Annotated in this window: 57 protein-coding genes and 2 tRNA genes (2 of these 59 only partly in view); 33 read left to right on the forward strand and 26 right to left on the reverse strand. The window is 57.4% G+C overall.

All coding sequences use genetic code 11. The features are described 5' to 3' along the window. Window positions 1-439 carry the 5' portion of an Lrp/AsnC family transcriptional regulator gene (locus ACR0B8_RS13045; RefSeq protein WP_226689355.1) on the reverse strand. It extends 29 nt beyond the left edge of the window, so only the first 439 of its 468 coding nucleotides appear in the window; the start codon lies at window positions 437-439; its stop codon lies beyond the left edge, outside the window. A gap of 109 nt (window positions 440-548) precedes the next feature. On the opposite strand from ACR0B8_RS13045, the gene phhA reads away from it, so the two are divergent. From phhA to ACR0B8_RS13070, 5 genes are all read left to right on the forward strand, one after another. Beyond that, window positions 549-1,349 carry a phenylalanine 4-monooxygenase gene (gene phhA / locus ACR0B8_RS13050; protein WP_226689356.1) on the forward strand — a complete coding sequence of 267 codons (801 nt, stop codon included), beginning with the start codon at window positions 549-551 and terminating at the stop codon, window positions 1,347-1,349. A gap of 7 nt (window positions 1,350-1,356) precedes the next feature. Beyond that, a complete protein-coding gene (locus tag ACR0B8_RS13055) occupies window positions 1,357-1,710 on the forward strand; it encodes a 4a-hydroxytetrahydrobiopterin dehydratase (protein WP_226689357.1) in 354 nt (117 codons plus the stop codon). 124 nt (window positions 1,711-1,834) lie between these two features. After that, window positions 1,835-3,409 (forward strand): lysine--tRNA ligase, encoded by a 1,575-nt coding sequence (locus tag ACR0B8_RS13060; protein WP_226689358.1) that lies wholly within the window; start codon window positions 1,835-1,837, stop codon window positions 3,407-3,409. 48 nt (window positions 3,410-3,457) lie between these two features. Further along, window positions 3,458-3,859 carry a DUF4864 domain-containing protein gene (locus tag ACR0B8_RS13065; RefSeq protein WP_226689359.1) on the forward strand — a complete coding sequence of 134 codons (402 nt, stop codon included), beginning with the start codon at window positions 3,458-3,460 and terminating at the stop codon, window positions 3,857-3,859. 134 nt (window positions 3,860-3,993) lie between these two features. Further along, window positions 3,994-6,282 carry a glycoside hydrolase family 55 protein gene (locus ACR0B8_RS13070; protein ID WP_226689360.1) on the forward strand — a complete coding sequence of 763 codons (2,289 nt, stop codon included), beginning with the start codon at window positions 3,994-3,996 and terminating at the stop codon, window positions 6,280-6,282. Between the two features lie 45 nt (window positions 6,283-6,327). Here the strand turns inward: ACR0B8_RS13070 and ACR0B8_RS13075 are convergent, their stop codons facing one another. Further along, entirely contained in the window at window positions 6,328-6,990 is a 663-nt protein-coding gene (locus ACR0B8_RS13075; protein WP_170412816.1) for a hypothetical protein, read from the reverse strand. Between the two features lie 146 nt (window positions 6,991-7,136). On the opposite strand from ACR0B8_RS13075, the gene ACR0B8_RS13080 reads away from it, so the two are divergent. Together ACR0B8_RS13080 and ACR0B8_RS13085 are read left to right on the forward strand one after the other, a co-directional pair. Then, a complete protein-coding gene (locus ACR0B8_RS13080) occupies window positions 7,137-7,463 on the forward strand; it encodes an antibiotic biosynthesis monooxygenase family protein (RefSeq protein WP_480658670.1) in 327 nt (108 codons plus the stop codon). A gap of 62 nt (window positions 7,464-7,525) precedes the next feature. Beyond that, on the forward strand, window positions 7,526-7,933 hold the full coding sequence (locus ACR0B8_RS13085) for a universal stress protein (RefSeq protein WP_170350532.1): 408 nt from the start codon (window positions 7,526-7,528) through the stop codon (window positions 7,931-7,933). Here the strand turns inward: ACR0B8_RS13085 and ACR0B8_RS13090 are convergent. Next, a complete protein-coding gene (locus tag ACR0B8_RS13090) occupies window positions 7,918-8,421 on the reverse strand; it encodes a HugZ family pyridoxamine 5'-phosphate oxidase (RefSeq protein WP_170350531.1) in 504 nt (167 codons plus the stop codon). The genes ACR0B8_RS13085 and ACR0B8_RS13090 overlap by 16 nt on opposite strands. Window positions 8,422-8,663: 242 nt before the next feature. Here ACR0B8_RS13090 and ACR0B8_RS13095 point away from each other — a divergent pair, with 242 nt between their 5' ends. The 4 genes from ACR0B8_RS13095 to ACR0B8_RS13110 all read left to right on the forward strand — a co-directional run bounded on the left by ACR0B8_RS13095 (window position 8,664) and on the right by ACR0B8_RS13110 (window position 10,260). Continuing rightward, complete coding sequence (locus ACR0B8_RS13095) at window positions 8,664-8,969, forward strand: excalibur calcium-binding domain-containing protein (RefSeq protein ID WP_226689361.1); 306 nt, start codon at window positions 8,664-8,666, stop codon at window positions 8,967-8,969. Between the two features lie 98 nt (window positions 8,970-9,067). Beyond that, entirely contained in the window at window positions 9,068-9,358 is a 291-nt protein-coding gene (locus ACR0B8_RS13100) for an antibiotic biosynthesis monooxygenase family protein (protein WP_170350529.1), read from the forward strand. Between the two features lie 63 nt (window positions 9,359-9,421). After that, a complete protein-coding gene (locus tag ACR0B8_RS13105; RefSeq protein ID WP_226689362.1) occupies window positions 9,422-9,829 on the forward strand; it encodes a hypothetical protein in 408 nt (135 codons plus the stop codon). Window positions 9,830-9,906: 77 nt separating this feature from the next. After that, window positions 9,907-10,260, forward strand: coding sequence for an MmcQ/YjbR family DNA-binding protein (locus ACR0B8_RS13110; protein ID WP_170361517.1), 354 nt, complete (start codon window positions 9,907-9,909; stop codon window positions 10,258-10,260). On the opposite strand, the gene ACR0B8_RS13115 is transcribed toward ACR0B8_RS13110, so the two are convergent. The 3 genes from ACR0B8_RS13115 to uvrB all read right to left on the reverse strand — a co-directional run bounded on the left by ACR0B8_RS13115 (window position 10,257) and on the right by uvrB (window position 13,785). Next, window positions 10,257-10,964 carry an ORF6N domain-containing protein gene (locus tag ACR0B8_RS13115; protein WP_170506848.1) on the reverse strand — a complete coding sequence of 236 codons (708 nt, stop codon included), beginning with the start codon at window positions 10,962-10,964 and terminating at the stop codon, window positions 10,257-10,259. The genes ACR0B8_RS13110 and ACR0B8_RS13115 overlap by 4 nt on opposite strands. Before the next feature lie 145 nt (window positions 10,965-11,109). After that, window positions 11,110-11,598: a ubiquitin-like domain-containing protein gene (locus ACR0B8_RS13120; protein WP_170506845.1), complete on the reverse strand. Its 489-nt coding sequence runs from the start codon at window positions 11,596-11,598 to the stop codon at window positions 11,110-11,112. Next, a complete protein-coding gene (gene uvrB / locus ACR0B8_RS13125; RefSeq protein WP_226689363.1) occupies window positions 11,599-13,785 on the reverse strand; it encodes an excinuclease ABC subunit UvrB in 2,187 nt (728 codons plus the stop codon). Between the two features lie 153 nt (window positions 13,786-13,938). On the opposite strand from uvrB, the gene ACR0B8_RS13130 reads away from it, so the two are divergent. From ACR0B8_RS13130 to ACR0B8_RS13140, 3 genes are all read left to right on the forward strand, one after another. Then, window positions 13,939-14,250, forward strand: a complete 312-nt coding sequence (locus tag ACR0B8_RS13130; RefSeq protein WP_170361525.1) for an ETC complex I subunit — start codon at window positions 13,939-13,941, stop codon at window positions 14,248-14,250. Further along, a complete protein-coding gene (locus ACR0B8_RS13135) occupies window positions 14,247-14,741 on the forward strand; it encodes a GNAT family N-acetyltransferase (RefSeq protein ID WP_319003525.1) in 495 nt (164 codons plus the stop codon). Before ACR0B8_RS13130 ends, ACR0B8_RS13135 begins: the two co-directional genes overlap by 4 nt. 21 nt (window positions 14,742-14,762) lie before the next feature. Beyond that, window positions 14,763-14,839 (forward strand) — tRNA-Arg (locus ACR0B8_RS13140). A 139-nt stretch (window positions 14,840-14,978) separates the two neighbouring features. Here ACR0B8_RS13140 and ACR0B8_RS13145 read toward each other — a convergent pair. Genes ACR0B8_RS13145 through ACR0B8_RS13175 form a run of 7 tightly spaced genes read right to left on the reverse strand, consistent with a single transcriptional unit; the run spans window position 14,979 to window position 24,255 of the window. Beyond that, window positions 14,979-16,400, reverse strand: a complete 1,422-nt coding sequence (locus tag ACR0B8_RS13145) for an AMP-binding protein (protein WP_226689364.1) — start codon at window positions 16,398-16,400, stop codon at window positions 14,979-14,981. Then, window positions 16,393-17,238 carry a hypothetical protein gene (locus ACR0B8_RS13150; protein ID WP_480658674.1) on the reverse strand — a complete coding sequence of 282 codons (846 nt, stop codon included), beginning with the start codon at window positions 17,236-17,238 and terminating at the stop codon, window positions 16,393-16,395. The genes ACR0B8_RS13145 and ACR0B8_RS13150 overlap by 8 nt, the downstream gene beginning before the upstream one ends. Continuing rightward, the gene (locus tag ACR0B8_RS13155; protein ID WP_480658675.1) at window positions 17,235-18,566 is read right to left on the reverse strand and encodes a hypothetical protein; all 1,332 of its coding nucleotides are present in this window, start codon (window positions 18,564-18,566) and stop codon (window positions 17,235-17,237) included. The genes ACR0B8_RS13150 and ACR0B8_RS13155 overlap by 4 nt, the downstream gene beginning before the upstream one ends. Beyond that, the gene (locus ACR0B8_RS13160; protein ID WP_170361533.1) at window positions 18,563-19,663 is read right to left on the reverse strand and encodes a BtaA family protein; all 1,101 of its coding nucleotides are present in this window, start codon (window positions 19,661-19,663) and stop codon (window positions 18,563-18,565) included. Before ACR0B8_RS13160 ends, ACR0B8_RS13155 begins: the two co-directional genes overlap by 4 nt. Further along, the gene (locus ACR0B8_RS13165; RefSeq protein ID WP_480658677.1) at window positions 19,650-22,112 is read right to left on the reverse strand and encodes a PEP/pyruvate-binding domain-containing protein; all 2,463 of its coding nucleotides are present in this window, start codon (window positions 22,110-22,112) and stop codon (window positions 19,650-19,652) included. The genes ACR0B8_RS13160 and ACR0B8_RS13165 overlap by 14 nt, the downstream gene beginning before the upstream one ends. Then, complete coding sequence (locus tag ACR0B8_RS13170; RefSeq protein ID WP_480567537.1) at window positions 22,109-22,960, reverse strand: UbiA family prenyltransferase; 852 nt, start codon at window positions 22,958-22,960, stop codon at window positions 22,109-22,111. Before ACR0B8_RS13170 ends, ACR0B8_RS13165 begins: the two co-directional genes overlap by 4 nt. A gap of 56 nt (window positions 22,961-23,016) precedes the next feature. Then, window positions 23,017-24,255, reverse strand: coding sequence for a hydroxymethylglutaryl-CoA reductase (locus ACR0B8_RS13175; RefSeq protein ID WP_480658679.1), 1,239 nt, complete (start codon window positions 24,253-24,255; stop codon window positions 23,017-23,019). A 344-nt stretch (window positions 24,256-24,599) separates the two neighbouring features. Between ACR0B8_RS13175 and nhaC the strand changes: the two genes are divergently transcribed. The 11 genes from nhaC to iolB all read left to right on the forward strand — a co-directional run bounded on the left by nhaC (window position 24,600) and on the right by iolB (window position 37,670). Continuing rightward, entirely contained in the window at window positions 24,600-26,072 is a 1,473-nt protein-coding gene (nhaC, locus tag ACR0B8_RS13180; RefSeq protein WP_480658681.1) for a Na+/H+ antiporter NhaC, read from the forward strand. Window positions 26,073-26,142: 70 nt separating this feature from the next. After that, a complete protein-coding gene (locus ACR0B8_RS13185; protein WP_170361543.1) occupies window positions 26,143-27,159 on the forward strand; it encodes a GlxA family transcriptional regulator in 1,017 nt (338 codons plus the stop codon). Between the two features lie 108 nt (window positions 27,160-27,267). Beyond that, a complete protein-coding gene (locus tag ACR0B8_RS13190) occupies window positions 27,268-28,524 on the forward strand; it encodes an Hsp70 family protein (RefSeq protein ID WP_480658683.1) in 1,257 nt (418 codons plus the stop codon). A 162-nt stretch (window positions 28,525-28,686) separates the two neighbouring features. Next, on the forward strand, window positions 28,687-29,700 hold the full coding sequence (gene iolG / locus ACR0B8_RS13195) for an inositol 2-dehydrogenase (protein WP_226689370.1): 1,014 nt from the start codon (window positions 28,687-28,689) through the stop codon (window positions 29,698-29,700). Between the two features lie 125 nt (window positions 29,701-29,825). Then, window positions 29,826-30,767: a sugar ABC transporter substrate-binding protein gene (locus ACR0B8_RS13200; protein ID WP_170350497.1), complete on the forward strand. Its 942-nt coding sequence runs from the start codon at window positions 29,826-29,828 to the stop codon at window positions 30,765-30,767. Between the two features lie 80 nt (window positions 30,768-30,847). Further along, the gene (locus tag ACR0B8_RS13205; RefSeq protein ID WP_170350495.1) at window positions 30,848-31,972 is read left to right on the forward strand and encodes an ABC transporter permease; all 1,125 of its coding nucleotides are present in this window, start codon (window positions 30,848-30,850) and stop codon (window positions 31,970-31,972) included. Between the two features lies 1 nt (window position 31,973). Next, the gene (locus tag ACR0B8_RS13210) at window positions 31,974-32,792 is read left to right on the forward strand and encodes an ATP-binding cassette domain-containing protein (RefSeq protein ID WP_170350493.1); all 819 of its coding nucleotides are present in this window, start codon (window positions 31,974-31,976) and stop codon (window positions 32,790-32,792) included. A gap of 87 nt (window positions 32,793-32,879) precedes the next feature. Then, window positions 32,880-34,712 (forward strand): 3D-(3,5/4)-trihydroxycyclohexane-1,2-dione acylhydrolase (decyclizing), encoded by a 1,833-nt coding sequence (gene iolD / locus ACR0B8_RS13215; protein ID WP_170350491.1) that lies wholly within the window; start codon window positions 32,880-32,882, stop codon window positions 34,710-34,712. Further along, window positions 34,709-35,608, forward strand: a complete 900-nt coding sequence (iolE, locus tag ACR0B8_RS13220; RefSeq protein ID WP_480658686.1) for a myo-inosose-2 dehydratase — start codon at window positions 34,709-34,711, stop codon at window positions 35,606-35,608. Before iolD ends, iolE begins: the two co-directional genes overlap by 4 nt. Before the next feature lie 49 nt (window positions 35,609-35,657). Continuing rightward, on the forward strand, window positions 35,658-36,839 hold the full coding sequence (locus ACR0B8_RS13225) for a phytanoyl-CoA dioxygenase family protein (RefSeq protein ID WP_226689373.1): 1,182 nt from the start codon (window positions 35,658-35,660) through the stop codon (window positions 36,837-36,839). Between the two features lie 24 nt (window positions 36,840-36,863). Continuing rightward, complete coding sequence (gene iolB / locus ACR0B8_RS13230; RefSeq protein WP_170377608.1) at window positions 36,864-37,670, forward strand: 5-deoxy-glucuronate isomerase; 807 nt, start codon at window positions 36,864-36,866, stop codon at window positions 37,668-37,670. An 11-nt stretch (window positions 37,671-37,681) separates the two neighbouring features. On the opposite strand, the gene ACR0B8_RS13235 is transcribed toward iolB, so the two are convergent. The 4 genes from ACR0B8_RS13235 to iolC form a co-directional block, all read right to left on the reverse strand. After that, window positions 37,682-38,488 (reverse strand): hypothetical protein, encoded by an 807-nt coding sequence (locus tag ACR0B8_RS13235; protein WP_480658689.1) that lies wholly within the window; start codon window positions 38,486-38,488, stop codon window positions 37,682-37,684. A gap of 73 nt (window positions 38,489-38,561) precedes the next feature. Then, entirely contained in the window at window positions 38,562-39,401 is an 840-nt protein-coding gene (locus ACR0B8_RS13240; protein ID WP_226689375.1) for a class II fructose-bisphosphate aldolase, read from the reverse strand. Further along, window positions 39,398-40,234, reverse strand: a complete 837-nt coding sequence (locus ACR0B8_RS13245; protein WP_170361572.1) for a 5-deoxy-glucuronate isomerase — start codon at window positions 40,232-40,234, stop codon at window positions 39,398-39,400. The genes ACR0B8_RS13240 and ACR0B8_RS13245 overlap by 4 nt, the downstream gene beginning before the upstream one ends. Window positions 40,235-40,243: 9 nt before the next feature. Further along, complete coding sequence (gene iolC / locus ACR0B8_RS13250) at window positions 40,244-41,224, reverse strand: 5-dehydro-2-deoxygluconokinase (RefSeq protein WP_226689376.1); 981 nt, start codon at window positions 41,222-41,224, stop codon at window positions 40,244-40,246. Window positions 41,225-41,336: 112 nt separating this feature from the next. Here iolC and ACR0B8_RS13255 point away from each other — a divergent pair, with 112 nt between their 5' ends. Next, window positions 41,337-42,440 (forward strand): Gfo/Idh/MocA family protein, encoded by a 1,104-nt coding sequence (locus ACR0B8_RS13255; protein WP_226689377.1) that lies wholly within the window; start codon window positions 41,337-41,339, stop codon window positions 42,438-42,440. 36 nt (window positions 42,441-42,476) lie between these two features. Continuing rightward, the gene (locus ACR0B8_RS13260) at window positions 42,477-43,610 is read left to right on the forward strand and encodes a Gfo/Idh/MocA family protein (RefSeq protein ID WP_226689378.1); all 1,134 of its coding nucleotides are present in this window, start codon (window positions 42,477-42,479) and stop codon (window positions 43,608-43,610) included. On the opposite strand, the gene ACR0B8_RS13265 is transcribed toward ACR0B8_RS13260, so the two are convergent. Both ACR0B8_RS13265 and ACR0B8_RS13270 read right to left on the reverse strand, forming a co-directional pair. Then, window positions 43,611-44,609 carry a LacI family DNA-binding transcriptional regulator gene (locus ACR0B8_RS13265; protein WP_170350473.1) on the reverse strand — a complete coding sequence of 333 codons (999 nt, stop codon included), beginning with the start codon at window positions 44,607-44,609 and terminating at the stop codon, window positions 43,611-43,613. 145 nt (window positions 44,610-44,754) lie between these two features. Next, a tRNA-Val gene (locus ACR0B8_RS13270) sits at window positions 44,755-44,830 on the reverse strand. A 217-nt stretch (window positions 44,831-45,047) separates the two neighbouring features. Between ACR0B8_RS13270 and modA the strand changes: the two genes are divergently transcribed. The 3 genes from modA to modC are packed head-to-tail and all read left to right on the forward strand — an operon-like array spanning window position 45,048 to window position 47,617. Beyond that, window positions 45,048-45,827: a molybdate ABC transporter substrate-binding protein gene (gene modA, locus ACR0B8_RS13275; protein WP_480658692.1), complete on the forward strand. Its 780-nt coding sequence runs from the start codon at window positions 45,048-45,050 to the stop codon at window positions 45,825-45,827. Between the two features lie 3 nt (window positions 45,828-45,830). Further along, complete coding sequence (gene modB / locus ACR0B8_RS13280; protein ID WP_170350469.1) at window positions 45,831-46,523, forward strand: molybdate ABC transporter permease subunit; 693 nt, start codon at window positions 45,831-45,833, stop codon at window positions 46,521-46,523. After that, window positions 46,520-47,617, forward strand: a complete 1,098-nt coding sequence (modC, locus tag ACR0B8_RS13285) for a molybdenum ABC transporter ATP-binding protein (protein WP_480658694.1) — start codon at window positions 46,520-46,522, stop codon at window positions 47,615-47,617. Before modB ends, modC begins: the two co-directional genes overlap by 4 nt. On the opposite strand, the gene ACR0B8_RS13290 is transcribed toward modC, so the two are convergent. Together ACR0B8_RS13290 and ACR0B8_RS13295 are read right to left on the reverse strand one after the other, a co-directional pair. Further along, window positions 47,614-48,528, reverse strand: a complete 915-nt coding sequence (locus tag ACR0B8_RS13290) for a Hint domain-containing protein (protein ID WP_170361585.1) — start codon at window positions 48,526-48,528, stop codon at window positions 47,614-47,616. The two genes, modC and ACR0B8_RS13290, sit on opposite strands and share 4 nt — an antisense overlap. 1 nt (window position 48,529) lies before the next feature. Next, window positions 48,530-49,042, reverse strand: a complete 513-nt coding sequence (locus ACR0B8_RS13295) for a toxin-activating lysine-acyltransferase (RefSeq protein ID WP_480658696.1) — start codon at window positions 49,040-49,042, stop codon at window positions 48,530-48,532. A gap of 191 nt (window positions 49,043-49,233) precedes the next feature. Here ACR0B8_RS13295 and ACR0B8_RS13300 point away from each other — a divergent pair, with 191 nt between their 5' ends. Further along, on the forward strand, window positions 49,234-49,647 hold the full coding sequence (locus tag ACR0B8_RS13300; protein WP_170551402.1) for a hypothetical protein: 414 nt from the start codon (window positions 49,234-49,236) through the stop codon (window positions 49,645-49,647). A 7-nt stretch (window positions 49,648-49,654) separates the two neighbouring features. On the opposite strand, the gene hemF is transcribed toward ACR0B8_RS13300, so the two are convergent. The 4 genes from hemF to clpS are packed head-to-tail and all read right to left on the reverse strand — an operon-like array spanning window position 49,655 to window position 52,720. Further along, the gene (gene hemF / locus ACR0B8_RS13305; RefSeq protein ID WP_170361590.1) at window positions 49,655-50,539 is read right to left on the reverse strand and encodes an oxygen-dependent coproporphyrinogen oxidase; all 885 of its coding nucleotides are present in this window, start codon (window positions 50,537-50,539) and stop codon (window positions 49,655-49,657) included. Between the two features lie 5 nt (window positions 50,540-50,544). Beyond that, window positions 50,545-51,345 (reverse strand): SDR family NAD(P)-dependent oxidoreductase, encoded by an 801-nt coding sequence (locus tag ACR0B8_RS13310; RefSeq protein ID WP_170350457.1) that lies wholly within the window; start codon window positions 51,343-51,345, stop codon window positions 50,545-50,547. Between the two features lie 37 nt (window positions 51,346-51,382). Continuing rightward, the gene (locus ACR0B8_RS13315) at window positions 51,383-52,348 is read right to left on the reverse strand and encodes a class I SAM-dependent methyltransferase (protein ID WP_170361591.1); all 966 of its coding nucleotides are present in this window, start codon (window positions 52,346-52,348) and stop codon (window positions 51,383-51,385) included. A gap of 27 nt (window positions 52,349-52,375) precedes the next feature. Further along, window positions 52,376-52,720 carry an ATP-dependent Clp protease adapter ClpS gene (clpS, locus tag ACR0B8_RS13320; RefSeq protein WP_170350453.1) on the reverse strand — a complete coding sequence of 115 codons (345 nt, stop codon included), beginning with the start codon at window positions 52,718-52,720 and terminating at the stop codon, window positions 52,376-52,378. 93 nt (window positions 52,721-52,813) lie between these two features. Between clpS and ACR0B8_RS13325 the strand changes: the two genes are divergently transcribed. Then, the gene (locus ACR0B8_RS13325) at window positions 52,814-53,515 is read left to right on the forward strand and encodes an HAD family hydrolase (protein ID WP_170361593.1); all 702 of its coding nucleotides are present in this window, start codon (window positions 52,814-52,816) and stop codon (window positions 53,513-53,515) included. A 281-nt stretch (window positions 53,516-53,796) separates the two neighbouring features. Next, window positions 53,797-55,179, forward strand: a complete 1,383-nt coding sequence (locus tag ACR0B8_RS13330) for a D-alanyl-D-alanine carboxypeptidase family protein (RefSeq protein WP_170361595.1) — start codon at window positions 53,797-53,799, stop codon at window positions 55,177-55,179. Window positions 55,180-55,250: 71 nt separating this feature from the next. Here ACR0B8_RS13330 and ACR0B8_RS13335 read toward each other — a convergent pair whose 3' ends face one another. After that, on the reverse strand, window positions 55,251-55,419 hold the 3' end of the coding sequence (locus tag ACR0B8_RS13335; protein WP_226689380.1) for a hypothetical protein. The gene runs 1,079 nt beyond the window's last position; 169 of the gene's 1,248 nt are visible here — the last part of the coding sequence; the start codon falls outside the window, past its right edge — the gene reads right to left on this strand; it ends in the stop codon at window positions 55,251-55,253.

Below are 55,419 nucleotides of genomic sequence, written 5' to 3' on the forward strand. Positions count from 1 at the left end.
TGGTCTGGCGCAGCACAAAATTGCTGCGTGTGTCGCGGACAAGGCCGGATTTCAGCAGCCGTTGCATGATGAAATGTTCAAGGTCCTCGGGTGTCTTAGCATAGACCTTTAGGATAAAGTCGTGGTCCCCGGTGATTGAGGCGCATTCGACGATTTGCGGCTCGGTTTCGACCAATCGCAGGAATGAGTTGATGCTGTCCTCTTGATGATCGCGCAATGCGACGTGAACATAGGCAATGGCGTCCAGCCCGACCGATTTGGCCCGCACCTGCGCAATGTAGCCTGATACTACCCCGGATGCCTCAAGATCGCGTACGCGCCGCCAACATTGCGAGGCGGAAATACCGGTTCGGTCGGCAAGTTCTTGCATAGACAGGCGGCCGTTGGTCTGCAGCTCTTGCAGGATGGCGATATCAGCGGGTTGGATGGTTTGTTTCACAAATTGTGACCTTTCGATATATATTTGCCAAAATAATCAGAAACCATCGATTGTCCAAATCAAAAACTTCAAGTCGCGTGGCTATACTTTTCCTGCGGAGGGAATGCAGATGCCAAAGTCGACCAAATACATCGCCAAAGTGGCCGATGAACGCGGCCATATCGCCTATACAGAAGAAGAGGACGCCGTTTGGGCTGACCTCTATGCTGCGCAAGCAGAGAACGTGCAGCGTTATATGGCGCGAGACTATCTTGATGGGTTGGAAAGGCTGGACTTGCCAAAGACCCGCGTGCCTTCTTGCGCGGATATCTCGGAACGGCTGTTGGACATGACCGGCTGGCGGGTTCAGCCTGTGCCAGCGCTTATCGGGTTCAAGACATTCTTTGGCATGCTGGCAGATAAGGTGTTTCCCGCTGCGTCCTTTATTCGGTCACGCGAGGATTTCGATTACATTGAGGAACCCGATATTTTTCATGAAATTTTCGGTCATACCCCGCTGCTGAGCGATCCACGCTTTGCGGCGTTCAGCCATGCCATCGGCAAGGCAGGCGTGCAGGCTGATGACAAGGACTATGCCTGGCTGATCCGACTGTATTGGTTTTCGATCGAATTTGGGTTGCGTCGACAGGATGGTGTGATCAAGGCGTTGGGGTCGGGGTTGGCATCCTCGCCGACAGAGCTTGTCTATGCCGTCGAAAGCGACATTCCTGATCGGGATCCGTTCGATGCGCTGACGATCCTGCGCACGCCTTATCGGATCGATATGCATCAGATGGGCTATTTCGTGCTAAACTCACCCGAGGAACTTTTTGCCGCCGCCGACCGCGATTTGCTGGCAGACGTGCGACAGGCACAATTCCTGGGATTGTTGCCAAACAAGTTCCCGGAAAAAGCAACCGCAGCGGAGTGAACGGATCATGACACTAACAGGAGAAACCTGCAGCCTATCGGACCGAACCTGTGTGCCCTGTTCAGGTGGCGTTCCAGCTTTGACGCGGGATGAGGCGAACACGCACATGGCGGAGCTTTCGCCCGATTGGAATCTGGACGCTGATTCGAAAGAACTGAGCCGTCACTACAAGTTCAAAGGGTTCGCCAAGGCGACCTATCTAGCCAATCTTTGCGCGTGGCTCGCCGATCAGCAGGGGCACCACCCGGATGTCACCTTTGGCTGGGGTTATGTGGATGTCAGGCTGACCACGCATGAAATTGGTGGTCTAAGCGAGAATGATTTCATCTGGGCGGCCAAACTGGACCAGTTGACCATATAGATCAGCCTTCCATACAGGAAAAAACCAGCGCTTTATTGACTCATGCTGCACCGGCACAATAGGAGGGTCCGGTCGGTTGCATGGGGTGACCGGCGCTGTTTTCCCCGATGGAGCTTGTCTAAAAATGTCTGAACTGCGTGAAACCGCGATTGCGTCCAAGGCTTGGCCTTTCGAAGAGGCGCGCCGGGTACTCAAACGCTATCAGAAAGCGGCTCCGGAAAAGGGATACGTGCTGTTTCAGACCGGCTATGGCCCGTCGGGTCTGCCGCATATCGGTACATTTGGCGAGGTTGCACGGACCTCGATGGTCCGTCACGCCTTTGAACAAATCAGTGACATCCCGACCAAGCTGATCTGTTTCTCGGACGACATGGACGGTTTCCGCAAGGTGCCGACCAACGTGCCGATGCAGGAAGAGCTGAAAGAAGACCTGCATCTGCCGCTGACCAAGGTGCGCGATCCATTTCGCACGCACGCAGGGTTTGCCCAGCACAACAATGCGATGCTGTGTGATTTCCTGGATAGCTTTGGGTTCGAGTACGAATTCGCCTCAGCCACGGATTACTACACCAGCGGTCGGTTTGATGAGATGCTGTTGATCGCGTTGGAGCGCTTCGACAAAATTCAAGAGATCATGCTGCCGACGCTTGGGCCGGAACGGCGCGAGACCTATTCGTGCTTCCTGCCGATCAGCCCGAAAACCGGGCACGTGCTGCAGGTGCCGACGCTGGAGCGCAATGTCGCTAAGGGCACGATCGTCTATCAGGAACCGGACGGCGAGAAGGTCGAAATCCCGGTCACTGGCGGTAACGTCAAGATGCAGTGGAAGCCGGATTGGGCGATGCGCTGGGCTGCGCTGGGTGTGGACTATGAGATGTCGGGCAAGGACCTGATCGACTCGGTCACGCAGTCGTCCAAGATTTGCCGGGCGCTGGGCCAGAAGCCACCCGAGGCGCTGAGCTATGAGCTGTTCAACGACGAGCAGGGCCAGAAGATTTCCAAATCGAAGGGCAATGGCTTGTCGATGGAGGAATGGCTGACCTATGCCGCGCCTGAAAGCCTGTCGTATTTCATGTATCAAAAGCCCAAGACGGCAAAGCGCCTGTATTTTGACGTGATCCCAAAGGCAGTAGACGAATATCATCAGCAGCTGCGAGCCTATCCGGGGCAGGAGCTGAAGGCGCAGTTGAACAACCCCGTTTGGCATATCCATGGCGGCAATGTTCCTGCATCCACGCTGATGGTGCCGTTTGCGATGTTGTTGAACCTGGCGTCCGTTTCGGGAGCCGAAGATAAAGAGGCACTGTGGGGCTTTATCCGCCGCTATGCGCCTGAGGCGACGGCTGAAACGCATCCGGATTTGGATCAGGCGGCTGGCTTTGCCGTGCGCTATTTCAACGATTTCGTCAAACCAACACGTCAGCACCGCGCCCCGACGGATCAGGAACGCGAAGCGTTGGAGGCACTGAAAACTGCGTTGGAAGCTTATGACGGCCCCATTGAGGATGAAGCGCTGCAATCGGTTGTTTATTCGATCGGGCGAGAGCGGTTCGATCCCATGCGGGGTTGGTTTACTGCGCTGTATGAGGTGTTGCTGGGCGCCTCGCAGGGCCCACGTTTTGGCGGCTTTATCGCGCTGTACGGCGTACCGGAAACCATCGCGCTAATCGATAAGGCGTTGGTGGGTGAGCTGGTCTGATTTGACCTGATACCGCGTGGGGCTACTCTTTCAACAGGAGGTGGCCCCATGCGTCGAATACTGCTTGCACTATCCCTCAGCGCCGGTTTGGCCTCGGGCGCGTTTGCCCAAAGCGCCGAGATCGAGAAAAACATCGCGGCGCAGATTAAGGCGTTTGAGGCTGATGATTTTGCCACCGCCTTTACCTTTGCCAGCCCCAATATCCAGCAACTGTTTCAAACGCCCGAGAATTTCGGCGTCATGGTAAGGCGCGGCTATCCGATGGTCTGGCGTCCGGCGGAGGTTCGTTTTCTGGAATTGCGCGAGGTGGCCGGGTCGCTGTGGCAAAAGGTCATGATCACTGATGACGCTGGCAGGGTGCATATCCTGGACTATCAGATGGTGCAGATGGACAACGGTTGGAAGATCAATGGCGTGCAACTGCTGGGCAATTCTGATCCGGCAGCTTGATGCAACACCACCGTCACGGTGATATGAGCGGCGGTTAATTCCTTTTCGGTACTCAGGCTTTTGCGTTCGGGGCGTGTGTCTCCGGGCACTGGGTTTATGCGCGCTGATGCTGCGCGATTGGGAAAGGGATTTCTATGAACAAGGCAATCACCGACGGTATCGTGTTCACGCCGCCTGCTTTCGCAAATGGTTTGAATGTGTGGTCCAGCGGCGACGGGACGCCCGGCTCACCTACCTATGACGGATCGGGCACCGGCGCATTTGTTCCGGCGGATGCGGATTTTGCGGGCTGTCTGGAAATCCTGAAAGTCAGCACCACCCAGCGCCTGCGTTACATGGGGCAGACGCCGTTGCTGCCGGGCTGTTACCTGCAAATCAAGGCTCGGGTCAAAGCCATCAGCGGCCCGCTGCCCGAGGTACGTATCGCCGGATGGGCTGGCGGTGCCGGGGATGTTCAGGTTACCGGTGTGGTCGAGCAAGGCCCGGCCACGCAGCTTTCGGGCTATGGCACTGTGCACGAGATCACGGCCATTGTCGGCACCGGTCAACGCCCTGGCGTGGATATGCCATGGGGTGTACAAGCCCTTTACGGGCATTTCGGTCTGGATATCGACGGCGCAAATGGGGCGGTTATCCGCGTTGATGATATCGAGATTTCGGATGTCACCGGTGTGTTCCTTCGCAATCTCATCAGTCTGGTCGATGTCCGCGATTTCGGCGCGGTCGGGGATGGCGTGACGGATGACTCAGCTGCGTTCGAGGCCGCGGATCAGGCTGCGAATGGTCGTCGTATTTTCGTGCCCGAGGGGACCTATCTGCTGGCGCAAAACACGTCGGTGGCATCCGAGATCGAATTTGAAGGCACAGTAACGATGCCGGATGACAAGATGCTGCTGCTGACCAAGAATTTTGATCTGCCGACCTATATCAATGCGTTTGGTGATGAAATGCGGGCCTTTAAAAAGGCGTTTCAGGCGTTGTTGAACAATTCTGACCATGAATCGCTGGATATGGGGGGGCGCAAGGTATCGGTAACCGAGCCCATCGATATGGCCGCTGCTGTTCCGAACCGGCAAACCGGTTTCTCAACGCGCCGTGTGATCCGCAACGGACAGTTCGACGTCAAGAGTAGTACGGCCTGGGATACCGAAACCTTTACATCGGTCGCGACCTACAACCCGAACGATCCCACCCGGTTGGTGAATGTGGCGAATGTAGCCAATATTCCGGTTGGTTGTCTGTTACAGGGGAGCGGGGTCGGTCGCGAGATTTACGTGCGTTCGAAGAACGACGGCGCGGGTGAAATCACGCTCAGCGCGCCGCTCTACGATGCGTCTGGTACGCAGACATTCACGTTCCTGTCCTTCAAGTACCTGCTGGATTTCAGTGGTTTCAGCACGCTGCGCAAATTTGGATTGGAACAGATCGAATTCCAATGTAACGGCCGCAGCAGCGCGATCCGTCTGGCCCCGTCAGGCAGCACCTTTGCATTGGCGAACTGTTTTGTCAGCCGCCCCAAAGATCGCGGGATCACGTCTATCGGTACCGGTTGTCAGGGCATGTTGATCGATACGTGTCAATTCCTGTCCACCGAAGAATCCTTTAACGTCTTAGACCGTTCGTCGATCGCGCTAAACGCGACGGCCAACGACGTCAAACTGCGCCACAACCGGGCCGTACGGTTCCGCCACTTTGCGGTTCTGGGTGGCACCAACAACTTGATCCTCGGCAATCACTTTTTCCAGGGCGACAGCATTCCACAAGGTGTACGCAGTCCTGGATTGGTCATGATCGGCACTTACAACAGCTCGACAATCTCGGGGAACTATATCGACAATTGCTCGATCCTGTGGACCAACGAACGTGACGCAGATCCGGTTTACACAACCGGGTTTTCATTCAGCTCGATGGCCATTACCGACAATATTTTCTATTCCAGCGAAGCCCCGCCCTGGTTCACTTACCTCATTGTTCGTCCCCATGGTGCAGGACACTTCCTGAACGGTGTGGTCGTGACCGGAAATAAGTTCCGCGCAACAAGCGGTGGTATCACGCGGGTGGAACGGGTGGATACCTCATTTGCCAGTATGAACAACTATGCGCATCGCAATGTGAAGTTTAAAAACAATACCTTTCACGGCGTTGACCGAAAAGTTGCGAACCCATTGCGGGTCAAGCATACGCAAGGAACCGCAGCGCAAGCCTGGTCCGTTCAGACAGCCGGAGAGCTGCCTTTCGGGGGCTATGCGCGTAGTTGCGACGCGGTTACGGCATTGGGAGCTTTGAGAAATACATTCGGCGCGGTGACCTATGCCACCCCCTATGTGCAGTTAGAACAAGGTGCGTCGAGAAACGCGATCAACCTGCGCTGGCCCGAGGCGGTCCGCGGAGAAGTCTCGACCCGCATTCGTATGGAAAGCTGACAACTGGGATGGCCACCCTTTTGCAGGGTGGCCATTTCACCGGTCTCAAAACTCTTCCCAAAGCGCGATTTTCAAACCGGTATCGTTGCGGGCATCGTTGCGTTCAAGGCCCAGCACCCAAGTGGGCCCTTTGTCGCGCGCACGGATCATGACCGAGGGCCTGGCCCTCCAAAATAACGAGTGTCCAGAGGTATAAGCCGTTTCCACCTGTATCAGAGGATTGAGCAATCGATCTGACGAAAGGCCCGCCGTGATATCCAGTTTGCGATAAACCGCGTCATGTGTGCGAATTTCCAGGGCCGTGTCGACCGCAACCCAACCGTTGCCCCAACCGGTTTGAAACCCTTTGCCATAGGACAGGGTCAGTTTGTACATCGCCCAGGCGTCCAGTTGCTTGTGGTGGGCACCGGCCCCGAACTCGGCCGCGAAACGCCCCCATTTGTTGAAATCCGCCACGGGAACCCGGGCAAACAACAGGGCGTGGCCGTAGAAATCCCGGCTTTGTTCGAAATCTACCCCGATTGTGAGGTTCGGCCTGTATCCGAATTCAGCATAAAGCGCCGTTTTGTAATCATAGCTGCCGTCACGGTCTTTGAATGCAGTGACCGAGGCCGCGGTGAACGCTGCGTCCTTCTCACGCAGCCATGCGCCGGGCCAAGCCGGGGCTGCGGCAAGCAGCAATACCAGAAAAGCGAGAACCCGGAACATGCACGCAGTTTCCGCAAGCATGGTTAACGGTTGGTTAGTGTTTTGTTTATTTTCTGGAAACCAATCCAAGGCGGCGTGTCGTTTAAGGAAACACAAGACCTTTCCAAATCATGTGTTAAGCTTGCAAAAGAAAAGGGAGATTCCAGATGCCGAAGATTTCCAAGACCGCGAGCGTCCAGACTGTCATCACCACTTTTGAGATGACACCGGGCACCTGCCACGATCTGTTGGATGCGTTGACCGACGCCTATGCCGTGTTTATCTCGAAACAGCCGGGATTTGTTTCCGCAGGGCTGCATGTGAACGATGCGCAGACGCGGATTGCCAACTATTCCCAATGGAACCGTCGTGAGGATTTTCTGGCAATGTTGCGAACGCCGGAAATGCGCGATCGCAATCGCAAGATCAACGAGATGTGTAAAAGCTTTGAGCCGGTGATGTATGACGTGGCCGAAACTTTTGGCAGTTCCTGACTTGTATCAAAACCTTAATCGATAAAATCAGGTATGGTGGCTGAAGAAAGTAGAGGCTCACCATGTATCACAACATTCTTGTTCCAATTTCATTTGATGCCGATCGGGATATCTCCGGCCCGCTGAAACTGGCCGAGATTTTGGCAACACCAGATGCTCAGGTGACACTGCTGCATGTGGTCGAGCATATTCCGAACTACGCGATTTCCTACATGCCGCCGGAATATCTGACCGCGGCCCGCAAGGCGGTCCAGGGCGAGCTGGATGAGTTAGCGGCCAAGCTGTCCAATGCGACGGGTGTGGTGATCGAAGGGCATTCTGGGCGCACCATTCTGGACTGGGCGGAATCCCACAAGCCTGACCTGATCATCATGGCCTCACACCGGCCTGGCATGCAGGATCTTTTGTTGGGCTCAACCACAAACCACGTGGTCCGTCACGCCGCCTGTGCGGTTCACGTGGTGCGCTGATCAGGCCGCAAATCGTTGGGGGCAAGGCGCCAGGCCTTGCCGAACCCTCCGTTCAGAACGGCGTCTGAAATGGCGAAACGCACAAAGCTGAAATCGGTGAAATCGACATAGAGTTTCGATTTGGGTCGCAAGGTCAGATACCGCGACCGCAAGCTGGCATGTTCGGCGCTTTCACGGGCAACGAACGTGGCTGTGGCATGCAATGTCAATCGGGGATGGGTCAGCGGGTCGCCGGTGTTGCCGGGTTCTCCGATTAGCAACGCGCAGACCGGATTGGCACGCAAGGCGGCTGTATGATCCGCCAATGTCGAAATCAGGGTCATAGGGCTGCCCGCGTCATCCGTGGCCAGGGCGATGCGCGACACCGAAGGCACCCCTAAGTCCGGTCGCAAAGTGGCAAGCGCACCATAGGTTGCGCCCTCGATCAGATCGCGAGTCAAACATCGGGCGGTCTCATCGACCGGGTGAAATGGGCTGGATTGGCTCATGATGTGCGTGGTTCTAGCTGTTTGAAACACGCAAAAGATACCCCCTATGCCCTCCCTGTGCGAGGGCTTGTTTCCGGGTCAATTGGGGTCTCGGTTTCGCCACAAATCGAGGGTAACAGAGGGGAATGCAGTTTAGAAAACCCACCCCTGAAACGGAATCTTCTGCCCCGAAGGTTTCGCGGCGTCAAAAACGGGCAGAGGCGCAGCGGAAACGCGCATTATCCCCGGTTCGAATTTTCCTCATGGTCCTGATGCTGCCGGTGACGATTATGGGTATCGTCGTGGGGGTCTATCTGCGGACGTCTGAGTATAGGCACGAAGAAGCTTTGCTTCACCTGATTGCCCTGGCCGGGTGCGGCGCGATTGAAACCATTGTGCCGGGGCCATTCGTTGAGGGCGGCCCAGGGTATCACCCGCGCAATGACCCCGATGGCGATGGTGTGGCCTGCGGAACGCAAAGGTCGATTTCCGGGCAGAGCGCAGTGCCGCAACCAGCTGAAACGCCCAGATCGCGGACAGTCGGCAACGCCAAATTCCTGCGGCCCTGACCCCAATTCTAACAGAATCCCCGTGACTGTGGTACACTCCGCCGGACGCGCCGTTTTGGCCGTCATTGGGGGATTTCGCCCAGATAGCGAGGAAAATCATGTTTGCACGTATTACTCAGTTCAAGATGAAGCCCGGAATGCGGGATGCGGCCGAGGCAAAGATGAACGAGCTCAAAGATCAGATTATGGGCATGGAAGGCATGCACAGCTTTACCAATGTCATGAATGAGGACGGTACCGGTTTTGTTGTGGCCGTGGTTCAAAGCGAGGAAACCTCGAACGCCAACGCCCCCAAAGTGGCGGCGCTTTGGGGGCATTTTGCCGAATTCCTAGAAGGCCCGCCATCACCGGCCGGGTTCGACGTGGTTGTCCATTGGGATAAAGGATAGGTCCGCGTATTCAGGGCCAAATTTCTCAACTCTAGTACCAGACTTTTTCAGGAGGAATGTTCAATGAACTTTTCGAAATGCGCAGCTATGGCTTTGATCGCAACCCTGTGTTCCGGTGCGGCCATTGCCGACACATCCAAAGATTTCCTGACGGCGACCAAGGTGTCCCAGATTAAGGATATGGGCGCACAGCAAATGGACGGGGCGTCGATAGAAAAGATCGTCTCGGGGAAAACTCTCAAGAGTTCCAACTGGACCTGGACGTTTGAAAAAGACGGAAAACAATCTTCGACGGCAAATGATGGGTCATGGACAGACAAAGGCACGTGGTCCGTCAAAGGCAATGAACTTTGCCGGGAATCTGATACCTCTGGCAAAGGCGAACGCTGTTCGAAAGTCTATTTTATGGGCCGTGACCTGAGATTCACTGACGGCAAACGCAACTTACATGATTGGTGGGTCAGCTACTAAACGCATGGAATGAAAGTAAGCGAGAGGATTGATCTTCTCGCTTGCTTTCAGTTGATCCTGCAAGCCAAGATCGGGCCATGACCCGTGATGAATTCAACAGCTTTTGCGCCAGCCTCAAAGCCACCAGCCATGTGGTGCAATGGGGCAATGCGGATGTGTGGAAGGTGGGTGGCAAGGTCTTTGCGATCTGCGGTTGGAACGACGGGCGTGATGCGTTCACCTTCAAGGCCACCGATCTGGCTTTTGAGGTGCTGGGTGATGAGCCCGGCATCCGCCCAGCGCCTTATCTGGCCTCGCGGGGGATGAAGTGGCTGCAGGTCTATGAGGAACGCGGGATGAGCGATGCCTCCCTGCGCGAGCATATCGTGACGTCCTATGATCTGGTCGTGGCCAAGCTGACCAAGAAGGCGCGGGCCGATTTGGGCGTCTAACCTTTCATCGCGTGCAGCAATTCCAGCAGACGTTTTCGGTCGTCATCATCGGCGTAATCTCCGATCGCCAGACGCTGGGCGATGTTCAGGCGCAGGCGTTCGTGCTGGGTACGCACTTCTTCTCCGGCGGTTTCTGCCAGAGTTTTCATAATCGCCGCTACGGCCTGCTGGCGCTTGGTGGTGGGGTTGGCGATGTAATCGACAAGGCTCTGCTGCCCGGAATCGAGGATGTTTTCGGCCAGATCGCGCAACTGCTCACCATTGGGCAACAGCGGGGTCGGGGCGTTCTCGGGCGGCAGGATTTCCGGCACGCTGCGCGGGGTCTCTGCCAGCGCATTTGCGCCGTCAACGAAGGCCTCGGTGATCATACGGGTGATCTTGATCGCGCGCGGGTCCTTGAACAGGGCCGAGGCGATGGCCACACCGTAATCGGTATAGACCCACGGATTGACCCGCCGTCCGCCACGGCCCTTGGGTTTTGAGATCACATTCTGTGATTGCAAATCGGCGACCTCGGCATCGGTCAGCTGAAAGCGGTAGCCCTCGAACAGGTCCTTGTTGCGCGAGACGGCCTGATTGAAGGCGCTGACGGACTTTCCATAGAACTGCGCCAGATCCTCGGCCAGCACCACGCGAGTGCCGCGCACCCGGTGAATGGCGTTTTGGACCTCATGGGTGCTGGGCAGGCTTTTGGGGTTCGTCATGGCAACCGTTTGGAATCACAATTTGTGATTTCAAACGTGGAGGAGTGCGCGCTGGGCTGCAAGGGTGGAGTGTGGGAGGCAGTGGCAATTCACCAGCCTTGCTCACAAGCAATAGCATAGGGCCAAAGCCTAGTGCATCTCAACACTACCGAGTTGGTATGGATGATCGGATGTCCATTGGAGCGAATGACCTCAAAAATGAGGTTACTTCGTGGATAAGGTCGCAACTCTCAAATCGCTGCCCCTCAATTACAAAGCGTAGGCCGCTGGAAACATTGGCGATTGAGTTTTCGTTATCAATCGGTCCGCCGCGGCCCCGAAGCTCTTGCTTCGCAAAAGGTATTCGAATTTTGTGCAGCTTTTTCTTCAGATCCTTAATCTCTGTTTGCTTTTCTACTGAGAAGCAACTCGAGTGTTGATCCATTGTTCTTAAAACTTCGTAAGAGCCTAGGACCCATAGCCAAAACAAATCATAGTATTCACTCAAGTCGCCGCCTTTAATGTCTTCTGGCCAACCTTGACTTAAGCTGCAAAGCTTTTGTCCTACTCTTTGAAGGCTATCCGCTTGTATTAACGTATAGATTGAAAATCTCACCAGAGGCTTCTGCTGAGAGAAATCATCTATAGTTGTCATTCATCGCTTCCTTCTCTTCACATTCCCGCCCCGCTGCCCAGGCCGTCCTGCCGTTGAGCGTCCGCGCGATTTCACCGCGTCTTCCGAGGCTTTCTCAACTGCCCATTGACGCGCCATCGGGTCGTCGGCAACGGCCAGATCGACCGCTTCCAGACGTTTGATCTCATCCCGGATATTGGCGGCCTCTTCGAATTCCAGGTTCTCGGCGGCCTTGCGCATTTGTTCGCGCAGACCGTCCAGATGGGCCTCGAGGTTGGCGCCGTGCATCGGTTTGTCGATGGTGGCGGTGACGCGGTTCATGTCGACGTCGCCTTCGTAGAGACCGGCCAGAACGTCTTCGACATTCTTCTTCACCGTTTCAGGGGTGATGCCGTGTTCCTCGTTATACGCGAGTTGCTTGGCGCGGCGGCGGTTGGTCTCGTTCAGGGCGCGTTCCATGGAACCGGTGACCTTGTCGGCATACATGATCACCCGGCCATCGGCGTTCCGCGCGGCGCGGCCGATGGTTTGAACCAGAGAGGTCTCGGACCGCAAGAAACCCTCTTTATCCGCGTCCAGAATGGCGACCAGCCCGCATTCGGGGATGTCGAGGCCTTCTCGCAGCAGGTTGATGCCGATCAGCACGTCGAACGCCCCCAGCCGCAGGTCACGCAGAATCTCGATACGTTCCAGCGTGTCGATGTCCGAGTGCATGTAGCGGACCTTGATGCCCTGTTCATGCAGGTATTCGGTCAGATCCTCTGCCATGCGTTTGGTCAGGGTCGTGACCAGCGTGCGGTAGCCATCGGCGGCCACCTTGCGCACCTCGTCCAGCAGGTCGTCCACCTGCATAGATACAGGGCGGATTTCGACCTCAGGGTCCAGCAGGCCGGTGGGGCGGATCACCTGTTCGGTGAAGACGCCGCCGGTCTGTTCAATCTCCCATTTTGCCGGGGTGGCCGAGACAAACACGGATTGGGGGCGCATGGCGTCCCATTCCTCGAACTTCAGCGGTCGGTTGTCCATGCAGGAGGGCAGCCGGAACCCGTGTTCGGCCAGCGTGAACTTGCGGCGATAGTCACCCCGGTACATGCCGCCGATCTGCGGAACGCTGACGTGGGATTCGTCGGCAAAGACGATCGCGTTGTCGGGGATGAATTCGAACAGGGTTGGGGGCGGCTCGCCCGGTGCGCGACCGGTCAGATAGCGTGAATAGTTCTCGATTCCGTTGCAGACGCCGGTGGCCTCAAGCATCTCCAGATCGAAATTGGTGCGCTGTTCCAGCCGCTGCGCTTCCAGCAATTTGCCCTCGCCCACCAGTTGATCCAGACGGATGCGGAGTTCTTTTTTGATGCCAATGATGGCCTGCTGCATGGTCGGTTTCGGCGTCACATAATGCGAGTTCGCATAGACACGCACCTGTTCCATCGTAGCGGCGCGTTCGCCGGTCAGCGGGTCGAATTCGGTAATGGTCTCCAGTTCCTCGCCAAAGAACGAGAATTTCCAGGCGCGATCCTCAAGGTGGGCGGGCCAGATTTCCAAGGAATCGCCGCGTACCCGGAAAGACCCGCGCTGAAACGCTTGATCGTTGCGGCGGTATTGCTGGGCGACCAGATCGGCCATCACCTGCCGTTGGTCGTATTCGTTGCCGACCTTCAGATCCTGCGTCATCGCCCCATAGGTTTCGACCGAACCAATACCATAGATGCAGGAAACCGAGGCGACGATGATCACATCGTCCCGCTCTAACAGTGCCCGCGTGGCCGAGTGGCGCATCCGGTCGATCTGTTCGTTAATCTGGGATTCTTTCTCGATGTAGGTGTCCGATCGCGCCACGTAGGCCTCGGGCTGGTAGTAGTCATAGTAGGACACGAAATACTCGACCGAGTTCTCGGGGAAGAAGCCTTTGAATTCGCCATACAACTGCGCTGCCAGCGTCTTATTGGGTGCAAGGATGATAGCCGGGCGCTGGGTCTCCTCGATCACCTTGGCCATTGTAAAGGTCTTGCCCGTCCCCGTCGCGCCCAGCAGAACCTGATCGCGTTCACCGTCCATCACGCCCCCGGCCAGCTCCTTGATGGCCGTTGGTTGGTCACCCGCTGGTGCGAACTCGGTATGCATAACGAATTCCTTGCCGCCTTCCAGCTTCAGGCGGGCGCGGACATCCTCGGCATTCATCTGGGTCTTGTCGGAATGAGCATAGGCCATAGGGGAAGATTCCTTTCGCACCTGATTTTGATCTGTTTTTGTTCTTGTTCAAGGGGGCATTTCCAATTGCCGAAATTGCGACAATTGCGGACTTGTCCGCGCCGCCTGCCTGACGCATAAACATCCCTAGCCAAGTGAGTACGGAGAGGCGACATGCGCGCACGGATTTACCAGCCCGCAAGAAATGCAATGACTTCGGGAATGGCCAAGACCCGCAAGTGGGTTTTGGAATACGCCCCCGCGTCATCGCGCGAGGTTGATCCGCTGATGGGCTGGACCTCGTCCAACGACACGCAGACCCAGGTGCGTTTGAAATTCGACACCAAGGAAGAGGCGTTGGATTACGCCAAGGACAACGGGATTGATGCGCAGGTCAGCGAACCGCATAAGCGCAAGCCCAACGTGCGCGCAGGTGGGTATGGTGAAAACTTCGCCCCGGGTCGTCGGGCACCCTGGACCCATTGACCAAAACCCTTGGAATGATCGACATCCGCGAAGTGGATCCCGGAGCGCAGGACATGCGCCCGATCATTCAAGCGCATTTGGCCCATAGCTGGGATGCCACGCCCCAGACCTCGAACCACACCCTGGACGTCTATGCATTGCGAGAGCCCGGCATTCGATTCTGGGCATTGTATGAAGCGGGTAAACCGCTGGGATGCGGAGCGCTTAAAGCCTTGCCCGATGGCACCTCTGAGGTGAAATCAGTGCATGTCGTGACCGCCGCCCGTGGCCGTGGTCTGGCGCGAGTGATCATGACCTACCTGGCTGACCTTGCCCGTTCAGAAGGTGTGACGGCCCTGGTGCTGGAAACTGGGGCGGAACATCTGACGGAATATGATGCCGCGCGCAAACTCTATGAGGCGCTGGGATATACCTATTGCGGACCGATATTTGGGTATGAGGCCGACCCGAACAGCGCCTTCATGCGCTTGGGTCTTGAACCCCGCCCGTAAAAACCGCAAGAAGGGCGCAGCGGTCCCTTAGCTCAACTGGATAGAGCAGCTGACTTCTAATCAGCAGGTTGAGGGTTCGAGTCCTTCAGGGATCGCCATTTCACCAAATCATCGAAATACCAAAGAAAGAAATCTTGAACACGTCCGTTGTCGCTGTACCAAGGTCGGTCGCAATTGTTGGAGATTACGTGGATTTCAGTGGGAAGGTGCTTTGCCATGATTTCGACCCGTGTTGCACTAGCGGGCAACGATACGTTCAAGTTCCGAGCGGTCAACTTTAGATGCGTGGCGTTTGTCCATGGGGATTTTGTGAACTGAAATCACATTGGGCACGCCAAATTCAGACGCTAATTTACGCCAATCCTGAAGGTGATCACGCCGCCCTTCGACACATAGCGTCGGTCTGGTCCCAGTGTTGATCAACGCACAGCGCGCAACACCCGGCCATTGCCTTGCCGCGACTTCAATCGCAAAGGGAAAGAGCAGGCCCGATTTCACTTCTATTTCAGACCCCACCCGACCCCACAACCACAAACGTCCCTCTTCATCCAACGTGCCGGCGTCTCCGGTGCGATGCCAGATGACGGCGCCTTCTATGATTTTATTTTCGCCCGAATGTGCGGGATCAAGATAGCCGTCATTCACGTGCGCCCCGGCGACCTGTATCTCGTTTTCGCAGATGCGGAGTGTGATATCGGGAACCGGATATCCGACAAGAAGACCTTTCCCTTCTGCCATCTGTCGGTGATCGTGTTCCGAGATATCTGTGGCGTCCAGGTGGGCAATCGGCTCAGCCTCGGTCGATCCGTAGACACAAACCACGGAAAGCCCGTTTCTGGTTTGCAACGTGTCAACAAGGTCCGGAAAAACCGGACCGCCACCCGTGAAGACCGTGTTCAACTGTCCGGTATTTTGGGTTTGGGTCAGTTTTTCGCAAATTGAGGGTGGAATGAGCGCGCGAGTAACTTGCTGCTTTTGAATCCAGCCCGCCAAGTGGGTGGGCGCAAGGCGGTCAAGCTTGCTCAGCCGCCAGTTTGGCATAACGGTGGTGCGCCCTGCGGCCAGGTTGATCAGGGTGAACACCGGAAAGGCCACCAAATCCCTTTCGGCCTTGTTGCTTTCAAGAAAGGGTGCAATGGCGTCGTGTTGCGCCATCAAGAACGCATGCGAGCGTGGGATGGCCTTGGGCTGGCCTGTCGTTCCGGAGGTGAATGAGATCAAGGCTGTGTCATCGGCCTGAATCTGATGATTGAGCGGCGAGCCAGGGCCTTCATTGGGTGTCAGAAGACGCAGCCTCCAAAGCTCTGGAATTAGAAACTTGAGCAAAAAGTACGCGCCCGCTGCGCAGAACGCCTTGGGCGAAGTGGCCCGCGCAGCGTGGCGCAAACCGGCCAGTCCCATTGCCGGTTCCGGCAGCACAACGGTTGCACCCAACGACCACAGGGCCGCCAGGCTAGCATATAGGTCTGCGTCGACGGGCATTGCCAGCAAAACGCGGTCGCCTGGCCTGATACCTTTTGCGTGCCATCGGCCTGCCAGTTTCTGCATGCGAGAGTGCAGTTGCTGAAAACTGATCTGACGGCCTTTGCCGTCCACTATGGCGGTTCTGTTCGGAAACCGTTCAACCGCAGCAGCAAAATGTGCTATCAAATCAGCCATTCAGCTTAAGTCCAAGCAGAGAGTATCGCCGGAAAATAGTCGCCCCTTCTGCCGCACTGCGATCAGCGGACTTATTGTCGTCGTTGATCAGGGCATGGATGGCAGTGTTGCACCCCATCTCTGCAGCCGCTTTGTGAAACCTGTGGGCCAGATGCCGCCCTGCGCCCGGTTCCAGGCTTGCATAGGTTTTGAGGATCGCGGATCTGGGGGTGGGCCCTTCGGCATAGTTGGGAATGCCGAACAGAAAACCCGCCAAATTGCCATCGTGGCGACGCGCAAACAGGATCAGTTCACGCTTCATCATCGGCACGACAGGCAGGTACATGGCTAGGAACTCGGTCTCGGAAATCGGTTTGAAAAACGCGTTTTCCGAAAACGCCTGTGCAGACAGCGCGAACACCTGGCGAAACAAGCCCTCGGGATCATTTCCATCCCACGCTTCCACCTCAAAACCATCGCTTTCAGGCGGTGCCACTGTGTCGGTATCCTCCAACTCTACACGGGCCGAGAAATAACGGCTGATTTCGCAAAAACCCGCGGATCGGAAGACTTCAGGTTCATGCGCTTTGTTGGTCGGTTCCAACAGGAACGGAGAGGAACCGTCGCTGTAGGAGACGAACCGGTAACTGTGCCAGGTGTCCCCCGACATTGGCCCGATAATCCGGTCGATGTCTGCGTTTCTGACCAGTTCTATACCCGTATCCAGAATTTCGGCACCGGCTTCGGGTGATTTGCATGAAAAGTCACCGAATGTTGCCGCTTGTACGCCCTCCCAATTGGGGCCGTTCAGGTAAACGGTCAGCTTCGCATCAGCGGTTTTGATTGTCTCTTTGGTCATGACGCGACTCCGGCAAAAAAACCTGCACCGATCGATACCGCAACGGAGTACGCGAAATAGATCAACGGAAGTGCAAGGGCCAAGACTGTCAATCTCAGCACCCGATCTTTTTCAAACCACTGCGGCCTGATCCACGGTACGACCGTCATGCAGATCAATGAAAGCAGCGCCAGAATTGTCAGCGGTTCGGCCCAGCGTGCGGGTTCCGGGTTCAGCGCGACGGCAAATTGTCTTATTAAGAATAATGCTGTGGCGACCGCCAAGATCGCAAGGATTTTGCCCCGCAGCGCCAGAACGCTGAACCCCATGGCCAGCCCCATCGCACTGAGGCCATAAAACGATACGGCATTCCACCCGGTCGCATTGCCAAGCGCCAGCCATCCGAAACTGAACAACCCCAGAGACGCCACGACATCCAGATCCGGGTATTTGCTGTCACAGGGGGTCGATACCCGTGCCCAAAGATGCGTCGCCAGTACCAAAATAGGCAGGACCGCATTTTGAAGTGCAGTGACCGCCAGCAAGAGGAAAACGGTGATGACGTAAACCCGCGTGGCATGTTTAGTAAGACCCAACCTTGCGCCCAGGATGCTGAAACCGCCGAGCGAGGCCAGAAAAACCAAGGCTATGGTCGCCAGCTCAATCAAGGAACTGTCGAAGTGTACGCTCAGAAAAATCAGCAGGCCGAGTGGCAGGAACAGGTTGTCAAAACCCCGCCAGCTTTGGGCCTCGACCAGGGTTCCAAAAGCAGCAACCATAACGCAGAGCATAAGGGTGTTCGCTGGTGGCAAAGCGGCCATGAACAGGAAACAGACAATCGCGATCAACATCGTAACCACGAAAAACACAACCGATCCTTCGACGCTTTTCTCGCCGTCCTCGACAATGAAACGCCGCGTTCCATAAGCGGTTCCGGCCAGTGCGGCGGCGGCGTCTGCCAAGGTCAGAACCGCAATCGGCAGGATGTAGAACAACAGGTTATCCCCGGCCAGCAAGAAGCATAGCCCCACTGACAACGCGAGCAGAAAATCACCATAAGATGTCCGCTCCACCCCATGCAGGGTCGCGCCAAGACCTTTGGAAAACTGAGGAAGGCGCAAGACAAGCATCACAAGCATTGTGGCGGCGATCAGCATGTAAACCGGCCAGCGGTCGGGAAAGATCCAGGGCAGCAGCAACGCAAAGAGCCCCGTGCTTACATGCATCAGTTTCCGCTCCACTTCGGCGTTCAGCCCTGCAGCTTTGGCCAGGTGGCGGATGACCATCATCACGCCGAGCAATGCCAACACCGACCCTGCCGCCAGCAATATCTGCATGAGAACGGTCAAGGCCGAACCTCTTCGACCACGAAATCCGAATAAAAGAAGGCCAGATCGCGGGCCTTCTGCTGTGTTTCGATTTCGGTCAGGGTTTCAATCCTGTCCCGGTAATCCGCTGGTACACGGCGCGGCGCCATCATGTTCCAATAGACCAATCGTGCATTTGGCTCTGCCGCACTCAGGATCGCCCCATAGACCTGCTTGAACGTTTCAGGGGACATGTATTCGAAAATGTCGGACAGGTTGAACCCGCTGGCCTTTTCGCCCGTCGAGACGAAAGCCTCGAGCGAACCAAGGCGAATATCCAGGCGATCCAATCGGGACCGGACAGTTTCATAATGTTCCGGACGCCACGCCATCGGCAATGCGTCACCATGGGTGCCCTTTAGAATCCAGTGCAGATAGGGGTTTTGCGATGGATCGGTCGCGACTCCGGCATGGCGCAGTCTGCGAGCAACATGTTGGGCCGGGCTTCCATCCACGTGGTCGAAAAACGCGCTGTCCCGCCCCATCCGCCCCATCACGAATCGCGAGAAAAAAGTGTTCAGCAACAACCGCCATCGGAATGTGTTGAACCGCGTGTCGAAAAAAACCTCGCGTGCGTCGGGGGTTCGGGGGGTGAACACGTCGTCGACGGTGCGGCGCGAATGGACCAGCGGTAACAGCCAGGTTCGAAAGATGCGAAAATACCGCTCGAACTTACCGACGCCGCCGATGCCGTGTCTGTCTACTTCGGACGCAAGGGTCTGCCAGAAGGCGTCTGTTTCCGCATCGGTTTCGTCCAACACCCGGTTCAGCAAAGCAAGCCGCCGCTTGCTTGGGCGCGAGCCAGTCAACTCAATGAACTCTGAATGCGTCAGCACCTTATACGCCGCGATCCTGAGCTTGAGGCAGGCGATCTGAGCCGGGGACAAATCCAGCACCACAACACGCGCGGGATCGAGTGTCAGCATGGCCAGCGCATTGTCTCCGGCCGAACATATCGACACCAGTGTCCGCCCCGTGCAATCACCCAATGCGGCGGTCAAGACGTCCGCATCCTCCCACAGTTGGGCGTACCGGATATGGTCGAAATCCGCCTTGTCTTCGATTTCACTGCAACGCATCGCACCGCTCCACTGCGCCGCTTGCCCCGTCGACAGACAGTACTTCTCCGTCTTTGATCCATTGTGTGGCCCCTTTTAGGCCAACAACGCAGGGGATACCCAATTCGCGCGCCACAATGGCCGAGTGGGACAACAAGCTGCCACGTTCGACAACGATGGCAGAGGCGTTCGAGAAAACGGCGATCCAGCCTGGATCGGTGTGGCGGGCGACCAGTACTTCGCCGGGGTTCAGCGCCTCGGTCCGAGGATCGCGGATCACCCGCGCACGTGCTTTGACCTGACCCGCGGAACAGCCCGTTCCGTGCTTTGTCCGTGTGGCATCTGCTTCGGCCTCAATCGAATCAGACCAAACAGGCGCGATGGCAGGACCTTGGATTTCAATCCGTTCGGGCGGATCGGGGCGTTGGGATGAGGCCGCATCTTCGGCTTTGCGTCGTGCAACGATGCCTTTCAGGTCAGGCGACAGGCTGAACCCCTCGACCGCGCCAAGAACTTCATGCGTTGTCAGAAAGAACACATCTCTTGGTGTTTCAAGCAAGTCGCGCGCGGCAAATTCCCGACCGATCCCCAAAAACACACGGCGCGCATAGCCAAAGATGCGGGTGCGTTCAAAGCGCAGGTTTTCGCGGTCGCGCACACGCGCCTTGGTCCAACCCAAAATCCATTTCGCAACATGTCGCTTGATCGGGTTCGCTGGGAACAGTGCCTTCCAATCCGGTTCACGGCCTTCCTGACGCCCGCCGGGTGGATGATCGGCGCTGGCGGCAATCGCCAGCAACAGGCTTGTCGGGTCGTCTTGCAGAGGGATGCTTTCCAGCTTTAGCTCTTCGGTGCATCGGTCTCCGAATTTTTCCAGATAGGATTCAACTTCAGCCTCGATCTGTGGGTGCGCGGACAAAACGGACAGCCGCGCGTCAGCTTTCAACTGTTCCGCGATACCGGCGGTGCGCACCAGATGGCCGATCCGGGCAATGCGCTGCGCAGGTTCGGCTGACACGATGTCACCCTGGCCAATCATCAGGTCATTATGCAGCGTCAGGCCGTCTTCACCAAGCCACCTTTGCAGCAGGTTGCGCGAACCGCCAAATGAAATCATGCACAGAAAATCATTGATCAATGGGGCATCCCACCGATCCAGCAGGGTGCTTTCGATGCGGCGGTATTCGGCTGCAAGCTGGGTCGCATTAGACGCATCTACGTCCAGCCCCGCCTGCAATACCCCGTTCAGCCTGTCATAAAAGCTTCGCCGCGTCCGTGGCAGGCAGATGGCCTGCCAGATCAGCCCGGCCGCGACCTTGCCCAGCTTTGCGTATTCCACAATCCTGCGCCAACCAACCGAGGGTGGTGGGGCAAGGGCATCCGTGACCTCGCGCGGCATGGGTTCCGACACGCCCATCATCGTTTCCATATAGTTGCGGTTCAGCGAAAACCCCGGCAACAGGGCCAAGGCCCGATACCAGTTGATCAGGTTGTAATAGACACGGCCATCCACGCGCCCAAGCAAATTGTCGAACACCGTTGGATTCTGGTCGACCGTACGCTTGGAGACACCCAACAACCTGACAAACGCGCGGTAGACCTGAGCATACACGTGCAGAGCAAAGGAATAGGTCAGCGGGCTAACGATACCGGGATAGCTTTCGACAATGTTCGAGTTGTCAAAAATCGTCAGCGTTGTGTCGGCCAAGGCCGCGGGGCGCAATGGCGTTGTGATTGGTCGGGCCTGCAGAATATGAAGCCCCTGTGCATCAATGGCCCATTCAATATCCTGGGGCGATCCGAAAAGCTCTTCGGCTTTGCGCGCGAGGGCGGCAATGGATTGCACGTCACTCACCGTTAAATACTCAGGTTTATCCGGCGCGCTTTCAGGAGCGTCATCCGCGCCTATGATCCAATCTTCCCCGTCCGTCTCACCAGAAACCAACTGCTCAGCCAGACCATCAATTGCCGAAATTACGACCACACCGCGACGACCGCTAACCGGGTCGGCGGAAAATGCGACACCTGCAGATTTTGGATTAATCATGCGCTGTACGATGATCGCGGGTCCTTCGGCCTCGCCCCCGGATTTGACCGCGCGGTATGTCTCGACCGTCTCTGAGAAACCGGAATGCCAGACCTTTTTGGCCGCTTTCAAAACAGAGCTGCCCGAAACGTTCAGAACCGTTTCATATTGTCCCGCATGGCTGTGTTCCACACCATCTTCGGCCTTACCAGAGCTACGAACCGCGTAAGGCCCGGTTCCGAGTGTTTTCAGCGCGGCAGTCAAAGCCGATTGCAGACCGTTTTGAGCAATGGGACCGGATTTCCCCATGCGGAATGCATCGCTGGTGATGACAAAAAATGCGGGCGGGGCAAAACCATGCTGCGTAAGATGCGATAAAGCAGCTGCCTTGCCCCCTACAACGGAAACATCGTTTGCATCCGATTGGGCGACGATGAAGGTCATGTAAGCGCTCCGATCAGGTACGGAAGGAAACCAGCTGTGGCGTAGCAGAAAAACACCCATAGGCCGGCGATTGTGTCCATCCGGTCTTGGGCTTTCACTGTCGGCGCCTGAACATAGCGTTTTGCTGCCAGACAACAGGGGATCAGGGCCAACCCGCCGATCAAGGCGCTTAACCAACCAACGCCGGTTGCGGCACCTGTGCCCACAAGCAGCGCATAGGATATCAAAACGCAACCCACCCAGATGCGCCCTGCCTGAGGCGGGCCCCATAACCCGGAATAGGTGTCCACGCCGGTGATCTCATTTTCGGGTGCCCACAATTTGCGGCCAATCTCAAGCACACACCCGTTCACGAAGGACAGCGCCAGAAACAACCACAGGAAGGGTGCCGCCTGACCTTTTGGCAGCCATTCGATGCCGGTCAGCAGCAAATCGATCAGAGGCATGATTGCCATATGGCTTAGCAGGTACAGAACCGGTCGTGCCTTCAACCAGGCGGGTGCGCAAAATTCGACGGTCATTGCCCCAAGCCAGATCCAGACTAAACCCAACAGCCACAAGACCGGCGGGGACCACAGCCAGGCGGCGGCAACAGACAAAGGCACGGTCAACAGGCCCCAGCCCAATACTTCGCGCTTGGATACCAGACCACGTGGAATTGGCCTGTCGGGCCGGTAACGTCGGTCATCCTCGGCGTCTTTGAATTCGTCACAGACCCGCATCTGGAAAAACAGCGCCATGGCAAGGACAAAACCGGCGGCAAATGCAGGCCATTCCGGCAGGGGGCGATCCGCCAGACGGGCGGACACACAAATACTGGCCGCAGAAAACACAAGCAGCAGGGGCACGGTTTTCTTCAGCGGAAATCGCTCAGTCTGATAAATCCAGAAGCGGCTTTGAAAGCTCATCTTTGGCGGGCCAGACTTTCATGAGCGCGGGTAAAATGCCCTGCCGCGATCGCCGCGAGGATGGATATTTCCCCACACAGGCAGGTTGCTGCGGCCACCTCAGCCAACGCTGTACCACACCCGTTGCCCTTAAGGCCGAGTATATTCAGGGCCGCAGTCTGGCTTGGCAACCCGGTGCCGCCCCCTACTGATCCAACCAAAATGTTTGGCAACGTCACCGAACAGAATAGATCATCACCCCTTGGCTCCATTCTTGTGACGCCCATCGCACTTTCGGCCACGCAAGCCGCGTCCTGGCCGGTTGCTATGTAAAACGCGGCCAGCCCGTTGGCATAATGCGCCTGTGCGCCAAACTGACCCGACAGATGCGCACCCAGATTGGCGACACGCCCATAGGCCAACATCGCCTCAACCGTTGTGCCTAGCGTCTTTTCGACAATTTCAGCAGGAAGTGTGACCGAGGCGCTAACCTTTCGTCCGCGCCCTGTCACCAGCCCAAGCGCCGAAGCTTTCTTATCACCTGAGAAATTCCCTTCGACATACCAGTTCTCGAACTCGACCGGACAGTTATCTGCAATTTCATGGCACATCGCATCGGTGGCAATGGTCACCATGTTCTGTCCGGCTGCATCGCCGGTGGTGTATCGGCAGATCAAGAACACGACGTTGGTGTCTATGAACGGCTCCAGCGAAACTAGCTTGCCGTGGCCGGTGGTCGCCTCGGCCGCGGATTTGAGCATTTCGACATTTGAAACCACCCAATCCACGAATTGCCCGGCCTTTAGCAGGCTTTCAAACACAAAAGCCGGAGTGCGCAGCACCCCTTCGTACAAAACAGCCGTGCTGATACCACCAGACCGGGTGGCGGCATAGGCACCCCGGGCATATGAGGCGACCAACGCCGCCTCGGTTGTGGCGAGGGGAACGTGGAAATCCCCGTTTGCGTTCATTCCGTTCAAACGCAACGGCCCAATAACTCCAACAGGAAGCTTAACCGTCCCAATGAAATTTTCGATATTGGCACTGTAAATTTCTGCAGCGTCAAGCGTTGCAGGGTCCGCAATCTGCGCCTGATCTTCATCACCTGCGGTTGGTTTCAGCTTTTCCCAAAACCGCACAACCATTTCAGGGGTTGTCTTGCGCGATGGTCGCAAGGTGGCAAATTCGGCGTCGTTTGACGCCATCTGCTGCGGTATCTGATCGGCATCAAATCGAGCCTTGATGCGATGAAGCATCTCACGAACGTGAAACGGAATTATCAAAAGTACGCTCCGGTATCTGTCCCGCAAAAACTATTGCAGATGCAAATCAATGTGTCTGCACGTTACCAAAAGGTCCGCCGATATCCAGCCATATCTCCTTGAATCGAAAGGACCCCAACCGTGCCGCAGTGGATATGTTTGATTGCACTATGCGTGCTTACATGTGCATCGCCGCGTCGGGCCTGGGCCGAAAATCGACGCAACCGTGTCGCAAATTTCTATAGGATGTGCGCTTTGACCGACGGTGCGGTTCCCTAAAACTTGGTTTCTTCCGCGGATCATCACGGTTCTGGATTTTTCCAACGGAGGAGACCCAAATGTCTGCGAATGAAGAACACATAAGACAGCCAAGTCTGGGGCTGGCGCTTGTACCAATTGTGCTGACCCTTTTCGTGCTTGGCCTGCAGCTTTTCTATTTTGGCGACTTTACCCCACATATTCCGCTGGCGTTTGGGATAGCGATTACTGGGGTTGTCGGCCTTATGCTTGGCCACAAATGGCCCAGCATCGAAGAGGGCGTATTCCACGTCATCAATATTTCACTACCGTCTGTTTCGATTCTGATCACGGTTGGCATGATCATTGGTGTGTGGATCGCAAGCGGCACGGTTCCGACACTGATCTATTATGGTCTGAAGATACTGTCGCCTGAGCTGTTTCTGGCTGCGGGCATGGTGTTGTGTTCCATCGTCTCTGTCTCGCTGGGCACCTCCTGGGGAACGACGGGCACTGTCGGGCTGGCCCTGATGGGCATCGGCGCCGGATTTGGTATCCCGATGTATTGGACGGCTGGCGCGGTCGTCTCAGGCGCCTTCTTCGGCGACAAGATCTCACCTTTGTCAGACACGACGAACCTGGCACCCGCCGTGACAGGCACCAATCTGTTCGATCATATCCGGAACATGTTACCCACCACGGTTCCGTCCATGTTGATTGCGCTGGTGATCTACTTTGTTGTCGGTTTTACGTTGATCGACACATCGCAAGTGTCGTTTGACCGCATCCATGCCATCACAACCGCACTGGATGAGGCATTCTGGATTTCCCCGATCATGTTGTTCCCGGCTGTTTTGGTCATCGTTCTGGCGGTTATGAAACAGCCTCCGATCCCGTCGCTGTTTGCTGGGGCCGTCGTTGGCGGCATCATAGCCATCTTTTGCCAGGGTGCGGGTCTGCACGAAACGTTCACTTTCGCCAACAGCGGATATTCCATTGATACCGGCGTTCCAGAAATCGACCCGCTGCTGAACCGTGGCGGTATTCAGTCGATGATGTGGACGATCTCGCTGGTGCTGCTGGCGCTGGGTTTCGGCGGCGCGCTCGAACGCGTGGGTTGCCTTCAGGCAATCATCAACGTGGTCATTTCGAAGGTGAAGACATTTGCTGGCATTCAGACCTCGGCCATTCTGACTTCGGTGGCGACAAACACCGTTGCGGGCGACCCGTATCTTTCCATCGCCCTGCCGGGCCGCATGTATGCGCCTGTCTATCGGGCCATGGGGTATTCACCGTTGAACCTGTCACGCGCTGTCGAAGAAGGCGGTACCTTAGTCTCGCCCCTGATCCCCTGGAACGCCGGAGGCGCCTTTGTGATCACCGCACTTGGTCTTGGGATCGCAGACGGGAATTTTGAAAACCTGCTATACATTCCTCTTGCGTTTGCTTGCTGGCTGTCACCTGTCATCGGTATCTTTTATGCTATGACTGGGCTTTTCTCGCCCAAAGCCAGTGACGAGGAAATCCACGCTTGGGAAGCCAGCGGCGAGCCTGTTGCTGAGTGGCACGCCTGATCGACCTGCACCAACACCTTCGGGTGTTGGTGCGTTTCACCCATCTCGTTTGGTATTGGGAGGAAATAGAATGAGCCCCAAGAACTTCATCCCAAAAGGGGCGGCCAGTTTTCGCATAGATCATGACGGGCCAGCCAAAGAGATCTATTTCCTGCTTCTGCCGAAACTAACCATGCTAGCCTTTAGCGCAGCTGTCGAGCCGTTGAGGATCGCCAATCAGGTCACGAACAGAGAGCTCTACAAATGGTATCTGATCACCGAAGATGGAAACCCGGTTCAATGCTCAAACGGAATTGAAATCACCCCGGACACTGCACTGCAAAACCTACCGCGCCTATCAAGGATGTTCGTCTGCTCTGGCATAGAACCGGCAGAAAGCACCAATCCCAAGGTACTGTCGTGGATCAGTCGCCAGAAGGCCTTTGGCTGCAAGCTTGGTGGTATTTGCACCGGTGCATTTGCACTTGCCAAAGCCGGAGCGCTAACCGGAAAGCGGTTCACCTTACACTGGGAAAACCACCCCGCCTTTATCGAGCATTTTGAAGGGCTGGAACCTTCTGCAAACCTGTATGAAATCGATAATGAGCTTATGACATGCGGCGGCGGCAATGCGGCGACCGATATGATGCTGGATATGATCGAGTCTGATTTCGGAAAGGATCTGGCCGTCATCGTTTCCGACATGTGCATTCATTTTCGATCGAACAACCGCAAAACCCTCCAGAAATCAGCCTTTTCGGTGGCTTTGGGTAGCCGCAACCAGTACCTGATCAACGCCATGCAGATCATGCATGAGAACCTGGAGGATCCGTTGGATATCTCGGAAATAGCAGAGGCTGTTCAGATATCACGCCGCCAGTTGGAGCGCCTGTTCCAGAAATATGTCGAAGTTTCACCTGTGCAGTTTTACATCGAATTGCGCGTTGCGCGCGCTTATGCACTGCTCAGCGAAACCGAATTGCCCGTTACCGAAATCGCTGCGGCCACGGGGTTTGGCAGTGCGACCCAGCTTACGGTGCGTTTCAAAAAGCGTTATGGCGAGGCGCCAACGTCCTTCAGACGAGGATGGTCGGAAAAGCGCGAATAATATCCGCCAGTTTCAGCCGATCCAGCCGGTCAAGTTTGTCCATTGACCCTGGGCTGCGAACGCTCTAGGCCCTGTCGTCTTTGCTCAGACATCTCGGAGACATGCGCCATGGCCCCCAGCAGCCCGTGGATTGGCATTGATTTTGGCACGTCGAACTCGGCGGTGGCATATGTGGACGCGGGTGCACCCCGTTTGGTGCGGTTCGACGCCGCCGCCACGACCCTTCCCACAACCTTTTTCTTTGATTTCGAAACCCGCGAAACCCTGATCGGCGAGTCTGCTAATCAGGCGTTGCTTGAAGGGTTGGAGGGGCGATTTATGCGCGCCCTCAAACGCGTGCTGGGCACCACGTTGATGCATGAAAAGCGCCAGATCCTGAACCAGAGGGTGACTTTCGTCGAGATAATCGGATCTTTCTTGCGCAGGCTTCGAGAGCGGGCCGAGGCCGAGCGTGGCGTGTCTTGCACCCGCGTGGTCTCGGGACGGCCCGTGGTATTTCATGGCTCGGGCGATCCGCGCGAGGCGCAGGCTGAGGCTGATTTGCACGCGTGTTATGAGGCCGCTGGATTTACCGACATCCGGTTCTGCCCTGAGCCCGCCGCGGCTGCCATTGCGAATGGTGCGGCCGGGCCAGATGACACGGTTGGATTGGTTGTGGATATCGGTGGCGGAACGTCAGATTTTTCGGTTTTCCGCACTAGGTCCGCAGAGGTCGAGATTCTGGCCAACCACGGGGTACGAATTGGCGGTACGGATTTTGATCGTACAATAAGCATCAATCAGGTCATGCCCCTGTTGGGTAAAGGGTCGATGGTTCGAGATGTTTTTGGCAAAGGTGTGTCGCAGACGCCCAACGCGATCTTCAATGACCTTGCGACCTGGGAAATGGTCCCTTTTCTGTACACGGCCCAGAACCGCCGCATGGTGGGCGATATGCTGAAGCTGGCCGAGTCCCCCAAGCGGTTAGCGCGGCTTGCAACAGTGCTTGAACACGAATTGGGTCACGAACTGGCCTTTGCGGTGGAGCGCGGGAAAATAGCCGTGAACTCAGGGGCGAATGATCCGGCCATCACGCTGAACATGCTCGAGACGGGGTTGACCGCGCAACTCAGTGATGTGTTGGTGGCCGAAAGCCTTGCCGCGCATGCCGCGCAGTTGGACACGGGGGCACGCGAAGTTCTGCGCCAGGCTGATCTGACTGCACAGCAGATCGACCGCGTCGTCTATGTCGGGGGTTCTAGCCTGATGGGCGTCGTGCCCGAAACGATGCGTGGCGTTTTCCCTTCGGCCGAGCATTCCTTTGCCTCTGTCTTTACCGCCGTGGCCGAGGGGCTGGCCCTGGTGGCAGCGCAAGAGCGCGGGTAGGGCAAAGATCGCACCACTTGAAATGGACGGCGGTTTACTGGGGCCCGCTCACGTGGGGCGGAGCCCTTTAAGCCTCATCGTATCAAGTAAGTTGAAAAATATCTTGCAACCGGTTGCAAAGAAAATCATGGTATCCTCGAATTAAAGAATCGGGAGGCCTGCATGCTCAGAATCGGATTGCTTGGTGCCGGACGTATTGGTCGCGTACATGCACAGGCCATCGCTGCGCATTCGCAAAGCCAGCTGTGCGCTGTCTCTGACGCGATTTCCGATGCGGCTGAAAGCCTTGCCACTGAACAGGGGGCAACCACGCGCGACTCGATGGAGATCATCGCAGACCCGTCGATTGATGCCGTCCTGATCGCGACGCCGACTGACACCCATTCTGACTTGATTGAGGCCGCTACACGGGCGGGCAAGGCGGTTCTGTGTGAAAAACCCGTCGATCTCAGCCTTGAACGGGCACTTGCCTGCCAAGCCGTTGCGGCGGAAACCGGCCAGCCGGTGATGGTTGGGTTCAATCGCCGGTTCGATCCCAGCTTTTCGGCTCTGAAATCCGCAGCCGATCAGGGTGAAATTGGCGCGCCCGAGTTGTTGTCGATTACGTCTTTTGATCCGGCCCCTCCGCCCGTCAGCTATATCAAGGTCTCGGGTGGTCTATTCCGGGACATGATGATCCATGATTTCGATATGGCGAACTATCTGATGGGGCAGTTGCCGGTGCAGATTTCGGCCTTCGGCACCTCGATTGTCGATCCCGAAATCGGACGGGCGGGCGACGTGGATACAGCTGTTGTAACAATGACTTATGCAAGCGGTCAGATTGCGGTGATCAAGAATTCGCGGCGTGCTGTCTACGGTTATGACCAGCGGATCGAAATGCTTGGGTCGGGCGGGCTGTTGCAGGCTCATAACATTCTGGAAAACGCGGTGGTCAAGTCAACAGCCGACGGCATCACTGGGGCGAAGCCGACCTATTTTTTCCTGGAACGCTATATGCCTGCATACCGCGCAGAATGGGATGCGTTTGTGCAGGCGGTGCAGTCCGGTTCGTCAATGCCAGTGACGCTGGAAGACGGGGTTGCTGCCCTGGCCATGGCCGAAGCTGCGAACCGTTCGGCCCAATCAGGGCAGCCTGTTGCAATGGCCGATGTTTTGAAACCGGTTGCAAAATGAGCGGATATCCGGAAACTGGGGAAAGCTCCGCCAGATTCCCGGAGCGGAGGAGATTCGGCCGGTCCGAATAACTGGGGCTGCTGCCCCGGCAATAAAGACAAACTGTTTTTATGGGAGGAAACCAAATGAATAAGTTCGTAAAAAGCGCCCTGGCTGCCAGCGCGCTGGCGCTGGTCACCGCTACCGGCGTTGCGGCTGAGGGTGAGAAATACATTCTGGTCAGCCACGCCCCTGACAGCGACAGCTGGTGGAACACAATCAAAAATGGCATTGCCCTGGCGGGCGAACAGATGGGTGTCGAGGTTGAATACCGCAACCCGCCCACAGGTGACCTGGCTGACATGGCACGGATCATCGACCAGGCAGCGGCGTCTGGCCCCAATGGCATCATTACCACGCTGGCCGACCCGGACATTCTGGAAGGTCCAATCAAGGCAGCGGTGGATTCCGGCATCGACGTGATCATCATGAACACCGGCACGCCCGAAAAGGCGCGTGAAGTTGGCGCTTTGATGTATGTGGGGCAGCCTGAATATGATGCGGGTCTGGCTGCCGGTCAGCGGGCCAAGGCGGACGGGATCGGGTCCTTCTTGTGTGTGAACCACTATATCGTTCAACCCTCAAGCCAAGAGCGGTGCCAAGGTTTTGCCGATGGTCTGGGTGTGGAACTGGGCGAGCAGATGATCGACGCCGGTCAGGACCCCGCTGAAATCAAGAACCGGGTTCTGGCCTATCTTTCCGCAAACCCTGAAACCGACGCTGTTCTGACGCTTGGTCCGACATCGGCAGACCCGACCATTCTGGCGCTGCAGGAAAATGGCATGGCCGGTGACATTTATTTCGGCACGTTCGATCTGGGCGGTGAAATCGTCAAAGGCATCAAGGACGGCACCATCCAGTGGGGTATCGACCAGCAGCCGTTCCTGCAGGCCTATCTGCCGGTTGTGGTTTTGGCCAATTACCACCGCTATGGCGTCCTGCCGGGCAACAATATCAACTCGGGTCCCGGTTTTGTAACAGCGGACGGCCTGACAAAAATCGAAGAGTTCGCGGGCGAATACCGCTGATTTAACAATGCGGCGGGCGCAAGAGGAGTGCGCCCGCCGCCCACTCCAACACTCGGAAACCCGCGCGAGGGAGAACCACAATGTCTGAGACAGTTCAATCCACGGCAGGCGGTGACGAACGGATCAAAGAGATCTCGCCACTGCGTCGCGCCCTGATCCGCCCCGAATTGGGCGGCATGGTCGGGACAGTTGCTGTTTTCACCTTTTTCCTGCTTTTTGCTTTTGACAGCGGCATGTTCAATAGCCAGGGCATCATGAACTGGTCCATTGTCTCGGCGCAATTCATGATCATCGCGGTAGGGGCCTGCCTGCTGATGATCGCGGGTGAATTTGACCTGTCCGTCGGTTCGATGATTGGTTTCGCGGGCATGATGATCGCAATCTTTTCGGTCACGCTCAGCTGGCCGGTCTGGATGGCGATCCTGGTGACATTTGCCCTGTGTGTCTCTATCGGCGCGCTGAACGGCTACATCGTCATACGAACGGGGCTGCCTAGTTTTATCGTCACGCTGGCATTTCTGTTCATCTTGCGCGGTTTCACGATCTACCTGCCGCAGACTATCGAACGCAAAACCATCATTGGCGGCATCAAGGACGTGGCCGAGGGCGATTGGTTGGCGTGGGTGTTTGGCGGCAAGGTGTTTCAAGGCTTCTTTGTCTGGCTGGGCAACAATGGCCTGATCGAAACGTTCTCACGTGGTACACGTGAAGGGCAGCCGGTCGTCGATGGAATTCCCATGTTGCTGATCTGGGCAATCGGGCTGATCATCTTTGGCCATGTGCTGTTGACCAAGACTAAATTCGGGAACTGGATTTTTGCTGCCGGTGGTGACGCCGAAGCGGCCCGGAACTCAGGCGTGCCGGTGAATCGGGTCAAGGTGCTGATGTTCATGTTCACTGCCTTTTGCGCCACGGTTTTCGCCACCTGTCAGGTGATGGAGTTTGGTTCGGCCGGTGCGGATCGCGGGTTGCTGAAAGAATTCGAGGCGATCATCGCCGTGGTCATTGGCGGCGCATTGCTAACCGGTGGCTATGGCTCGGTCCTTGGGGCGGCGTTGGGCGCGTTGATCTTTGGCGTCGTGCAGCAGGGTCTGTTCTTTGCCGGTGTCGAAAGCTCGCTATTCCGGGTGTTCCTGGGCGTCATCCTTCTGGGTGCTGTGATCCTGAACACCTACATCCGTCGCATCATCACAGGAGAACGCTGAGATGACCGAAGACACCAAGTTCCACCACGGCGACGCGCAGGCCAAGAAACCGATTATTCGGATGGTCGACATTCAAAAGCATTTCGGTTCGGTGATTGCGCTGGCCGGTGTCAGCTTTGATCTGTGTTCCGGCGAATGCCACTGTTTGCTGGGCGACAATGGCGCGGGCAAGTCGACCTTCATCAAGACCATGTCGGGCGTACACAAGCCCACCGCCGGCGAGATCTTCTTTGAAGATAAGCCGATGCATTTCGAAGATCCGCGTGATGCGATTGCAGCGGGAATTGCCACCGTACACCAGCATCTGGCGATGATCCCACTAATGAGCGTCAGCCGGAACTTCTTTATGGGGAATGAACCAACGCGCAAAGTCGCGGGGATCAATTTCTTCGACAAGAAACTGGCCGATGAAATCACTATGGAAGAGATGCGAAAAATGGGCATCAACTTGCGTGGTCCCGATCAGGCCGTGGGTACCTTGTCGGGCGGTGAACGTCAGACGGTGGCCATTGCTCGGGCGGTTCATTTCGGCGCCAAGATTCTGATCCTGGACGAACCGACCTCGGCCCTTGGTGTACGCCAGACCTCGAACGTGTTGGCGACCATCGACAAGGTTCGCAGTCAAGGCGTAGGCGTTGTTTTCATCAGCCACAACGTGCGCCACGCGCTGGCTGTGGGCGACCGCTTTACCGTGTTGAATCGGGGCAAGACGCTGGGCACTGCACGGCGCGGGGAAATCACGCCAGAAGAGTTGCAGGACCTGATGGCAGGCGGTCAGGAACTGGCCGAACTGGAAGGGTCCTTGGGCGGAACGGTTTAACCCCGTTCCCCCATTTTGGGCCCACGGCCCGACATCAAACAAAATTGCAGGCTTGGCCAAATCGGCCTTGTGTTGAAAGGGATCACAATGGGCAAAACAGTCCGACTGACCGCAGCGCAAGCTTTGGTGCGCTATCTGGGTGCGCAGATGAACGAGGCCGGAGAGCCGTTCATCGCTGGTGTCTGGGCCATTTTCGGCCACGGCAATGTGGCAGGTCTGGGTGAGGCGCTGCACGCTGTCAAAGACACCCTTCCCACTTATCGCGGCCATAACGAGCAGACCATGGCGCATTGCGCGATTGCCTATGCCAAGCAGATGCGGCGTACCCGGGCGATGGCGGTGACCTCGTCGATCGGGCCGGGCGCGACCAATATGGTGACAGCGGCCGCGCTGGCGCATGTAAACCGCCTGCCGGTTCTGATCGTCCCCGGTGATGTATTCGCCACGCGTGGACCCGATCCGGTATTGCAACAGATCGAAAGCTTTGGCGACGGCACCGTCAGCGCCAATGACTGTTTCCGCCCGGTCAGCCGCTATTATGACCGTATCTCGCGCCCCGAACATCTGCTGACCGCACTGCCGCGTGCCTTCCGCACCATGACGGACCCGGCCGATTGCGGACCGGCAACATTGGCCTTTTGTCAGGACGTGCAGGCCGAAGCTTATGACTATCCCGAAAGCTTTTTTGAGCCGCGGGTCTGGTATCAGCGCCGTATCCGCCCGGATGAAGGCGAACTGGCGCGTGCCGTCGCGGCCATCAAGGCAGCGAAGCGTCCGGTTATCGTTGCCGGGGGTGGGGTGCATTACTCGGGCGCGACCGATGCACTGCAAAGCTTTGCTGAGACGCACAACGTCCCCGTTGCCGAGACGCAGGCTGGTAAATCGGCACTGGCCTGGGATCACCCTTTGAATCTAGGGCCGGTTGGCGTCACTGGCGGTGAGCCCGCCAATGACGTTTGTGCCGCCGCCGATCTGGTTCTGGCAGTCGGCACGCGGTTGCAGGATTTCACCACAGGTTCATGGGGCCTGTTCTCGAATCCCGAACGTGAGACGATTTGCCTGAACACAGCTGCCTATGACGCCGAAAAACACGGCGCCATGCCACTGCAATCCGACGCGCAAGTCGGGCTGCAAGAGCTGGGCACGGCCTTGCAAGGATACCGTGTCGATCCGGTGGCCGACACGCTGAAGGCTGAATGGTTTGGCAAGGTCGATAAGCTGACCGATGCGCCGGGGGACGGCAACGCTCTGCCGACCGACATGCAGGTGGTGGGTGCGGTTCAACGCGCCTCGCACAACGACACCGTTGTGATGTGTGCGGCGGGCACCATGCCGGGTGAGTTGCACAAGCTGTGGAAAGCGCCGCGCCCGGGTTCGTATCACATGGAATACGGGTTCAGCTGTATGGGCTATGAAATCGCTGGTGCCATGGGGATCAAGATGGCTCAACCGGAACGTGATGTGATCTGCTTTACCGGCGACGGCACCTATATGATGGCGAATTCGGAAATGGCGACGGCAGCGATGATGGGAATTTCGTTTACGGTCGTCATCACCGACAATCGCGGGTTTGGCTGTATCAACCGGCTGCAGATGGGCACGGGCGGGGCTGAGTTTAACAACCTGCTGGATCATGCGGTGCACGAAACGCCATCTGCCATCGACTTTGCTGCCCATGCGGCGGCGATGGGGGCGACTTCGGTTAAGGTCAGCTCGATTGCCGAGCTTGAGGAGGCGCTGGCTAAACGCGGCGAGATCAAGGGGCCGAATGTGGTGGTTATCGACACTGATCCGTACCCCTCGACCGAACATGGCGGAACATGGTGGGAAGTGGCCGTTCCCGAGGTCAGCATCCGCCCCGAAGTGAATGAAAAACGGGCGGCCTACGAGGTTGCTATCAAGGAAAGAAACACGAAATGAGCGTAAAAATCGGAATCTCTCCGATCGCCTGGCAGAATGATGACCTGCCGGACATTACTGCGGCCTTCACCATGGAGCAGGCGCTGAAAGAGGCGCGTGAGATCGGCTATACAGGCGTCGAACGGGGCCAGCGAATGCCCAGCGATACCGAAGGTTTGCGCGCCTATCTCGACGGCAACGACATTGCGCTGTGCGGTGGCTGGTGCTCGGGCGCGTCGCTGGTCAATGACTTTGCAACTGAACGCGAAGCTGTGCGCGCGCAGGTCGAGCAATTCGTAGCCCTAAACAGTCCCTGCATCGTTTACGCCGAGTGTTCGAACACCGTGCAGGGGCAGATTGGAACGCCGGTCAACCACCGCCCCAAACTGTCGAAAGATGAGGTTATGGCCTATGCGGCTAAGATCACCGATCTGGCCAAGTGGATGGGCGATCAGGGCATGACGATGGCCTATCACCATCACATGGGCACGATCATCGAAACCGAAGATGAGGTGAACTGGCTGATGGAGGGGTCGGGCCCCGAGGTGAAGCTGTGCTTTGACACCGGCCACCTGCTGTTTGGCGGCGGCGATGTGCTGGCCACCCTGAACCGCTGGGGCGACCGGGTGCATCATGTGCATTTCAAGGATATCCGGCCCGCCGTGGTACAGGATACGCGCGAAAAAAACCGCAGTTTTCTGGATGCCGTTATCGCCGGGGCTTTTACCGTGCCCAGCGACGGCTGCATTGATTTCCAGGCGATTGCAAACGCGCTGAAGGCGATGGACTACGACGGCTGGATCGTGGTCGAGGCGGAACAGGACCCAGCCAAGGCGCCACCCTATGAATACTCCAAGATGGGTTACGACCACATTGTGGACGTGTGCGGAACGGCAGGGTTGAAGATCAAGGCGTAACACGCCGCCCAAGAGAGCAACACCAAAAGCCATGAGAAAGGAAAAAGTCATGGTAAATCAAGACCTCGGATATGTCGGCTATTTCGACCGGGAATCCTGCGATCTGGATGAATTTAAGGTGTTGACCTCGCAAAGTCTTTTGGCCGACGCGGTGCCCCTTGCCGCGTCGGTTGAAAAGAACATTCCTGTCTATGACATGCAGGCGTTGCGCCCGGCATTGGAACGGCCCGATACACGCCGGGCAGTGCTGGCGGAATGGGCTTGGGTGCTGGACAAGTCCGCTGGCGTGATCGCCCTCAAGGGGGCGTATGCGGATACTTCTATCATCGACCGCGCCACCGAAATCTTCCGAGAGCTTATTGACGAGGAACGCCAAAGCGGGGCGGGCGAGGGCGATCACTTTGCGGTCTCGGGCGCGAATGATCGGATCTGGAACGCGCTGCAAAAACAGTGCCTTCGCGACCCCGAAGGCTTTGCGCTGTATTTCGGGAATACCGCGATTGCGGCAGCGTGCGAGGCATGGTTAGGCCCGAACTATCAGCTCACCGCGCAGGTCAATCAGGTGCGTCCCGGCGGTAAGGCGCAGCAGGCGCATCGGGATTACCACCTTGGGTTTCAAAGCGCGGACAGTGCCGCCCAGTACCCGGCCCATGCCCATCTTGTGACTGCGTCGCTGACGTTACAGGGGGCGATTGCCCATTGTGATATGCCAGTGGAAAGTGGGCCGACAAAGCTGTTGCCGTTCTCACAGCTTTACCCATCAGGATATCTGGCGTTTCACGATACTGCCCATCAGGATCATTTCGAAGACAATTATGTTCAACTGCCACTGGCAAAAGGTGATGCAGTGTTTTTCAACCCGGCGCTGTTTCACGCGGCGGGTGAAAACAGCAGCGCCGACATCCACAGGATGGCCAACCTGCTGCAAATCTCATCCGCGTTCGGGCGTGCGATGGAGGCGGTGGATCGCCGCGCCATGGCGCTGGAGGTTTTCCCGTCTCTTGTTGCCCTGAAACAGCGCGGCGAGCTGGCAGGAGCAGAACTGGACGCCGCCATCGCCGCCACAGCGGAAGGCTACCCGTTTCCGACAAATCTGGACACGGATCCTCCGATCGGAGGCAACGCGCCGGAAAGTCAGGCCGATATCCTGCGAAGGGCCGTGGTCGAGGGCTGGACCGAAACAATTCTGGCCGAGGCGCTATCCGCCCTGCACACAAGGCAAGCTGCCTGAAGCAAGAACATCAAGGAGGCTAAAATGGCAGACCTGCTTAAGAAACCCTTCGGTACCCGTGGCAAGGTCCATGACATCACCCCGGCCAGTGCGAGTTGGCAGTATGTCGGGTTCGGCCTCTATCATCTGCGCGCAGGGGATAAGGCGGCTGAGGCCACTGGTGAGCGCGAGGTCATTTTGGTCATGGTCGAGGGCAAGGCGCAGATCACTGGTGGCGGCCAGGATTGGGGTGTTCTGGGAGACCGGATGAATGTCTTTGAGAAGACCCCGCCGCACTGCCTGTATCTGCCAAACGGAACTGAGTGGCAGGCCATCGCCGAAACCGATTGCGTCATCGCCGTCTGCACCGCCCCCGGCCAGGGCGGGCACGCGGCGCGGCGGATCGGGCCCGACGGCATCACTCTGACCGAACGCGGCAAAGGGGTGAACACGCGCTATATCAACAACATCGCGATGGAAGCCGAGGATTATGCTGACAGTCTGCTGGTGACCGAGGTGTTTACGCCGAACGGGCACTGGTCATCGTATCCTAGCCACCGACATGACGAAGATGATTACCCGCGGATCACCTATTTGGAAGAGACCTACTACCACCGCCTGAACCCAGCCAACGGCTTTGGCATTCAGCGGGTCTATACCGATGACGGTCAATTGGATGAGACGATGGCAGTCTCAGACGGCGACGTCGTGACTGTCCCGCGCGGCCATCACCCTTGCGGCGCGCCTTATGGGTTCGAGATGTACTACCTGAACGTCATGGCCGGACCTTTACGCAAGTGGCGTTTTGTACCCGCTCCCGAGGTTGAATGGATCATGGAGCGCGACGGGTAGGTCCGATCGGTCTACGTGGCGCGCTTTGAGTTACGTTTGCTTTGCGGAAATAAGGGTTTGAGGACTAGCTTCAGTGGCTTTTTGAACACGTCCACAACGAAAAAGAAAAACGGTCTCGACGCGCGGATCATGGACCGGGCATAGGCGTTGGCTTCCCCTTCTTGCTCGGCCACCTGTCCACCCTCACTGTGCCCAAGAACGTGATGGCCGACCTCGTGGTAAAAGGTGACTTCATTGTTGAGTGTTTCAATCCAACTAATCAGACCTTTGAGTTGGATCGTTGGTTGGGTCAGCACAATGCCAGAGAAGAACAGGTTGTACCTGCCCAGATAGTCAAGCTCAGGCCGCTCGGCGATAACGTCGAAACGGGTCACGTCGTTTAACGACAATCCTTTGGTTTTGCTCCAACGCTGAAGGTTACGAATGACGCGGCGCGAATTTGCGACGTCATTGGCAATGAATACTGGAACGGTTTCGGCCAAATAAACTGAAGGTGCATCTTCCAGCCGTTTTGCCAAAACGTTCAGCGTTCTGCGATGAACTGGATGCAGTTTGATCGATCCCAGCCGCATGACTTCCTGCCGGAACGCGTCGCCGTCCATCTCGCTTAGCAGGGCCAACAGGATACCAAAGTACTTTGGTAAAGGACCCGGAGGATTGTTTTTCCAGGCATTGGAGTTGAGTTTTTTCTTTATGACCGGGATGGCCTCTTCCTGATCAGAGAGTAATGCCCGCCATGCATCCCTAACAGTTTCTATGTGGTCAGTTGAAATGCCCCGCAAGAGCTTAATGAGGAAGCGTTCGGCGTTTCGTTGCATACCTCACGAATATCAGGATTATTCGTGGAGTGTAAAATCCCCATTTTGAAGCAATATGTTAGATGCTCCGGTATTAACTTTGCGGCGGCGCTCCGAAGGCCCGGATCACGAGCCGTGCGGCGGCTTCGACCGGGTCGTGGGTTTCTTTTAGAATGGTGACGCGGTCGAACCTTTCGGGGTCGCTGTTTACGGCTTCGCGCAGGGCGGCGCCAAAGGCCATGCGCAGCTCGGTCCCGATATTGAATTTGCAAATGGAGGTCTCGCGGGCCAGGCGGGTGCGCTGTTCAACCGGCACGCCGGAACCACCATGAATGACCAAGGGCACGTCGGTCACGGCGTCGATCTGGTGGATGCGGTCTTCGTCTAGGCCGCCTTCCTTGTTCTGCTGCAGATGGACGTTACCGACAGAAATCGCCATCGCATCTACACCGCTTTCACGTGCGAACTGCGCGGCCTCGGTCGGGTCGGTACCATTTGACCCTTCGCCACCGGAATAGCCGACAAAGCCGATCTCACCTTCGCATGAAATCCCCGCCGCGTGGGCCATTTCGGCAATCGCGGCGGTCTCGTCGATATTCTGCCGCAGTGGCTTGCGCGACCCGTCGAACATCAGCGATGTAAACCCGCTGTCCAGCGCGATTTTGCAGTCCTCATACGTATAGCCGTGGTCTAGATGCGCGACGACAGGGACCGAAGCGTTTTCGGCCAGATGGCGGAACATCTTGCCCAGCACAGGCAGCGGCGTGTGTTCGCGGCAGCTGGGGCCCGCTTGCAGGATTACCGGCGCGTTTTCAGCCTCGGCCGCGGCCACATAGGCGCGCATGTCTTCCCAGCCCAGCGTAACCAGGCCACCCACGGCATAACCTTGTTCATAAGCAGGGGACAGAACGTCTTTCAGCGTGACAAGGGTCATTTGAACTTTGCAATCATGTCTTTGATGCCCGGAATAGTCTCGATCTGGTAGGCATGGGTTGGTTGGAAGTACTGCACAAGAGACCTCTGGCTGAGACCGCCGAGAATGGTGAAATAGTACATCTCATACCCCGGCAGCACGCAGCAGGGGTGATAGCCCTTGTCGATGCAAATCGTGGACCCGTCGACGATGTGATAAGCATCGCCAGGCTCGTTATCTTCGCGTTGCAACATCTGCAGGCCCGAGCCCCAATTGGGCTTGAAGCGGAAGTTATAGGTCTCGTCATGGCGCGACTCTTCCGGCAGGCGGTTGGTGTCGTGCTTGTGACTGGGGAATCCGGACCAACCGCCTTGACCCACAGTGAACAGCTCACTGACCAACAGACGACCTACTTTGTCGTGCTGTTTCTGACCGAGGATGTGCTTGATCTTGCGATGGGTTTTGGTGTCATCGCTGCCGTATTGCACAAGGTCATGCTCGCGCACATCGAACGGGTCCAGTACCTTGTCGTATTTGGCCCCAGCGATGAATATTTCGGCCTCGTCCGAGACGCAGACCATCTGAGCCTTGGTGCCGACGGGGACATAGACGCCCTCGGGCTCGCCATCCCAGACGTCTTCACCCCGGTTGCCGAGCTTGGGGAACTGTACGCCTTCAACGTCGACATCCACGCTGCCGGTGGCGGGGGCGATGCAGGTTTCATACCCCGGCACCTGATATTCGAACACCTCACCTTTTTTCAGTTTGACGATGTTGAAATAGTTCAAAGGCACCGTAGGGTCGTCGGCATCGACGATGGGTTTGTTCTGATTGTCATAGGGCGCGATATGCATTGGGGTCTCCTATGTGGTCGGGCCGGGATGGGCGGCAAGAAATGCGTCCAGCTCGGGTGTTGTGGGCATGGCGGGGGCGCAACCGGGTTGCGAAACCACGATTGATGCGCAAGCTGAGCCGCGCATCACGGCGTCTTTCAGTGAGTGCCCCGCCGCGATCGAGGCCAGCAGGCCAGCCATAAAACTGTCGCCCGCACCGTTGGGTTTAACGGCGGTGACGGGGTATATGCCGGTGGCAATTTCCAGACCGTCTACCAGCGTGACGGCACCTTTCTCGCCCATCTTGTAGATGACGATCCGGCCGGGTTTTTCGGCCAGTTCCTTGGCTTTTGCGAACCCTTTTTCGATACCGCCAGCCATGAAGCCGAATTCTTCGTCATTGCCGACGATCAGGTCGCTGGCGTCTCCCGCGCGCGACAGCACATCCGCGGCAACCTCAGCCGAAGGCCAGCTGTAGGGGCGATAGTCGATGTCGAAGATGATCGGAAGACCAGCCGCGCGGGCATTGTCAAAAGCGCGGAACGTGGCGCTGCGCGAGGGTTCGGCGGCAAAGACGGTTCCAGCCGAAATCACAGCAGAGAAAGCCGAGAAATCAACCCTGTCCATATCTTCGTCGGTGACCTGAAAATCGACTGCGCCATTGCGATAGATGACGTTCTGGAAATTCTCGATTCGGCTTTCATAGACGGCCAGCGACATGCGGTATTCACCGCCCAGAACGCGGATATAGGATGTGTCCACGCCGTAATCGCGCAGCTTGTTAAGGCAGAACCGCCCCACCGCATCATCCGAGACTGATGTGATCAGCGACGCCTGACTGCCCAGCTTGACCAGGCCAGCGCAGATGTTCGCGGATGACCCGCCCAGATCGGCGTGGAACGTGTCGGCATCCTCGCTTTTGACACCGATGGGATCGGCATACAGGTCCATGCCGGCACGCCCTAGCACGGCAAAGCGGTTTCCTTTGATACCGTCTATCAAAGCGCTCACGTCATGTCCTCCGGCAAAGTGGGGTCGGCAAAGTTTGGACCTTGCGTTGAATCGATTCACACGATACTCATTTTGCAACCGGTTGCAAATAGTATGTTCGGAGCCGTGATAGATGCCTGAAATCGGAATTGGAATTGTGGGTGGCGGCTATATGGGCAAGGCTCATTCCGTCGCGATGTCAGCAGTAGGTGCGGTGTTCAACACCGCGTTGCGTCCGCGTTTGGAAATGATCTGTGCCTCAAGCCCTGAAAGCGCCGAACGCTATCGGGTGGCCTATGGATTCAAGCGCGCGACTGGGGATTGGCAGGCGCTGGTCAATGACCCGGCGGTCGAGGCCGTGGTTATCGCCTCGCCTCAGGAAACCCACCGTCAGATTGCCGAGACGGCCTTTGCATTGGGCAAGCCGGTTCTGTGCGAAAAACCCCTTGGCGCGTCGATGGCTGATGGAGATGCCATGGTTGCCGCGGCCGAGGCGGCTGGTGTCACAAACATGGTCGGTTTCAACTACGTCCGCACGCCTGCCACTCAATTTGCACGGAAACTGATTGCCGACGGTGAATTGGGCGAGGTCACCTGGTTTCGGGGTGAACATACCGAGGATTTCTACGCCGACCCCGATGCCCCGGCCACGTGGCGCACAACGGGTATGGCCAACGGAACCATTGGCGATTTAGCGCCTCATATGGTCAATGGGGCGCTGGCCTTGATGGGGCCGATTGCCGAAGTGATGGCCGAGGTTGAAACCGTCCACGAAACCCGTCCCGGTGGCAAAGTCACCAATGACGACCATGCTCAGATCATGTGCCGGTTCGAAAATGGCGCGATGGGCAATATCTATGTCAGCCGCATCTCAACCGGGCGTAAAATGGGCTATGCGTATGAGATTTCGGGCACCAAAGGCGCGCTGCGTTTCGATCAGGAAGACCAAAACGCCCTGTGGTTCTATCGTCGCGAAGGCCCCGAGGCGCATCGCGGTTTCACAAAGATTCTGACCGGTCCTGCACATCCGGATTACGAACCCTTCTGTCAGGGCCCAGGCCATGGCACTGGATATCAGGATCAGATTATCATTGAGGCCAAGGATTTCCTTGAAGCCATTCATGCCGGCCAACCGATCTGGCCGACCTTCCGAGACGGGCATGAGGTCAACCGGGTGCTGGCTGCAGCGCTGGCCTCGTCCGAGCGGCGGCAATGGCAAAACATAAGCGATTTCTGATCGCGCAACCGTAAAACCTGAAGAGAGATAAGAACCATGGCAAAGCTGAGATGGGGCATGATCGGTGGTGGCGAAGGCAGCCAGATTGGGCCTGCGCACCGTTTGGGAGCGCTGGCGGACGGGATGTTCGAACTCGCCGCGGGCGCGCTGGATCACCGCCCCGATGTGGGTCGGGAATATGCGCAACGGCTGGGTGTTGCTGCGGACCGCGCCTATGGCGATTGGCAGGAAATGCTGGCGGGTGAAAAAGGGCGCGAGGACCGGATTGATCTGGTGACAATTGCCACGCCAAACTCAACCCATTTCGAGATTGCCAAGGCGTTTCTTGAAGCCGGATTCAATGTGCTGTGCGAAAAGCCGATGACCATGACCGTGGAAGAGGGCGAAGAGATTGTCCGCGTGGCCGAGGCTTCGGGCAAGATCTGTGCAGTGAATTATTGCTATTCCGCCTATCCGATGGTGCGGCAGGCCCGTGCAATGGTGCGGGCTGGCGACATTGGGAAAGTGCGCTTGGTGGTGACTAATTTTAGCCATGGCCACCACGGCGACGCCACCGACGCCGACAACCCGCGCGTCCGTTGGCGGTATGATCCGGCCATGGCGGGTGTGTCCGGCCAATTCGCTGATTGCGGTATCCACGCGCTGCATATGGCCAGTTTCATCTGCGATGATGAGGTCAAAACACTGTCCGCCGATATGGCCTCGACCATCCCAAGCCGGGAACTGGAGGACGATGCCATGGTGAATTTCCGAATGGAGGGCGGCACAGTCGGCCGCCTGTGGACCTCATCCGTGGCAATCGGGCGGCAGCACGGGTTCGACATTCAGGTGTTTGGCGAAATCGGGGGAGTGCGATGGCACTCGGAACAGCCCAACCAGCTGATTTATACACCCGTGGGGGGGCGTACTCAGATCATTGAAAAGGGTGAGGGTGGATTGCATGATGAGGTGCAGCGCCTGTCCCGCGTGGCGATTGCGCATCCCGAAGGGTTCCCCCTGGCCGTCGCCAATATCTATTGCGATCTGGCCGATGCGATCCGCGGAGAAACCCGTGACGGCCTGCCCGGCGCTTCAGACGGCGTCCGCTCGATTGCTGCCGTCCACGCGGCAGTCGCATCAGGCAAAGAAGACGGCGCGTGGAAAGATGCGCGCCCGCCGATGTTCCGATAATCAGGGGCGGGGCCGCAATGTGCCCCGCTCGATCACCCGGCAGGGGAAAATTCGCGCTTCGGGATAGCGTTTGGGATCTTTCAGCATCTCTTCAACCAGATCGACGGACGAGGTGATGATCTGCTTGATCGGCTGATGAATGGTGGTCAGGTCAATGTTCTCCCAACGCGACATTTCCATGTCGTTCAGGCCAATGATGCCGATATCTTCGCCGGGTTTCAGCCCGTGGTCGCGCAAGGCGGACAGCGCCCCAACCGACAGAATGTCGTCACCGCAAAAATACCCATCAGCCGGGGCACCTGCCAGCAGTCGCAACATCTCGGCACGTCCAGCCTCGAACGAATAGGCTCCCGCGAATGAGTGGGACACATCAAGTTCGGGGTGCTTTTCGACCTCTTCCATAAAGCCGCGATATCGGTCCATGGCCGAGGTCGCATCTTTTGGCCCCCCCAGATACCCCACGCGCCGATACCCGCGCGCCAGCAATTCCCGCGCCGCCATGCGCCCGCATTCGACGTTGTCGATTCCGACCACATGCACTTCGGGCGACGTGGCTGAGCGGCCAAACGTATGCACCACCGGCACGCCAGCATCATGGAACGCCTTGGCAAAACTGGGCGGCAGGGTCGATGAGGCGACGATGGCGGCATCCACAGAATACTGCCGCAGCATCCGCACCGAATTGGCCGGTTCAGTCTCGTCCGTCAGGTTGACGATCAGGGGTCGTAGCCCGCGCTCCTGCAGGGCGCGGGTGAACTGGTCGAAAACCTCAAGGAAGATCGGGTTGTGAAAGTTGTTGGAAATTAGCCCGATTAGCTTGGTCCGCCCGGTTGTCAGCGACGACGCCAGCGCATTGGGGCTGTAGCCCAACTCTTTGGCGGCTTTTTCAACCTTGCTGCGGGTCTTTGCCGAAACCGAGGCACCTTCGGTAAAGGTCCGCGACACGGCCGAGCGTGACACACCCGCTAGGGCAGCAACATCTTTCAAGGTGACACTCATGACTGGCACCCACGGTTAGGGGGGAAGCTGATCAGCAATTTCATGAAACAGATAGTATGCGCCAACAGCTATATTTTGCAATCGGTTGCAAGGCCGAGAGTCAAATAACACCGAGTCCGTGGTATTTGTGGAAGCAGAGGGAGAATGGTGGGTGATGAGAGACTCGAACTCCCGACATCTTCGGTGTAAACGAAGCGCTCTACCAACTGAGCTAATCACCCGTGACGCTGCATGTAGCCAAGCCTGCGCGCGGGTGCAAGAGGGTCCGGCACAATTTCTTTACCTCAATACCGGATAATCCGCCCCAGTGTATCGCAGGCCCCGGTAGTCTTGTTCATTTTCCGCAGGCTGGCCCTGATCGTATGGGAAAGACGCTTGCGTGCCCCCGGTTGCCTCAGATATCTCCGAAGGGACGCAACCTTCCTGACGCGAGAGCATATGATCCTGTCCCTTGCCCGCCGATGCGCAATCGCGGCCCTGGTGCTTGGCACTGTAACGCTGGCACCGCTCCGGGTCAGCGCGGCAGAAGTTTTGGTGTTTGCGGCTGCCAGTCTGAAAACCGCGTTGGATGAGATCGCACCGATATTCGAGCAGCAAACAGGGCATCAGGTGACGGTGTCCTATGCGGCCTCGTCAGTGTTGGCGCGGCAGATTCAGTTGGGCGCGCCCGCAGATGTGTTCATTTTCGCCAATGTGGATTGGATGGATGTTCTGCAGGATCAGGGATTGATCGACGTGGCCTCGCGCGTGGATCTGCTGGGCAATGGGCTGGTTCTGATCGGTGGGTCGGATCAGGCGCAGATCGGGCATATTCAGGCGGACACCGATTTGATTGCAAGGCTGGGCAGCGGGCATCTGGCCATGGCGCTGGTCGATGCGGTGCCTGCGGGTATCTACGGCAAGGCGGCCCTGCAAAACCTGGGGCTGTGGGAGGGCGTGCAACCTCGGATCGCCCAGACTGACAACGTGCGCGCGGCGCTCGCGCTGGTCGCGGCAGGGGCGGCGCCACTGGGGATCGTTTACCAATCCGATGCGCAGGTTGAAGATCGGGTGAAGGTCGTGGCCTCGTTCCCGTCAGAGCTTCACCCGCCGATCATTTACCCCGCTGCCGTAAACACTTCGGCGCGGCCTGAGGCACGGGCGTTTCTGGACCACCTGCAATCGGATACGTCCCAAACCATCTTTGCAGAACAGGGTTTTACCCTGCAGGGCAGTTGACACATGGGATGGTTGGGGCCCGCAGAAATTGAAGCGCTGAGATTGTCGCTGCGCGTTTCCTTCTGGGCGACGTTGGTGACATTGCCCTTTGGCATTTTCGTGGCTTATGCGCTGGCGCGCTGGCGGTTTCCCGGGCGTCAATTGCTGAATGGGTTGGTGCATCTGCCGCTGATCCTGCCGCCGGTTGTAACCGGGTATCTGCTGCTGCTGACATTCGGGATTCAGGGGCCGATGGGCAGGCTACTGGGGGAGTTCGGCATCGTGGTCGCCTTCCGCTGGACCGGAGCGGCGCTGGCGGCGGGGATTATGGCCTTTCCATTGATGGTGCGCGCTATTCGTCTGTCGATCGAGGCGGTAGACCCCAAGTTGGAACAGGCCGGAGCGACCTTGGGCGCGTCGCGGCCCTTTGTGTTTGCGACCGTGACCCTGCCAATGATCCTGCCCGGTGTGATCGCGGGCAGTATTCTCGCTTTCGCCAAGGCAATGGGCGAATTTGGCGCCACGATCACCTTTGTCTCAAACATTCCCGGCCAGACACAGACCTTGCCGTCAGCCGTCTATGCCTTCCTGCAGGTGCCCGGCGGTGAGGGGGCAGCGACCCGACTTGTTGTGATTTCAATCATCATTGCCATGGGCGCACTGCTACTGTCGGAATATATTGGTCGTCGCGCCGCCGCTCGGGTGTCCGGGTCATGAGGCTGTCTGTCCGCCTGCAGCATGACCTGCCCGATATCAAGCTGGACCTCAGCTTTGACGCGCCCTTGGGGGTGACGGTTCTGTTCGGGCGGTCGGGGTCGGGCAAGACCACCGTGGTCAATGCCGTGGCGGGACTTCTGCGGCCCAAAGCCGGGCGTGTTGCCGTTGATGGGTGGGAACTGTTTGATACCGAACAGGACCTCTGGTTACCGCCGCATCGTAGGCGATTGGGTTATATCTTTCAGGAAGGTCGCCTGTTCCCGCATCTGACAGTGCGCCAAAATCTGGCCTATGGTCGCTGGTTCGCACCAAAGCGCGCGCGCCGCGAGAACCCGGACAAGGTGATCGAAATGCTGGGCATTGGGCATCTGCTGGATCGCCGTCCAGCAGGTTTGTCGGGTGGAGAAAAGCAGCGAGTTGCCATTGGGCGTGCGCTATTGGCCAGCCCGCGCCTGATCCTTGCCGACGAGCCGCTGGCCGCGCTGGACGAGGCGCGCAAGGCTGAGATCCTGCCCTATTTCGAACGGCTGCGGGATGAGGTTTCAGTGCCCATTCTGTACGTCACCCATTCCGCGGCCGAGGTCGCACGGCTGGCCACCTCTGTCGTCGCTTTGCAGGATGGCAAAGTGGTGCGGCATGGCCCTGCCTCAGAAGTTATGGCTGACCCGTCCGTGGCTCCGGCCGGGGTTCGCGCTGTTGGCGCGGTGCTGAATGTGCGGGTTCAGGAACATCATGCGGATGGGTTGACCGAGCTGGAGGCCGGCGGTGCACACCTGTTCCTGCCACGTATCCCGCATCAAGTAGGGGAAGAACTTCGAATCCGTATTCCCGCGCAAGAGGTGATCCTGTCCAGCAAGCGGCCTGATGGATTGTCGGCGTTGAACATGTTGGAAGGGACGGTTGACACCATCCGCGCGGGCGGCGGGCCGGGCGCCATCGTCTCATTGCAAACGTCCGCAGGGCCGATCTTGGCGCGCGTGACCCGCCGTTCTGTCGTGGCTTTGGGGTTGGAACCGGGCAAGTCCTGTTTTGCGGTAATCAAGACCGTTGCCCTGGCTCCGCAGGATGTGGGCGGCAGGCTGACCCCGTCTTAAACCAGCGCGCGCGCTTCGAATTCACGCAGAACCAAACGGGCGGCGCGACCGAAGCCATTCCCATCAGGGGTCGCGGTATCGGGGAATATCGCCGCCAATTCCTGCAATGCCTCGGATGACAGCGTGTACAAGGATTCCTCACCCAGAAACAGGCTTTCAGCCGATGCGCCTTCGGCGGTCAGGATTTCATGTTCGTCCAGCAGAATGTGGAAATACTCGACGGCCACGTCAGAGGTTTCAATATCGATCCCTGGCCAGGAACACAGATGCTTGGCCGCGACCAGCGCCTCGGGCGTGCCGAACAGCAAATCGACCTTGGGACCGCGGATCAGAACGCGGTGCTGCTGCGACACCAGCAAATCCCGGCTGGGTGTATTTGGGCCAAGGCTGCCCGCGCTGATCCTGACAGGCCGCATGGCGGGATTTTCCCGTAATCGCTCGGGTGGCAGTACGCTGCTTTCGATCCATCGGATCGGTTGCGGGCCGTGATCTGCGGTCAGAACCTGATCTCCAACGGATAAGGCCTCGATTAGTTGCGCACCACCCGGGGTTTCGATCAGCGTGCCAGCGGTAAAACACACCCCTTCGATGGTGATCGTGATCTCTTGCTGCAGGTCGAAAGGGAAAGGCCCAAGAAAAGTGCCGAACTCACCGGTCACTTGAATGGTGAAGGTATCGGTGACGATTTGGTTGTCGTCCAGACTGTCAAAAAACGCCGGGTCAACTGTATAAGTCCATTCCCCTGTATTCGGGTCGACGCTGGCTGTTCCAAAAGCCGGAGGCGAAGAGATGACCCATGTTTCCGACAAAATGGGGACGTTGCTGTCCAGATCCAGATCGCCCATAGCCTGGTTCGGAGGGTTGCCGGTCACATCGCCGGTTATTTCACCCGTAATTGCTATCGAAACCATGTTACGTGCCCTCTGCTGCCAGAACCCGTGCGAATTCCTGCTTGCGGTACAGCTGCATATGAATCGCGCCCGTGTCATCACGCGTCCATTCCACGATCCGGTTTTGAGACATATCACTGTCCATGCGGTTCGTGCGAACCCTAGGATGGGGGATGCTCTTTTTCAGCATCTCTACAATTTGATTGGTCTGCCCGAACGGGGCGACAAGATCGACGATCCAGAACGACGACCCGCTGGTGAAATCGGCCTCGGTCAACGGAGTTTCCTGAATGGCGTATCGGTGTTCGGCCTCGGGGCTAAGGCCAGCGAATGTCACGAATCCGCGCGGAAAGCCATTTTGGCGAAAGATGTGATATTGGCCCAGCCGGAACGGCGTTTCAAAGGCATAAAGCACCTGCGCCAGACTGCGATCCCTATGCGGTGTTGTCAGCGACGCCAGATAGAACAGCGCGCCGAAATCCGCATATTTTTCGGGCGGAATGTCGAACCAGTCCTTTGGGAATGCCTTGCTCAACCCGTGCCTCGTGCAAATGACCGACGATCAGAGGTTACCCTCTAAAGTCCTGAAATGATACCATTTCGGTCACATAGGCGCGTTTCCGTTGCGGAATGGTGAGAATTGCGCCGCCTATCGTTAACTTTACTCATCGAGCCTAATCCCTATCATTTCAAGCAAAGCCGTATTTTGGTTAGAGGAGTTTTGCCATGCAATTATTCAAATTATTGAGCGTAAGCGTTCTGGTGTTGGTGCCAGCCCTGGCGCAAGCGACCGGGTTTGGGTTTAGGTATGGCTTCAATCCCGGCTTTCGCACGACAGTGACGCCATTGGACAATGGCAACTATCAAGTGGCCACGCATGGCACGTCAAAGGCAATTGCCTATTGGTGCGGTATCGGTGATTTCGCCATCCGCACCCTTGGCCTGCCGACAACGCAGCAGATTTATGTCTCGAGACCTTATGAAAAGCAAACACGGACGGTGGAGTTTTCGCTGACTAAGCCCGAAGGGGGCAGCACAAAAAAGAGTTATTCGATCAGCGTCAGCCGCGTGGGCGAAAGTATGTCGGCATCCGGGGCGCAAAGCCGTTGCTACGATAACTTTATGGATTTCGATTTCTGAGGGTAGATCAGACCCATTTGGCCATCGGTGGCAGGCTCATCAGCACAGCATCCGGATCGTGGCCGGTTTCCAGCCCGAACTTGGTGCCCCGGTCGTAAACCAGGTTGTATTCGGCATAGAGGCCCCGATGCACAAGCTGAGCGTTCTTGTCGGCATCGTTGAATCCTTGCACGCGGCGCTGTTCGACCAGGGGTAAAAAGGCCGGAAGAAAGGCACGGCCGATATCTTGTGTCAGCGCAAAATCCGCAGCCCAATCGCCGGTGCAGTAATCATCCATGAAGATACCGCCAACCCCGCGGGCGCGTTTGCGGTGCGGGATATAGAAATATTCGTCCGCCCATTCTTTCAGGCGTGGGTAATGACCTGGCCCGTGCGGGTCCAGATGCGCCTTTTGCGTGGCGTGGAAATGGGCCGTGTCCTTGTCATATTCAATGCAAGGGTTCAGGTCGGACCCACCGCCGAACCACCATGCATGTGGGGTCCAGAACATGCGAGTGTTCATATGCACCGCCGGAACATGCGGATTTTGCATATGCGCGACCAGCGAAATGCCCGAGGCCCAAAAGCGCGGGTCTTCGGTCATGCCCGGAATGCCTTTGCGCGCTGCCATCGCCTGCTGCGCGCGCGCGCCAAGTGTCCCGTAGACGGTTGAGATATTGACGCCGACCTTTTCGAACACGCGGCCACCGCGCATCACCGACATCAATCCGCCGCCCGCATCCGTGCCATCTTCGGACTGGCGCGTGGTTTCCTTGATTTCGAACCGTCCAGGTCTGGCGTCCGAAAACGGCCCGGTGTCGTGGCTGTCTTCAAGAGCCTCAAAGGCGGTGACGATTTGGTCCCGCAATTGGCGGAACCATGCAGAAGCGGTGGATTTTTCGGTGTCGAACATATGTGTCAGTGCGCTGGGGCTGCAACGGGGTCCAGCAGGGTGCGGCCGCCGTCAATGGTTAGAATTTGTCCGGTGATGAAACCTGCGGCGTCCGAGGCCAGAAACTGTGCTGTTTCGGTCAGTTCGGTCGGCGCAGCAATGCGGGCCAGCGGAGTGTGTTTTTCTATATCGTCCCGAAAGTCGCGGTTCTCTTTCAGGGTGGAGCGCAATGAGGCGCTCATCACGGATCCCAATGCGATGGAATTTACCCGAATACGGTTGGGGGCCAGCGCGACAGCCAAGGATCGGGTCATCTGATCCAGCGCGGCGGTCGAGACGGAATAGGCCATCAGGTCAGGGTGGGTTCGTCGCGCTGCAATCGAAGACAGGTTGATGATCGAGCCTGCAATGTTTTCCTCGTCATCTCCGGCTTGTTTGATCATGCGTTTGGCGACCAGCTGGCTTAACCGCAGGGCGGGCATTAGGTTCTGATTCAGAAGGGTGCGGACTGAATCGTCTTCAGCATCCAGCGGATCAGAAGGGATCACCTGACGGGCGCCGTTGATCAGGATATCCACCTGATCGAAGGCGTCGATTGTGGCCGACAGCAGGTTGGCAATTGTCAGCTTTTCCCGCAGGTCGCCAGCAAAGAAACGGATATTGCTGTCATCGGCCTGCTCGCCCAGTTCTTCGGCCAGCCGCTTTTCGTCCATGTCGGCGAACATCACATTGGCCCCGGCATCGGCAAAGTGGCGCCCGATGGCCAGGCCGACTCCGTTGGCGCCGCCGGTCACGATTGCGGTTTTGCCTGCTATGGAAAAGGACATGCGCTTCCTCCTGAATTGCGGCGCAGGTTAACTGGGATCACCGCCGAGGGCGAGAGGCATGGAACACCTTGAACCGATTGTCGCCGGTCACTTCTTCGACATGCGCAAATGTGTCGGTCAATGTAGGCTCATAGGGTAGGTGGCGGTTGGCCACCATCCACAATGTGCCATTGCGGGTCAGGTTCTTTGCCGCGGATGTGATAAAGCCTTGCCCCAGCGCCGGATCGGCGTTGCGCGTGGTGTGGAACGGTGGGTTCATCACCACGGTGTCGATGGGTTCGGGCGAGCGCCATGTCACCGCATCGGCCCAGTGAAACTGAGCGCGGGGATCAGTCACATTGGTGCGGGCACAGGTCAGCGCAATATGGTCGGCCTCGACCAGGTGCAAGCATTTCAGGCCCGGCGCCTGCAGCAGCCCGGCCGAAAGATACCCCCAACCGGCCCCCAGATCGGCGACCCGAGCGCCCAGCCTGTCCGGCAGCGCGGCCCGCAACAGGGCCGAGGCCGGATCAATGCCGTCGGCCGAGAACACGCCTGGCGCGGTTTGAAAACAGTCCGCGGTCTGATGCGCGGGCGCGGCCCAATCCGCAAAAGCATGCGGATCGGACTGGAACCAGAAGATCTTGCCATGCGCCTTTGAAATCGGCCCCTCAACCGCGACCCGCTTGCGGATGTCCTTCAATAAACTGTCCACACCGTCGGTCTTGGCGCCGTCAACGACAATCACGCCATTCGCGCGGGTGCAGGCCTGCTGCACCATCGACCGGGCCAATGCCTTGGCGCGTGGCAGGATTACGATGGCGTCCTGACAGGGATCTTGCGCCACAGGTACAACCGCGAAGCCCAGTTGGGTGAAATGGTCGTGAAAGGGTTTAAACGGCTGCACCACTTGCGTTTCACGCGGCAAATCAGACAGGTCACTGGCCGATGTTGGCCCCAGTACAGTCAGTGGTTGCGACAAGGTCAGACCGCTTTGCAGCGCAATATCAAGGCGAGGGGACATAAGCGATTCCGTAAGACCGGTCTGGTCTTACTCTTCCCGTTCCATGGTGCATTGCAAGGGGTGCTGGTGCCTGCGGGCGAAATCCATGACCTGGCCCACTTTGGTCTCGGCGATCTCGTGGCTGAACACGCCAACGACGGCCACGCCTTTTTTATGCACCGTCAGCATGATCTCGAACGCCTGCGCGTGGGTCATGCCAAAGAACCGTTCCAGTACATGCACAACGAATTCCATCGGCGTGTAATCGTCATTCAGCAGCAGAACCTTATACAGCGGCGGACGCTTGGTCTTGGTGCGCGTCTGTACCAGGACAGACGCGTCGGCATCGTCGTCGTCCGACTTGTCAGACATCATCCATTGGTGTTCAAGCATCGCGTTCTACTGTCCGATTCAGGCTTCGGTTTGTCTTTGCGCTTATATAACGTCGAACCAGCCAGAGAAAAGAGCCAGCAGGACGTAATAGCCATGGGCCAAAATCTTACCACAATCGGCTTCGATGCGGATGATACATTGTGGCACAATGAGCGGTTTTTTCAGCTGACGCAGGCTTATTTCGCCGATCTTCTGGCGGATCACGCCGAAAGGGATCACCTGATGGAGCGTCTGCTGGCCGCAGAAAAACGCAATATCCGGCACTATGGATATGGAATCAAAGGCTTCACCCTATCGATGATCGAAACTGCGATTGAGGTGACGGATGACCGGGTTCCCGCCTCGGTCATTCGGCAATTGATAGAAGCCGGGCAAGAAATGCTGGCCCATCCGATCGAGCTGTTGCCCCATGCACGCGCGGCGATTGAAAGCGTGGCGGCGACTCATCAGGTGGTGCTGATCACCAAGGGCGATCTGATTGATCAAGAGAGGAAACTGGCCCAGTCGGGGTTGGGTGAGCTATTCGACGGGGTCGAGATTGTGTCCGAGAAAACGCCCCAGACCTATCGGCTCATCTTTGGCCAATACGGTGACGGGCCTGCATCGGCGATGATGGTTGGCAATTCGATGCGCTCGGACGTGGTGGCCCCGATACAGGCCGGGTGCTGGGGCGTGTATGTGCCGCACGGTCTGGTTTGGGAAATCGAACAGGCCGAAACCCCGGCGGATAACCCGCGATACCGCGAGCTTCAGGATTTGGGTCAGCTTGCCAATCTTGTTCAGCGACTCAGCTGATGTGGCCGAATGGTCTCAGTCCTGAAAAATCGACGCCCAGCGTCGGCAAATTCTGGTCATATTCATGGATTTGGTGGTGACAAAGGTGCGCATGACCACATGTGGTGTGTCCGTGGCAAGCTCAAGAAACCGCGAATTCACGAGCTTTTTGTTTCTTTCACTTGGTCTCTGTGTTAGCCTGATCAATAATAAAATAATTATTTAGCCGACCGGGAAAACCCGGCGGCCCGAGGTAGACAGAGGCAAAGATCGTGCAGGTTCGGCGGACAGTTCCGGCCCGAATGGGCTTATTCCTTATAGCATTCTTGTGGCTGCTCTCCTTTGCGCCGTTGCAAGGGGTGGCTGCTCCTTATGCGGCGATGGTGATCGATGCACGCACCGGCGAGGTGCTGCATTCGCGTAATGCCGACACACGGCTGCATCCGGCTTCGCTGACAAAGATGATGACGCTATATATTGCGTTCGAAGCGGTGCGGAACGGTGAGATCGATCTGGATACCCAGGTGCGCATCACCAAAAAGGCCGCGTCCGAGCCGCCGTCAAAGCTGGGCTTGCGGTCCGGTCAGCGAATTGCATTCCGCTATCTGATCCGTGCCGCGGCGGTGAAATCGGCGAACGACGCTGCTACCGCCATCGGTATTGCGATCAGCGGGTCCGAGGCCGCCTTTGCCCGCCGCATGACCCGTACTGCCAAGGCGATGGGCATGAGCCGCACAACCTTCAAGAACGCGCATGGTTTGACGGAATCAGGCCACCTGTCGACCGCGCGCGATATGACCACTTTGGGCCGTCATCTGCTGTATGATTACCCGCAATACTACAATCTGTTCTCGCGCCAATCGACACATGCGGGGATCAAGACCGTTCCCAACACCAACCGCCGCCTGCTGGCCGCCTATAAGGGCGCTGATGGGATCAAGACAGGCTACACCCGGGCTGCGGGCTTCAATCTTGTGGCCTCGGCCAAGCGCAAAGATGAACGTATCATCGCCACCGTCTTTGGCGGCAAGTCGGGCGCATCGCGCAACGCCAAAGTGGCCGAGCTGTTGGACATGGGCTTCCGCCGCGCCCCGTCTCGGGCACCGATCCGTAAACCGGCGCGCCCGGCCTATGCCGGGAATGCCGGATTGGGCGCGACGGTTGCAGCTCTGACCGGTGCACCAAATTCCAGTCTCCGTCCGGTACTGCGTCCAACGGCAGGGTCTGCAGTACAGGTTGCGGGCACGGTTGCTGCGACAGCGGCCAAGAACGGCGCGCGTATTCAGGACGGTATTGCAGCCGCCATGGCCGCTGCGGATATCCAAACCCCAACCGGCGACACAGCGCGCCCCGCTGTGCGTCCGGATGATCTGGTTCTGGCGTCGGCCGATCCGGCCGTGCAGCCGGAACCCGAACCGGAAATTGTCACCCGCCTTTCCACGTCCGGCGGGCATCTGTGGGGCGTCAACGTGGGCCGCTATACCACCCGATACGAGGCGGAAAAGGTTTTGCTGAAAACTGCCCTGTCGGAAATGACCACTCTGGAAGGCACGCTGCGCAAGGTGAACCAAAGCTCGCGCGGCTTTGACGCGACATTCCAGGGCATGACCCGCGAACAGGCCGATTTGGCCTGCCGCAGGCTTCAGGCCCGGAATGTCACCTGTTTCATGATCGGGCCGTCATAAGATCCGACATATACTCTCCTGAATGGATCTGGGCTGCGAGGAAACTCGCAGCCCTTTTTTGTCAGGGCGTTTTAGTCGAACACGTGGCCATGCTGGTATTGTTCGTCCTGCCCGGCGGCGGCTGTCAGGGCCGCCACGTTGTCCTTGGTGAAGAACCCGTCATAGTGGTGGCAGCGTTCGATATATTCCGTGATCAGCAGCGTATTCTTCGAGTGTTTCGAGAAAATCTGCTTGAGGTTC

This window comes from Ruegeria sp. BH6 (assembly GCF_056538105.1).

What these genes read in the sequence shown, in the direction of transcription:
- ACR0B8_RS13105 (WP_226689362.1), top strand. Translation starts at nt 9,422, where the DNA reads ATGAACTTTTCGAAATGCGCAGCTATGGCTTTGATCGCAACCCTGTGT.
- modB (WP_170350469.1), top strand. Translation starts at nt 45,831, where the DNA reads ATGGGATGGTTGGGGCCCGCAGAAATTGAAGCGCTGAGATTGTCGCTG.
- ACR0B8_RS13110 (WP_170361517.1), top strand. Translation starts at nt 9,907, where the DNA reads ATGACCCGTGATGAATTCAACAGCTTTTGCGCCAGCCTCAAAGCCACC.
- ACR0B8_RS13130 (WP_170361525.1), top strand. Translation starts at nt 13,939, where the DNA reads ATGCGCGCACGGATTTACCAGCCCGCAAGAAATGCAATGACTTCGGGA.
- iolE (WP_480658686.1), top strand. Translation starts at nt 34,709, where the DNA reads ATGAGCGTAAAAATCGGAATCTCTCCGATCGCCTGGCAGAATGATGAC.
- ACR0B8_RS13070 (WP_226689360.1), top strand. Translation starts at nt 3,994, where the DNA reads ATGAACAAGGCAATCACCGACGGTATCGTGTTCACGCCGCCTGCTTTC.
- modC (WP_480658694.1), top strand. Translation starts at nt 46,520, where the DNA reads ATGAGGCTGTCTGTCCGCCTGCAGCATGACCTGCCCGATATCAAGCTG.
- ACR0B8_RS13325 (WP_170361593.1), top strand. Translation starts at nt 52,814, where the DNA reads ATGGGCCAAAATCTTACCACAATCGGCTTCGATGCGGATGATACATTG.
- ACR0B8_RS13145 (WP_226689364.1), bottom strand. Translation starts at nt 16,400, where the DNA reads ATGGCTGATTTGATAGCACATTTTGCTGCTGCGGTTGAACGGTTTCCG.
- phhA (WP_226689356.1), top strand. Translation starts at nt 549, where the DNA reads ATGCCAAAGTCGACCAAATACATCGCCAAAGTGGCCGATGAACGCGGC.
- modA (WP_480658692.1), top strand. Translation starts at nt 45,048, where the DNA reads ATGATCCTGTCCCTTGCCCGCCGATGCGCAATCGCGGCCCTGGTGCTT.
- ACR0B8_RS13075 (WP_170412816.1), bottom strand. Translation starts at nt 6,990, where the DNA reads ATGTTCCGGGTTCTCGCTTTTCTGGTATTGCTGCTTGCCGCAGCCCCG.
- ACR0B8_RS13100 (WP_170350529.1), top strand. Translation starts at nt 9,068, where the DNA reads ATGTTTGCACGTATTACTCAGTTCAAGATGAAGCCCGGAATGCGGGAT.
- clpS (WP_170350453.1), bottom strand. Translation starts at nt 52,720, where the DNA reads ATGCTTGAACACCAATGGATGATGTCTGACAAGTCGGACGACGACGAT.
- ACR0B8_RS13260 (WP_226689378.1), top strand. Translation starts at nt 42,477, where the DNA reads ATGGCAAAGCTGAGATGGGGCATGATCGGTGGTGGCGAAGGCAGCCAG.
- iolD (WP_170350491.1), top strand. Translation starts at nt 32,880, where the DNA reads ATGGGCAAAACAGTCCGACTGACCGCAGCGCAAGCTTTGGTGCGCTAT.
- ACR0B8_RS13190 (WP_480658683.1), top strand. Translation starts at nt 27,268, where the DNA reads ATGGCCCCCAGCAGCCCGTGGATTGGCATTGATTTTGGCACGTCGAAC.
- ACR0B8_RS13120 (WP_170506845.1), bottom strand. Translation starts at nt 11,598, where the DNA reads ATGACAACTATAGATGATTTCTCTCAGCAGAAGCCTCTGGTGAGATTT.
- ACR0B8_RS13185 (WP_170361543.1), top strand. Translation starts at nt 26,143, where the DNA reads ATGAGCCCCAAGAACTTCATCCCAAAAGGGGCGGCCAGTTTTCGCATA.
- ACR0B8_RS13160 (WP_170361533.1), bottom strand. Translation starts at nt 19,663, where the DNA reads ATGCGTTGCAGTGAAATCGAAGACAAGGCGGATTTCGACCATATCCGG.
- ACR0B8_RS13255 (WP_226689377.1), top strand. Translation starts at nt 41,337, where the DNA reads ATGCCTGAAATCGGAATTGGAATTGTGGGTGGCGGCTATATGGGCAAG.
- iolG (WP_226689370.1), top strand. Translation starts at nt 28,687, where the DNA reads ATGCTCAGAATCGGATTGCTTGGTGCCGGACGTATTGGTCGCGTACAT.
- ACR0B8_RS13150 (WP_480658674.1), bottom strand. Translation starts at nt 17,238, where the DNA reads ATGACCAAAGAGACAATCAAAACCGCTGATGCGAAGCTGACCGTTTAC.
- ACR0B8_RS13225 (WP_226689373.1), top strand. Translation starts at nt 35,658, where the DNA reads ATGGTAAATCAAGACCTCGGATATGTCGGCTATTTCGACCGGGAATCC.
- ACR0B8_RS13115 (WP_170506848.1), bottom strand. Translation starts at nt 10,964, where the DNA reads ATGACGAACCCCAAAAGCCTGCCCAGCACCCATGAGGTCCAAAACGCC.
- ACR0B8_RS13060 (WP_226689358.1), top strand. Translation starts at nt 1,835, where the DNA reads ATGTCTGAACTGCGTGAAACCGCGATTGCGTCCAAGGCTTGGCCTTTC.
- iolB (WP_170377608.1), top strand. Translation starts at nt 36,864, where the DNA reads ATGGCAGACCTGCTTAAGAAACCCTTCGGTACCCGTGGCAAGGTCCAT.
- ACR0B8_RS13055 (WP_226689357.1), top strand. Translation starts at nt 1,357, where the DNA reads ATGACACTAACAGGAGAAACCTGCAGCCTATCGGACCGAACCTGTGTG.
- ACR0B8_RS13200 (WP_170350497.1), top strand. Translation starts at nt 29,826, where the DNA reads ATGAATAAGTTCGTAAAAAGCGCCCTGGCTGCCAGCGCGCTGGCGCTG.
- hemF (WP_170361590.1), bottom strand. Translation starts at nt 50,539, where the DNA reads ATGTTCGACACCGAAAAATCCACCGCTTCTGCATGGTTCCGCCAATTG.
- ACR0B8_RS13090 (WP_170350531.1), bottom strand. Translation starts at nt 8,421, where the DNA reads ATGAGCCAATCCAGCCCATTTCACCCGGTCGATGAGACCGCCCGATGT.
- ACR0B8_RS13315 (WP_170361591.1), bottom strand. Translation starts at nt 52,348, where the DNA reads ATGTCCCCTCGCCTTGATATTGCGCTGCAAAGCGGTCTGACCTTGTCG.
- ACR0B8_RS13205 (WP_170350495.1), top strand. Translation starts at nt 30,848, where the DNA reads ATGTCTGAGACAGTTCAATCCACGGCAGGCGGTGACGAACGGATCAAA.
- ACR0B8_RS13080 (WP_480658670.1), top strand. Translation starts at nt 7,137, where the DNA reads ATGCCGAAGATTTCCAAGACCGCGAGCGTCCAGACTGTCATCACCACT.
- ACR0B8_RS13235 (WP_480658689.1), bottom strand. Translation starts at nt 38,488, where the DNA reads ATGCAACGAAACGCCGAACGCTTCCTCATTAAGCTCTTGCGGGGCATT.
- ACR0B8_RS13095 (WP_226689361.1), top strand. Translation starts at nt 8,664, where the DNA reads ATGGTCCTGATGCTGCCGGTGACGATTATGGGTATCGTCGTGGGGGTC.
- ACR0B8_RS13300 (WP_170551402.1), top strand. Translation starts at nt 49,234, where the DNA reads ATGCAATTATTCAAATTATTGAGCGTAAGCGTTCTGGTGTTGGTGCCA.
- ACR0B8_RS13085 (WP_170350532.1), top strand. Translation starts at nt 7,526, where the DNA reads ATGTATCACAACATTCTTGTTCCAATTTCATTTGATGCCGATCGGGAT.
- ACR0B8_RS13265 (WP_170350473.1), bottom strand. Translation starts at nt 44,609, where the DNA reads ATGAGTGTCACCTTGAAAGATGTTGCTGCCCTAGCGGGTGTGTCACGC.
- ACR0B8_RS13165 (WP_480658677.1), bottom strand. Translation starts at nt 22,112, where the DNA reads ATGACCTTCATCGTCGCCCAATCGGATGCAAACGATGTTTCCGTTGTA.
- ACR0B8_RS13065 (WP_226689359.1), top strand. Translation starts at nt 3,458, where the DNA reads ATGCGTCGAATACTGCTTGCACTATCCCTCAGCGCCGGTTTGGCCTCG.
- ACR0B8_RS13210 (WP_170350493.1), top strand. Translation starts at nt 31,974, where the DNA reads ATGACCGAAGACACCAAGTTCCACCACGGCGACGCGCAGGCCAAGAAA.
- nhaC (WP_480658681.1), top strand. Translation starts at nt 24,600, where the DNA reads ATGTCTGCGAATGAAGAACACATAAGACAGCCAAGTCTGGGGCTGGCG.
- ACR0B8_RS13175 (WP_480658679.1), bottom strand. Translation starts at nt 24,255, where the DNA reads ATGCTTCATCGCATCAAGGCTCGATTTGATGCCGATCAGATACCGCAG.
- uvrB (WP_226689363.1), bottom strand. Translation starts at nt 13,785, where the DNA reads ATGGCCTATGCTCATTCCGACAAGACCCAGATGAATGCCGAGGATGTC.
- ACR0B8_RS13330 (WP_170361595.1), top strand. Translation starts at nt 53,797, where the DNA reads ATGGGCTTATTCCTTATAGCATTCTTGTGGCTGCTCTCCTTTGCGCCG.
- ACR0B8_RS13290 (WP_170361585.1), bottom strand. Translation starts at nt 48,528, where the DNA reads ATGGTTTCGATAGCAATTACGGGTGAAATAACCGGCGATGTGACCGGC.
- ACR0B8_RS13310 (WP_170350457.1), bottom strand. Translation starts at nt 51,345, where the DNA reads ATGTCCTTTTCCATAGCAGGCAAAACCGCAATCGTGACCGGCGGCGCC.
- ACR0B8_RS13245 (WP_170361572.1), bottom strand. Translation starts at nt 40,234, where the DNA reads ATGCATATCGCGCCCTATGACAATCAGAACAAACCCATCGTCGATGCC.
- ACR0B8_RS13240 (WP_226689375.1), bottom strand. Translation starts at nt 39,401, where the DNA reads ATGACCCTTGTCACGCTGAAAGACGTTCTGTCCCCTGCTTATGAACAA.